The organism is Pseudorhodoferax aquiterrae (assembly GCF_014652235.1).
GTDB lineage: Bacteria > Pseudomonadota > Gammaproteobacteria > Burkholderiales > Burkholderiaceae_C > Pseudorhodoferax > Pseudorhodoferax aquiterrae.
Genome location: NZ_BMYK01000005.1, coordinates 281,332 through 336,916 on the forward strand (window position 1 = coordinate 281,332; position 55,585 = coordinate 336,916).

Genomic DNA, 55,585 nt, shown 5'->3' on the forward strand with positions numbered 1-55,585 from the left:
GCGCCCATAGGCCACCAGCTCGGTGAAGTTCTGCACCGGCAGCGCGCTGTTGACGAACAGCGCATACCCGAAACTCAGCACGTTGGACACCGGCGTGAGCTCGCTCAGGGCCTTGTAGGGAGCGGCCTTGTGCAGGAAGGGAAGCCCGGCCATCGAAGCCTGGGCCCACAGCAGCGTGTACCCGTCAGGCGGTGCCCCCATGACCGATTGCGCGGCGATGGCACCGCCGGCACCCGTCCGGTTCTCCACAACGACCGGCTGCGCCCAGGCTGCGCTGAGTGCCCGGGCCAGCAGGCGCGCGGCCGTGTCCGATGGTCCGCCAGCAGGCGTCGGGACGACGATCGTGACGGGGCGGCTCGGATAGGGGGCCTGCGCCGATGCGAGGCGGCTGCTTCCCCACAGCATGGACACCACGGCAAGACCCAGTGTTCGGCGATCGATGTGCATGACGGACTCCTTTGTTGCACCGGCCCGGGACGTGCGGGCGCTCGGTGCCTCCATCCTTGCCATCCGCCGCAGCGCGCGCATCGTCCGGTGGTCTGGCCGAGGTACCGGGGGCTGGTGCTTCGGAACCGGTACTTCGGTACCGGTTCGGCCACTGGCGCAGCGGGGGCGTGTGGCTAAGATGGAAGCAGCCGTTTCGAGGGGTCGGATCGCCATGACATTCGAATACCACCGCATCCGCGCAGACCGGCGCCGCCTCATCGCCGCGGCCGCCTGCAGCACCCTGGCACCACTGGCACGGGCCCAGCCGGGGCGCAGGGTCCGCATCGGCTGGCTGGGCTGGATCGGGGCCGAGGGCGCGTCGGCTTCCGCATCGGCCCTGGCAGCCTTTCGTGCCGGCCTGGCCGACCGCGGGTGGACCGAGGGGCGTGACCACGAGTTGCTGGTGCGCGACGGCGACCGCCAGCGCAGCGCCGAGCTCGCGGCCGAGTTGATCCGCGCCGAGGTCAGCGTGCTCGTGGCGCAGGGGCCGATGGTGTTCGGCGCAAAGACCGTCTCGGGAACGACGCCGGTCGTCTTCAACATCGGCGGCGACCCGGTCGAGGCCGGGCTGGTCGCCAGCCTCTCGCGCCCCGGGGGGAACTTGACGGGGCTCACCTCGCTGTCCACCGAATTGGCCGGCAAGCGTCTGGAATTGCTGAAGACGACCTTGCAGGGCGGCACGCACGTGGCCGTCGTCGCCAACGCCCTGCATGCGGGCGTTGCCGTCGAGCGTGCCGCGGTCCACGCGGCAGCCCTGCGTCTGGGGCTGACGCTGTCCTGGCACCCGCTGAGTTCGGCCAGCGATCTCGAAGTCGCGCTGCCCCGCATCGCCGCCGAAGGCGCCCATGGCCTGCTGGCGGTTCCCGACAACCTCATCAACAACCAGGCGCGGGTCCTGGCCCGGTTCACGGGCGCCCAGCGCCTGCCGAGCATTTCGGGCTGGGCCGCCTTCGTGGAGGCCGGCAACCTCATGAGTTACGGCCCGAACGTGCATGCCTACTACCGCCAGATGGCGGGAATCGCCGACCGGCTGCTGCGCGGCGCGCGTGCCGCCGATCTTGCCGTGGAGCAGCCGCGCGACATCGAACTGGTGGTCAGTGCCAAGGTGGCCCATGCGCTCGGCCTGGTCCTGCCCGCCGAATTGCAGCTGCGTGCCGACCGCTGGATCGACTGAACGCCGCTGGCCGGGCTGGTGGCGCAGCGCCCTGGGGCGGCGTTATGCGCTGGCCTTTTCGCTGCTGGTGTGCCTGCCCTTGCTGGCCTACGCGGCGCTGAGCGCCACGCTGGTGTACCGCCAGCAGCGTGAGGCGCTGGCGGCCGTGCAGGCTGCCCAGGCCGGCGCCGCCGCGGTGCGCATCCAGCAGTTCCTGCAGGCGATCGAGCTGCAGCTCGGTTGGCTCGCGGCCCTGCCGTGGACGCAGGACGCCGCGCCGCAGCGCCGGCTCGACGTGCTGCGCGCCCTGCGCCAGACGCAGGCCATCACCGACATCGCGCTCATCGACGGCAACGGCCGCGAACGTGTCGCCGAATCACGCCTGGAACTGAGCCGCATCGACTCCATGGCGGACCGCGCCGCCTCGCCCGCGTTCTCGGGTGCGCGCCAACGCCGCGGCACCTACTTCGGCGACGTCAACTTCCGCAAGGGCAGCGAGCCGTTCATGACGGTCGCCGTCGCCGGCCCGGGCGAAGCGGCGGGAGTGGCCATCGCCGAGGTCGGGCTCAAGTACATCTGGGACGTGGTCTCGAAGATCCGCATCGGAGACGCCGGCATCGTCTACGTGGTCGATCCGGCCGGGCGCCTGATCGCCCATCCGGACATCAACCTGGTGCTGCGCAACACCGATCTGTCGCGGACCCTGCAGGTGTTCGAGGCGCACCGCGGAAGCGGCGGCATGTCGCCGCCCCTGCGCATGGTGGGCACGCGCGGCGAGCCGGTGCTGGCCAGCAGCGTCGTGCTGGCGCCCCTGGGCTGGCGCGTGGTCGTCGAGCAGGGCTTGCAGGAGGCCGACGCGCCGATGTGGGCGAACGTGCGGAGCGCTCTGTGGGTGGCCGCAGTGGGCCTGCTCGCGGCGCTGTCGGCGGCCTTGTGGTCGGCATGGCGGATCGCCAGGCCGGTGCACGAGCTGGCCCGCGGCGCCGAGCGCATCGGAGCGGGCCAACTCACGCACCGCATCGCCCTGCGTTCGGGCGACGAACTGGAGCGGCTGGGGGCGTGCTTCAACGCCATGGCGGCGCAACTGCAGGCCAGCCATGACGACCTCGGGCGCCAGGTGGAAGACAGGACGCGGGAACTGTCGGATGCCAACCGCGCCAAGTCGCGCCTGTTGGCCGCCGCGAGCCACGACCTGCGCCAGCCGTTGCATGCGCTGAACCTGATGGTGGGGCAACTGCGGCTCGATCCCGATCTCGCCGAGCGCCAGCGCCTGGGCCAGCGCGTGGACCAGGCGATCGCGTCGATCAATGCCTTGTTCGACGGCTTGCTCGACGTGTCCAAGCTGGACGCGGGTGTGATCCGCCCGCAGGTCGAGGCCTTCCCGGTCCAGCGCCTGCTCGACCGCATGGACGTGGCGCACTCGGCGGCGGCGCGGGCCAAGGGTCTGGAGCTGCGCATCCGCGCCCACGGTGCCTGGATCTGCAGCGACCCGCTGCTGCTCGAGCGCGTGCTCGGCAATCTGGTCGGCAATGCCGTGCGCTACACGCGCAGCGGCGCCGTGCTGCTGGGCTGCCGCCGCATGCGCAGCGGGCTGCGCATCGCGGTGTGGGACACCGGCATCGGCATCGCGCCCGACAAGCAGGCGCGCATCTTCGAAGAGTTCTACCGGATTGCACCGCAGGACGGCGCCGCGGATGGCGGGCTGGGTCTGGGCCTGTCCATCGTGGCGGGCCTGGCCGAGGTCCTGGGCCATCAGGTGGCGGTGCGGTCGATTCCGGGACGGGGCTCGTGCTTCGCCATCACGGTGCCCGAGGTTGCCCGGCCAGTGCAGGCGGCTGCGCCGGCACCAGTGCCCGGGCTGGACGCGTTGCAGGGCCGCCGCGTGCTGGTCATGGACAACGACCCGCAAGTGCTGGAGAGCACGGCGCGGCTGCTCGAAGCCTGGGGCTGCCACGTCTATGCCGCACCCGGCATGTCCGGTGGCATCTCCTGCCCGGCCAATGGCATCGAGCTGCTGCTGGTCGACATGCGCCTGGACGATGGCGAGGACGGCATCGGCGCTGTGGCGCGCCTGCGCCGCAGGCTGGGGCGGGACGTGCCGGCACTGGTCATGACGGGCGATGTGTCCGTCGCCACGCGCGAATGCATCGCCGCCAGCGGTCTGCCCATGCTGGAAAAGCCGGCCCCGCCCTTGCGTCTGCGCTCGGCGCTGACGCGCCTGCTTCAGCGGGACTGATCGGGCGGGGGCAGGATCCAGCCCAGCCGCGTCACGGCCAGAACCGCCTCGGTCCGGCTGTCGACGCCCAGGGCGCGCAGGATGGCGGACACATGGTTCTTCACCGTCGGTTCCGCGAGCCCCAGGGCACGGCAGATCAGCTTGTTGTTGCGGCCTTGCATGAGCAGCGCAAGGACCTCGAGCTGGCGGCCGGTCAGGCCAAGGTCGCTGGGGCTCGCGCCGGCACCTGCCATGGACGGCGGCCTGGCGGCAGCGGCGGGCTGCAAGGCCATGGGTGGCACGTAGACGCCTCCGGCCAACACCAGGCCCAGGGCACCGGCGATGATCTCGTGCGGCTCGGTCTTGGGGATGTAGCCCACGGCACCTGCGGCAAGCGCCTCCTGCACCGTCTTGCGGTCCAGGTCGCCGGAGAGCACCACCACGGCCGTGCCGATGTGGTCCGTGCCGATCCTGCGCAACAGATCGAGCCCGGAGCCGTCGGGCAGCCTGAGGTCCAGCAGCACCAGGTCGATGCTGCCGGCGGCGTCCAGGGCGGCAAGCGCCTCGGCACCGGTCGCGGCCTGCTGGACGGTCGCGCCCTGCCGCAGGGACAGCAGCAGGGAGGCAAGCGCTTCGCGGACCAAGGGATGGTCGTCGACGACCAGGAACTGCATGGCGTCCAACATCATGGCTGTTGCAGGTCCCGCACGAAGGCCTCCAGCTGCACGGCCGACAGCGGACGGCTGAACAGGTAGCCCTGCGCCTCGTCGCAGCCCTGCTGGCGCAGGAAGCGCAACTGGGCCTCGGTCTCCACGCCTTCCGCGATGGTCTGCAGCCCCAGGCTGCTGGCCATGTGGATGATGGCGGAGACGATGGCGCGGTCGTCCGCGTCGACGCTGATGTCGCGCACGAAGGACTGGTCGATCTTGAGCTTGTAGGCCCGAAAGCGCTTGAGGTAGCTCAGCGAGGAATGGCCGGTGCCGAAGTCGTCGATCGACACGCGCAGGCCGCGCTCGTGCAATGCCTGCAGGACGGCGACGGCATGCTGCGGATCCTGCATCGCGGCGCCCTCGGTCAGCTCCAGTTCCAGATCCTGGGGAGCAAGGCCGGCCTCGTGCAGCACGTTGTCGATCAGCGCCGGCAGTTGGGTCTGTTGCAGTTGCATGGCCGACAGGTTGACGGCCATGGTCAGGCCCGGCAGGCCGCGGTCGCGCCAGGCCTTGAGCTGGAAGGCGGCGTTGCGCAATGCCCATTCGCCAAGGGTGCCCACCAGGCCGCACGCTTCGGCCAGTGGGACGAACTCCGCTGGCGGGACGTTGCCCAGCTCCGGATGGCGCCAGCGCAGCAGGGCTTCGACACCGGTCACATGGCCGCTGCGCAGGTCCACCATGGGCTGGAAGGCCAGCGTGAACTGCTGGCGTTCCAGTGCGCGGCGCAGTGCGTTCTCCATGGCCAATGCACGCACCGCCTCGGTCTGCATGGCCGGCGTGAAGAAGCGGTAGGCGCTGCCGCCGCTGCGCTTGGCCTGGTGCACGGCCGCATCGGCGCGCTGCGTGAGCGTGTCGAAGTCCTCGCCGTCCTGCGGGTACATCGCAATGCCGATGGACGAGGAAATGCTGAGCTCGCGCTGCGCGATGTCGTAGGCGGGCGCGGTGCGCGCCATGAGCTTGTCGGCCACATGGGCTGCACCATGCACGTCGGTCTCGGGCAGCACGAGCATGAACTCATCGCCACCCAGGCGGGCAACCAGGTCGCGCTCGCGCACGGCCGAACGCAGGCGCTTGGCCAGCGCCGCCAGCAACTGATCGCCGATGCGGTGACCCAGCGAATCGTTGACGTACTTGAAGCGGTCCAGGTCCAGGTGCAGCACGGCCAGCGGCTTGGGCCCGGCCTGCGCCTGGGCGATCGCCTGGCTGGCGTCGCGTGCCAGCAGCGTGCGGTTGGGCAGGTCGGTCAGCTCGTCGATGTCGGCCTGGCGCCAGGCGCGCGAGGCGCTCTCTGCGAACTGGGCGACCTGCTCCTGCAGCTGCCGCACCTGGCGCTGCAAGGCATCGACCTGGCCGGCATCGGTCAGCAGCCAGACCGTGCCAGCGTCGGGCCTGCCGGCGCACAGGGCTTGCGCACGTGCATGGCAGCGCAGCGTGCTGCCGTCGTGGCGCCGCAGCGTCAGGATCTCGTCGAAGATCTGGCCGGCCTTCAGCGCGGCCGCGCAGCGGCGCTCCACTTCGATCCACCGGGCGTCGTCCGCGTGCCAGGCGCGTGAGGACAGGCCCAGGAGCTCCTGTGTGGCGCGGCCCAGCATGGCGGCGAACGGCGCGTTGCAGTACTGCACGCGCAGGTCGCGCAGCCAGGCCACCCCGGCAGGAAGGGCCTGCAGCGCAAGGCCCAGCCCGTCGGACGGCAGGAGGAGCGTGGCAGAGTCATGCGACGCGAGCGTTGGGCCGGCCATCGGAAGAATCAGTCTTCGAGCGGAGAGATGCCGACCACCACCAGGGACAGATTGTCGCCACCACCGCGTGCGCGCGAGCGGGCTTTGTCCACCAGCAGTTCGACTGCATCGCGTGGCGACACCACTGCCAGCAGGGCGCCGAGTTCGGCATCGTTGAAGTAGTGCCACACGCCATCGCTGCAGGCCAGCAGCACATCGCCGGGCGCGAGCTGCGCGATGCGGTGCTCGTCCAGGGGCGGCTCGGCTTCGCTGCCAAGGCAACCGATCAGGATGTTGGAATCCGGGTGGACGCGCGCCTGCTCCTCACTCAGTTCGCCGCGGTCCACCAGCGACTGCACGTACGAGTGGTCGCGCGTGCGGTGGATGAGCCGGCCCTGGTGGAAGTGGTAGATCCGCGAGTCGCCCACATGGGCCCAGTGGCAATCGCCCTTGGGCAGCAGCAAGAAGGCCGCGATCGTGCTGTGCGGTTCCTGCTCGGCCGAGATGGCCGTCAGCTTGATCACCATGTGGGCTTGCGCGACCACGCTGCGCAGCAGTGCCGCGCTGTCGTCGCCGACGGGGTCGAAGCGCTCGAACAGCTGGCGCGCGGTCAGCAGCACCTGGTCGGCGGCTTCGCGGCCGCCACTGCGCCCGCCCATGCCGTCGGCCACCACGCCGAGCAGGCAGCCCTTGACGCGCGGATGCTGCAGCAGTGCCACCTGGTCCTGCTGGTACTGCCGATCACCCTTGTGGATGCCGGTCGCGGCGCTGATCCGGAATCCTTGGGGAGGCGGCAGGGGCATCGTCGGTGCTGGGCTTTTGTAACGAGCGCGTATTATCAAGCGATCCGGTGCATGTCCCCTGCGTGCCGGCTCCCATCTTGTCCGCCAATCTCCACTCTCCCGAACGCCAGTTGATCGAGCTGCGCATCGAGCATGCCGACCTCGACGCCCTGGTGGACCGCATGGCCCACGCCAACCCCGTCGACGAGTTGCTGGTGCAGCGTCTGAAGAAGCGCCGGCTGGCGCTGCGCGACCGCATTGCGCGGCTGGAGTGGCAGCTCGAGCCCAAGGAGCCTGCGTGAATCCAATGGCCGGCGCCACGGTGCCGGCGCTGGTGCAGCAGGTGCGCGCGGCCTTTGCCGAAGGCGGTGTGCTGGCCCGGGCGGCGGAGCATTACCGGCCGCGCCAGGGCCAGATCGACATGGCCGAGGCCGTCGCCCGCACCATCGCAGAGGGCGGCGCACTGGTCGTGGAGGCGGGCACCGGCGTCGGCAAGACGTTCTCCTACCTCGTGCCGGCGCTGCTGAGCGGCGAGCGCGTGCTGGTCTCCACCGCCACCAAGACCTTGCAGGACCAGCTGTTCGGCCGCGATCTGCCGCGCCTGCGCGACGCGCTGGGCCTGGCCCTGCGCGCGGCTCTGCTCAAGGGACGCAGCAGCTACCTGTGCCTGCACCGCATGCGGCAGGCCGGCCAGTCGCTGGCGCGCGAGGAGACCGCGGCCTGGCGCACGCTGACGGCGGTCCAGCGCTGGGCAGTGGCCACGCGCACGGGCGACCTGGCCGAGCTGGCCGGCCTGGACGAACGTTCGCCCGTCACGCCGCTGGTCAGCTCCACGCGCGAGAACTGCCTGGGCGGCGACTGTCCCGATTTCCAGGCCTGCCATGTCTACCGCGCGCGCCGCGAGGCCATGGCGGCCGATGTGGTGGTGGTCAACCACCACCTGTTTTTTGCCGACCTCGCGGTGCGCGAGTCGGGCATGGCCGAACTGCTGCCCACGGTGCGCGTGGCCGTCTTCGACGAAGCCCACCAGCTCAACGAGACCGGCGTGCAGTTCCTGGGCCGGCAACTGGGCACGGGCCAGCTCCTGGACTTCGTGCGCGATGCGCTGGCTGCGGTGCGGCCGATGGCGGGCGGCCTGGCCGACTGGCAGGCGGAACTGGAGCCCGTGGAACGCCACGCGCGCGACCTGCGCATGCTGGCCGGGCCGGCGGCACCCGGCACGCGCTTGCGCTGGCTCGGTGCGGCGCCCGAAGGGCTGGATCCGGCCGAATGGGGCGAAACCCTGCGGGCGCTGGCGGCGGCGCTGCAAAGCTTGTGCGGCTGGCTGGAGGGCGTGGCCGCCATGTCGCCGGATCTCCAGCGGCTGCACGCGCGGGCGCTGGGTTTGGCCGAACGCGTCGCGCAGTTCGCGGCCGCGGGGCCCGAGGGCGTGGTGCGCTGGGTCGACGTGGGGCTGCAGCTGCGGCTGATCGAGGCGCCGCTGTCCATCGGTGCCACGGTGCAGGCCCAGCTGCTGCAGCAGCCCGGCCGTGCCTACGTGTTCACCTCGGCCACGCTCGGCGACGACCCTGGGCTGCGCTGGTTCACCGAGCCCTGCGGTTTGGAGCAGGCCGAGATCCTGCGCGTGGACAGTCCGTTCGATTACGCGCGCCAGGCCGCGTTGTACGTGCCGCGCACGCTGCCCAAGCCGGCCGATGCCAGCCACGGCGCGGCGGTGGCGGCCCTCGTCGCCGATGCGGCCTTGCGGCTGGGCGGCCGCACCCTGGTGCTCACGACCACGCTGCGCGCGCTGCGCAGCATCGGCCAGGTTTTGCAGGTGCAGTTGCAGGGACAGCTCGAGGTGCTGGTGCAGGGCCAGATGGCGCGCCAGCGCATCCTGGACCGCTTCCGCGCGGGCGGGCAGGGCGGTGGCGCCGGCTGCGTGCTGGTGGCCTCGGCTTCGTTCTGGGAGGGGGTGGACGTGCCGGGCGATGCGCTGCAGCTGGTGGTCATCGACAAGCTGCCGTTCCCGCCGCCGAACGATCCTCTGGTCGAAGCGCGTGCCCAGCAGATCGAGCTGGCCGGCGGCAGCGCCTTCAAGGCGTATTTCCTGGCCGAGGCTGCGGTGGCGCTCAAGCAGGGGGCCGGGCGGCTGATCCGCCGCGAGAGCGACCGCGGCGTGCTGGTCGTGGGCGACGCCCGGCTGGTGCAGATGGGCTATGGCAAGCGGCTGCGGGCGGCCTTGCCGCCCATGCGTCAGCTGCAGGACGAAGCTGAATTCCTGCAGGTGCTGGACGAGCTGGTGGCTACCAGACCTTCCACCACGGATCGTCCTTTGGCTTGAAGCCGCGCTGGACGTAGGCGCTCTGCGGGTAGTTGGTCTCCAGCACGCGACGGGCATCGTCGCGCAGCTGGGTCATGCCCAGGGCTTCGTAACTTTTGTAGATGATGTACAGCGCCTCTTCCAGGGCCGGCACTTCGCGGTAGTCGGCCAACGCGATCTGGGCGCGGTTGATCGCCGCCACGTAGGCGCCGCGGGTGTAGTAGTAACGCGCCACATGCACTTCGTACTGCGCCAGCGAATTGACGATGTAGTTCATGCGCTGGCGCGCATCGGGCGTGTAGCGCGAATCGGGGAAGCGCGTCACCAGTTCCTTGAAGGCCTCGAACGAATCCTTGGCGGCCTTCTGGTCGCGCTCGGACAGATCCTGCCGGCTGATGAACGCGAACATGCCCATGTTCTCGTTGAAGTTGACGATGCCCTTGAGGTACAGCGCGTAGTCCAGTGCCGGGCTGGCCGGGTGCAGCTTGATGAAGCGGTCCAGCGTGGCGATGGCCTGGGCCTGCTCGTTGGACTTGTGGTAGGCGTAGGCCTTCTCGAGCTGGGCCTGCTGGGCCAGCGGCGTGCCGGCGGCGCGGCCTTCGAGCTTTTCGAAAAGCGTGATCGCGCGCTCGTAACCGCCCGCGTTGAGCTCGTCCTTGGCCTCGCTGTAGATGCGGTTCGGGCTCCAGTTCGCGGTCTCGTCCACTGTCTTGGTTGCGCAACCCACCAAGGCCGCGGCCAGCAGCAGTGGCGCGAGCGCCGATAATTTGGAGCGATGGAACACGGGCAGATCCCTTGAAAGAAGCGGCGGCAATTATATCGGCCGACCCCCATGGCGACCCCCTGGCCGAAGGCCCCGAGGACGAGCAGGGCTTGGCCGCCGAGGTCGAGCTGCGCCGGGTCGTGGTCGATGCCGGCCTCCATGGACAGCGGCTCGACCGGGCGCTGGCGGCGCTGGTGTCGGAGTTTTCGCGCAGCTACCTGCAGCAGCTGATCGAGGCCGATGCCGTGCAGCTGAACGGCCGGCCGGCGCGCAAGAGTGCGGCGCGCGTGCACGTGGGCGACGCCCTGCAGGTGGAGCTGCGGCCCACGCAGCAGAGCCAGGCCTTCGTCGCCCAGCCCATGGTACTGGACACGGTCTACGAGGACGCGCACCTGCGCGTGATCGACAAGCCCGCGGGCCTGGTGGTGCATCCGGCGCCCGGCAACTGGAGCGGCACCTTGCTCAACGGCCTGCTGGCGCTGGACCCGGCCGCGGCCACGCTGCCGCGCGCCGGCATCGTGCACCGGCTCGACAAGGACACCAGCGGCCTCATGGTCGTGGCACGCACGCGCGCCTGCATGGACGCGCTGGTCGCGCTGATCGCGCAGCGCGCCGTGAGCCGCCAGTACCTTGCCCTCGCGCACCGGCCCTGGAGCGGGCCGGCGCAGCGCACGGTGGACGCGCCGATCGGCCGCGACCCGCGGAACCGGCTGCGCATGGCGGTCGTGGACCTCGCACGCGAGCCGGGCAAGACCGCGCGCACGGATTTCGACTGCCTGGACCAGGTGGAGCAGGGCTGCTGGCTGCGTTGCACGCTGCACACGGGCCGCACGCACCAGATCCGCGTGCATGCGGCTTCGCTGGGCCATCCGCTGGTGGCCGACACCTTGTACGGTGGCGCGCCGGCCGCGGGCCTGGCGCGCCAGGCCTTGCACGCCTTCCGGCTCGCGTTCGTGCACCCGATGACAGGCCAGTCTCTCGCGCTGTCCGCGCCCCTGCCCGACGACATGCGCCAGGCGCTGCAGACCTGGGGCCTGCGCTACAATCCCTGACCAGCGCGCTTGGTCTGACCCAAGGCCAGCAGCGCGAATGCCAGATACGCCCGATGCGCTCGCCGAGGCGGCGACCCGTCCACCCAGACGCATCCGTGCCCGCACCGCCCCGGTGCTTTTCCCGGAACCGTAGTAGCCATGAATTCGGCAGAGGCCAAGCATGTCCTCGAGGCGGCCTTGATGTGTTCGCCGCAGCCCTTGCCTGTGCGCGAGCTGCGCGTGCTGTTCGACGACGTGCTCGGCGCCGACACCATCAAGACCCTGCTGGCCGAACTGCAGCTGGAGTGGGCGCAGCGCGGGCTGGAGCTGGTCAGCGTGTCCTCGGGCTGGCGTTTCCAGAGCCGGCCGGCGATGCGCGCCTACCTGGACCGGCTGCACCCCGAGAAGCCGCCGCGTTACACGCGCGCCGCCCTGGAGACCTTGGCCATCATCGCCTACCGCCAGCCCGCGACGCGCGGCGACATGGAGGACATCCGCGGCGTCAGCATCAATGCCCAGGTGCTCAAGCAGCTCGAAGACCGCGGCTGGATCGAGGTGATCGGCCACCGCGAGACCGTGGGCCGTCCGGCCCTGTTCGCGACCACGCGCCAGTTCCTGGACGACCTGGGGCTGGAGTCGCTGGACCAACTGCCCGTGGCCGACGATCCGGCCCAGCGCGCGCAGCTCATGGCGGCCTTGGCCGCGGCCGATCCGGCCCAGGTGGCCTTGCCCATCGACGAGGTGGAGCTGGCCGTGGACGCCGATGCGCCGCCCGCCCCCCCCGAACCTTCTCCCGAAACGAACCCCGACGACGGCGCATTCCGCGCAGCGTCCGAACCTGCGGATCCCAGCCCATGAACGACATTCCCGGCACCGCGCCCGAAGACGAAGACAACGGCGCGCGCGCTGACGCGCCGCCGCCCGCCGAACAGGCCGAACAGCTTGAACCGGCTGCAGAGCAGGCCGGGTTGGCGTCCGGACCGGAAGCGCCCGACGCGACGGCCGGCCAGCCCGAGGCCGTGCCGGCCGAGAGCCGCTTCGACGACGTGGTGTCCGGCCGCTTCGACGCGGACGAGGAAGCCGCCGACCTGGCCCCGCCCAAGCGCGTGCTCGCGCCGCAGCCCGAGACGCCCAAGCTGCACAAGATCCTGGCCCAGGCCGGCCTCGGTTCGCGGCTGGAGATGGAGCAACTCATCACCGAAGGGCGCATCTCCGTCAACAACGAACCCGCCCACATCGGCCAGCGCATCCAGTACGGTGACCAGATCAAGGTCAATGGCAAGCCCATCCGCGTGCGCATCGACGCGCCGCCACCGCGTGTGATCGCCTACCACAAGCCGACCGGCGAGGTCGTCACGCACGACGACCCGCAGAACCGGCCCACGGTGTTCCGCAAGCTGCCCAAGCTGTTCCAGGGCAAGTGGCAGTCGGTCGGCCGGCTGGACCTCAACACCGAGGGCCTGTTGCTGTTCACCAACTCGGGCGAACTGGCCAACAAGCTCATGCACCCGCGCTTCGGCCTGGAACGCGAATATGCGGTGCGCGTGCTGGGTGCGCTCAGCAACGAGGAAAAGCAGCGCCTGCTCGACGGCGTGCAGCTGGACGACGGCCAGGCCCAGTTCGGCAGCATCGAGGACGGCGGTGGCGAAGGCTCGAACTGCTGGTACCGCGTGACGATCTCCGAAGGCCGCAACCGCGAGGTGCGGCGCATGTTCGAGGCCGTGGGCCATGCCGTGAGCCGGCTGATCCGCATCCGCTACGGCGCGATGCTGCTGCCGCGCGGCCTCAAGCGCGGCGCTTCGCTGGAACTGGACGCGCGCGACATCCAGGCGCTGATGCGGGCCGCCGGCGCGCAGCCGCCCAAGCCGCAGCAGGCCCGTGCGGGTGGCCGCAACCAGGCGCCGGACCGCCGCGGCGGTGGCCGCCATGCGCGCGGCGGGCAAGGCCAGGGGCAGGGCGAGGGCGGTGCGCCCGCGCAGCCGCGTGGCAACAACGGCGGCGGCCGCAACAAGCGCGGCGGGCGCGGTGGTCCGAACCCCGGCGGTGGCAATCCGGGTGCGCGGCGCGAAGGCGGCAACCGCTCCGAGGAGGTCATTCCAAACCCGCTGACCGTGAGCACGCCGGGCGGCCAGCGCCGCAAGCCGCGCGATGGCGGCGGTGGCGGCGCCGGCGGACAGCCCGATCCGATGAAGACCTCGTTCGGCTACATCGGCGCCGACAGCTTCACGCGCCAGCGCCAGGGCCAGCAGCGCCGGGGCGGTGGCGGTGGTGGCGGAGGACCCCAGCGCCGCGGCGGGCGCGGTCGCTGAGGCCTGCATTTCCCTGGCACGTGCGCAGCTTTCGAATACAGAGGGCGGCACGGGCTAAAATCACGGGCTTTGCGCGCTCAGGCGCATCCCCTTTTTCTCCAACGATCCAAAGCCTCGCGGCTTCACCCAAGGAACTCCAAAAATGGCCATCGAACGCACCCTTTCCATCATCAAGCCCGACGCCGTCGCCAAGAACGTCATCGGCCAGATCTACGCCCGCTTCGAAGCGGCCGGCCTGAAGATCGCCGCCGCCCGCCTGGTGCAGCTGTCGCGCGCCGAAGCCGAGCAGTTCTACGGCGTGCACAAGGAGCGCCCCTTCTTCAAGGACCTGGTCGAGTTCATGATCTCCGGCCCCGTCATGGTGCAGGTCCTGGAAGGCGAGAACGCCATCCTCAAGAACCGTGACCTGATGGGCGCCACGGACCCGAAGAAGGCCGCCCCCGGCACCATCCGCGCCGACTTCGCCGACAGCATCGACGCCAACGCCGTGCACGGCTCGGACGCCGCCGAAACCGCCCAGGTGGAAGTCGCCTTCTTCTTCCCGGGCCTCAACATCTACGCACGCTGAGATGCTGCATCCCGCGCCTTGCCACCCCGCCCGGGGTCGTCGCCGGCGCGGGCTGAGCGCGGCGGGAGCTTGCCCATGAGTGCAGCGCCTGCCGTCAACCTGCTGGAGTTCGACCTCGACGGCCTCGCGGCCTTCTGCGAGCGCCTGGGCGAAAAGCGCTTCCGCGCCACCCAGCTGTTCCGTTGGATCCACCAGCGCGGCGCCAGCGATTTCAGCCAGATGAGTGATCTGGCCAAATCGCTGCGCGGCAAGCTGGAGGGCGCCGCGCAGATCACGGCGCTGCCCGTCATCACCCAGAACATCTCGCAGGACGGCACCGTCAAGTGGCTGTTCGACGTGGGCGCGGGCGATGCGGTCGAGGCCGTGTTCATTCCGGAGGACGACCGCGGCACGCTGTGCGTCTCCTCGCAGGCCGGCTGCGCCGTCGGCTGCCGCTTCTGCTCCACCGGCCACCAGGGCTTTTCGCGCAACCTCACGACGGGCGAGATCCTCGCCCAACTCTGGTTCGCCGAGCATTTCCTGCGCAAGCACCTGGGCGTGGCCGAGCGCGTCATCTCCAACGTGGTGATGATGGGCATGGGCGAGCCGCTGCAGAACTACGCCGCCCTGGTACCAGCGCTGCGCGTGATGCTGGACGACCATGGCTACGGCCTGTCGCGCCGGCGCGTGACGGTGTCGACCTCGGGCGTGGTGCCCATGATGGACCGGCTCGGCCAGGACTGCCCGGTGGCGCTGGCCGTGTCGCTGCATGCACCCAACGATGCACTGCGCGACAAACTGGTGCCGCTGAACCGCAAGTACCCCTTGGCCGAGCTCATGGAGGCTTGCCAGCGTTACCTCGCCCATGCGCCGCGCGACTTCATCACCTTCGAATACTGCATGCTCGACGGCGTGAACGACCAGCCCGAGCATGCGCGCGAACTGATCGCGCTCGTCGAGCGCTACCGCACCGACGGTGTCTGGTGCAAGCTCAACCTGATCCCGTTCAACCCGTTCCCGGCCTCGGGCCTCAAGCGTTCGCCGGCGCCGCAGGTCAGCGCCTTCGCCAAGCTGCTGCTCGATGCCGGCCTGGTCACCACGGTGCGCAAGACGCGCGGCGACGACATCGACGCTGCCTGCGGCCAGCTGGCCGGCGACGTGAAGGACCGCACGCGGGTGGGCCAGCGCATCGCGCTGCAACGCCAGGTGCCGCTGCAGGTGGTCGCGGCACCGCCCGAGGGAAACTGAGCAGATGCGGACGACGACGCGCCTGTCCGGCCCCACCCTGGCCATCGCGCTGGCCGGCCTGGCCTTGTCCGGCGCGGCGCTGCTGTCCGGCTGCGCCGCGCCGGGTGGCGGCGCGCGCGGCACCGATCCCTCGGGCGTCGTGATCCCGTCGGAGGAAACCGAGGCACGCAAGCGGGCCCGCGTGCGGCTGGAACTGGCCTCGCGCTACTTCGACCAAGGGCAGACCAATGTGGCGCTGGAGGAGGTCAAGCTCGCGCTGGCGACCGATCCCGGCTTCGCCGAGGCCTTCAACCTGCGGGCGCTGGTCTACATGCGGTTGAACGATCTGGCGCTGGCCGAGGACAGCTTTCGCCAGGCCCAGCGGCTGAGCCCGCGCGACCCCGGCACGGCCCACAACTACGGCTGGTTCCTGTGCCAGCAGCGCCGCTACGACCAGGCCGCCGTCCAGTTCGCCGTGGCGCTGGAGAGCCTGACCTACACCGACAAGGCCAAGACCTGGCTGGCGCAAGGCATGTGCCAGCAGCAGGCCGGCCAGGTGGCCGAGGCCGAGCGCAGCCTCATGCACTCGTACGAGCTCGATCCGGCCAACCCGATCACCGGCTACAACCTGACCCAGTCGCTTTTCAAGCGCGGCGACCTGCAGCGCGCGCAGTTCTACATCCGCCGCATCAACAACAGCGAATACGCCAATGCCGAGTCGCTGTGGCTGGGCATCAAGGTCGAGCGCAGCCTGGGCAACCGCCAGGCTGCCGAACAACTGGCCACGCAATTGCGCAACCGCTTCGCGCAGTCCCGCGAGTACATGGCGCTCGAGCGCCAAGCTTTCGATGAGTGACAAGAATTTTTCTCCTGACCTGGCGCCCCCGCCGTCCGACCAAGCCGCCAGCGGTGCGCAGCGCGCTGGCGCCATGCTGCGCCAGGCACGCGAGGACGCGGGCCTGCATGTGGAGGCCCTGGCCGTCGCGCTGAAGGTGACGGCCAAGAAGCTGGAGGCCCTGGAGGCCGGCCGCATCGACCTGCTGCCCGACCCGACCTTCGCACGTGGCCTCGCGGCCAGCATCTGCCGCGGCCTCAAGCTCGATCCCAAACCGGTGCTCGATCTGATGCCCGGCATCGCTGGTGAGCGCAGGGAGGTCGCGCCGCCGGCCATCAACGCACGCTTCGAACCGGGCGCTCCCGCCTCGGGCAGTTCGGCGCTGCGCAGCAGCCCGAGCCCGGCGATGTGGATCGTGGCCCTGCTGCTGCTGGGCGCGCTGGCCATCTACTTGTGGCCTGGCCTGGGCGGCCGTTCCTCCGAGGCCGACAACGGCTCCGCCGCCACGCCCATGGGTGCGCCGAGCGCGGTGACCGAGAGTGTGACGCCGGCCGAGCCGGCTCCTGTCGCAGCCACCACCGTGACCGAGCCAGCGCCAGCCGTCAGCGCCCCCGCTGCGCCGGCTTCGGCCGTGGTGGCGGCTCCGGCTGCCCCGGCCGCATTGCTGCAATTCGTCGCCAAGGCCGAGACCTGGGTGCAGGTCACCGATGCCACCGGCGCCACGCCGCTGCGCCGCAGCCTGGTGGCCGGTGAGACCGTGACCGCCACGGGCACGCCGCCCTTGAACGTGGTGGTCGGCCGCATCGACGCCGTCGACGTGCAGGTGCGCGGCGAGCCGCGCGACCTGCGCGCCATCGCCAAGAACAACGTCGCACGCTTCGAGGTGAAGTGACCATGCCGGACACCGTCGACCCCACGCCCCCTTGCGCCATCACGCCGGCGGCCCCGGCCGCGCGCCGCAGCCTGCAGGCACAGGTGCGTTGGAAGGACCACCTGCTGACCCTGGGCGGCAACGCACCCGTGCGCGTGCAGTCCATGACCAACACCGACACGGCCGATGCCATCGGCACCGCGATCCAGGTCAAGGAACTGGCGCTGGCCGGCTCGGAGATGGTGCGCATCACCGTCAACACGCCCGAGGCGGCCGAGGCCGTGCCGCACATCCGCGAGCAGCTGGACCGCATGGGCATCCACGTGCCGCTGATCGGCGACTTCCACTACAACGGCCACCGGCTGCTGACCGATTTCCCGGCCTGCGCCGAGGCGCTGTCCAAGTACCGCATCAACCCCGGCAACGTGGGCAAGGGCGACAAGCACGACAAGCAGTTCGGCCAGATGATCGAGGCGGCCATGCGCTGGAGCAAGCCCGTGCGCATCGGCGTGAACTGGGGCAGCCTGGACCAGGAGCTGCTGGCCAGCCTCATGGACGAGAACAATGCGCGTGCCCAGCCCTGGGACGCGAAGCAGGTCATGTACGAGGCGCTGATCACCTCGGCCATCTCCTCGGCCCAACTGGCCGAGCGCATGGGCATGCCGGCACACCAGATCATCCTGTCGTGCAAGGTCAGCGGCGTGCAGGACCTCATTACGGTCTACGGCGAGCTTGCGCGCCGCTGCCGCTACCCCTTGCACCTGGGCCTGACGGAGGCCGGCATGGGCACCAAGGGCACGGTGGCCTCCACGGCCGCGCTGGCGGTGCTGCTGCAGCAGGGCATCGGCGACACCATCCGCGTCTCGCTGACGCCGCAGCCCGGCGAGGCGCGTGCGCAGGAGGTGGTGGTGGCGTCCGAGATCCTGCAGGCCCTGGGCATGCGCAGCTTCGTGCCCAGCGTGACGGCCTGCCCGGGCTGTGGCCGCACCACCAGCACCACCTTCCAGGAACTGACCAAGCAGATCGACGACTTCCTGCGCCTGCAGATGCCGGTCTGGCGCCACCGCTACCCGGGCGTGGAGAAGCTCAAGGTCGCCGTGATGGGCTGCATCGTCAACGGCCCCGGCGAGAGCAAGCACGCCGACATCGGCATCAGCCTGCCCGGCACCGGCGAGGCCCCGGCCGCGCCCGTCTTCATCGACGGCGAGAAGGCCATGACGCTGCGCGGCGAAGGCATTGCGCAGGAGTTCCAGCAGGTCGTCGAAAACTACATCGAAAAGCGCTTCGGCCAAGGCTCCACGGCCGCCGCCTGAACAACCGGATTCCCATGGCTGACAAGATCAATGCCGTCAAAGGCATGAACGACATATTGCCGGCGAGCGTGCCGCGCACCGACAAGCTGCCCGACTCGGCGCTGTGGCACTGGTTCGAGAACACCGTGCGCGAGGTGCTGGCCCGCTATGGCTACCAGTACATCGTGACGCCCGTGGTCGAGCCCACCGCGCTGTTCGTGCGCGGCCTGGGCGAGGTGACCGACATCGTCGAGAAGGAGATGTACTCCTTCACCGATTCCATGAACGGCGACAGGCTCACGCTGCGGCCCGAGGCCACGGCCGGCATCGTGCGCGCCATGGTCGAGCACAACGCGCTGTACAACGGCCCGCTGCGGCTGTGGACGCTGGGCCCGATGTTCCGGCACGAGCGCCCGCAGAAAGGCCGCTACCGCCAGTTCCATCAGCTCGACGTCGAGGCCCTGGGCTTCGCCGGCCCGGACGTGGACGCCGAGCTCATCCTCCTGGTGCGTGCGCTGTGGAAGCAGCTGGGCCTGATCGAAGGCCAGCACGTGCGGCTGGAGCTCAACAGCCTGGGCCAGCCGGCCGAGCGCCAGGCCCACCGCGATGCGCTGGTGCGCCACTTCGAGGCCCATGCCGATGTGCTGGACGAGGACGCCAAGCGCCGCCTGCACAGCAACCCGTTGCGCATCCTGGACACCAAGAACCCGGCGATGCAGGCCATGGTCGAGGCCGCGCCGCGGCTCATGGATTTCCTGGGCGAGGCGTCGCGCGCCCACTTCGATGCCGTGCGTGCCGTGCTCGACGCGGCCGGCCTCGCGTACCGCGTGAATCCGCGCCTGGTGCGCGGCATGGACTACTACAACCTCACGGTGTTCGAGTGGGTGACCGACCAGCTGGGCTCGCAGGGCACGGTCTGCGGTGGCGGGCGCTACGACGGGCTGATCGCGCAGATGGGCGGCAAGAGCGCGCCAGCCGTGGGCTTCGGCCTGGGCATCGAGCGCCTGCTGCTGCTGATCCAGGGCCTGGGCCTGGCCGTGCCCGATGCGGCACCCGCGGCCTACGCCATCGTCGCCGCGCCCGAATTGCTGCCGCGCGCCATGGTCGTGCTCGAGCAGCTGCGCGAGGCCGGCCTCAAGGTCGTGCTGCACGCCGGCGGTGGCAGCATGAAGTCGCAGTTCAAGAAGGCCGACGCGAGCGGCGCGCAGTACGCGCTGGTCTTCGGCGCCGACGAGGCGGCCACTGGCGAGCTGACCGTCAAGGCGCTGCGCGACGGGCAGGGTGCCCAGCAGCGCCGCCCGCTCTCCGACGTGGCCGCGTGGGCCGCATCCCTACAATCGCGCGCTTGATTTCGTGCGCTGACCGCGCCTTTCGCTCTTCCTCATGGCAAAACATCTCGATCTCGAAGAACAGGAACAGCTCGACCAGGTCAAGCACCTGTGGCAGCGCTACGGCAATGCCATCACCTGGCTGCTGATTCTTGTCCTCGCCGGTTTTGCCGGCTGGAACGGCTGGCAGTACTGGCAGCGCAGCCAGGCGGCCAAGGCCGCCGCGCTGTACGACGAAGTGGACCGCGCGGCCAAGGCCGGCGATACGGCGCGCCTGGAGCGGGCCTTCGGCGACATCCGCGACGGCTACGCCGGTACCCTGTACGCGCAACAGGCCGGCCTGCTGGCCGGCAAGGTGCTGCACGAGAAGGGCAATGCCGATGCCGCCAAGGCGGCGCTGGGCTGGGTGGCCGAGAAGTCATCCGATCCGGCCTACCAGGCGCTGGCCAAGCTGCGCCTGGCCGGCCTGCTGTTCGACGCCAAGGCCTACGACGAGGCCTTGAAGCAGCTCGGCGGTAACTTCGCCGGCGAGTTCGCCGCGCTGGCGGCCGACCGCCGCGCCGACATCCTGGCGGCGCAGGACAAGAAGGCCGAGGCCCTGGCGGAGTACCGCAAGGCCTACGCCGGGCTGGACGCGCGCTCGGGCTACCGCCGCATGGTCGAGGTCAAGCTCAACGCGATGGGCGTGGACCCGGCGGCGACCGCCGCCACCGGAGCCGCGAAATGATGGCGCGTCGTCTGACCCGCCGCCTGGCGTCCTCCGCGACGCTGCTGGGCCTGGCAGCCGCCTTGTTGACCGGCTGCGGAAGCGGCGGCAAGCCCAAGCCGGCCGAGCTCGGCCCCAACCCCGGACTGCTCGGCGTGCGCCAGGTCTGGACCGCCAAGGTCGGTGAGATCGGCTATCCGTTGGACGTGCAGGTCACGGGCCAGCAGGTGGCGCTGGCCAGCAGCGACGGCACGGTGCTGGCGCTGGACGCGCGCACAGGCCGCGAACTGTGGCGCGCGGCGACCAAGGCCAAGCTCTCGGCCGGCGTGGGCAGCGACGGACAGCGCACTGCCGTGGCCACGCAGAACAACGAGATCGTGGCCTTCGAAGCCGGTCGTGAGCTGTGGCGCCAGAAGCTGCCCGCACAGGTCAGCACGGCTCCCTTCGTTGCCGGTGGCCGCGTGTTCGTGCTGGCGGCCGACCGTTCCGTCACCGCGCTGGACGGGGCCAGCGGTCGCCGCCTGTGGACGCAGCAGCGTGCGGGCGATCCGCTGGTGCTGCGCCAGAGCGGCGTGATCCTGGCCGTGGGCGACACGCTGGTCGTGGGCCTGTCGGGTCGGTTGGTCGGCCTCAATCCGCTGAACGGCCAGGTGCGCTGGGACGTGCCCGTGGCCACGCCGCGCGGCACCAACGACGTGGAGCGCCTGGTCGACCTGGTCGGCCGTGTGAGCCGCGTCGGCGATTCCGTCTGTGTGCGGGCCTTCCAGATCGGCGTGGGCTGCGTGGACGCGGCCCGTGGCAACCTGGCCTGGACCAAGCCGTCCTCGGGCTATGTGGGCGTGCACGGCGACGCGCGCATGGTCTACGCCCCCGAGAGCGACGGCAAGCTCGTGGCCTGGAGCCGCAGCACCGGCGAGCAGGCCTGGACCTCCGAGCGCCTGCGCTACCGGCAACTGACGGCGCCGCTGGTGCTGGGCCGCTCGGTCATCGTCGGCGACGAGACCGGCATCGTGCATTTCCTGTCGCGCGAAGACGGCTCGCCGCTCACGCGCGTGAACACCGACGGCTCGCCCATCGTGGCGGCGCCTGTCGTGGCCGGCGACACCCTGGTCGTCGTCACGCGCAACGGCAGCGTGTACGGCTACGCGCCCGAATGACCCGCACAAGATGAAACCCGTCATCGCCCTGGTGGGCCGGCCCAATGTCGGCAAGTCCACGCTGTTCAACCGGCTGACGCGGTCGCGCGATGCCATCGTGGCGGATTTCGCCGGCCTCACGCGCGACCGCCACTACGGCAACGGCAAGCAGGGCAAGCACGAGTACATCGTCATCGACACCGGCGGCTTCGAGCCCACGGCCGAAAGCGGCATCTACAAGGAGATGGCCAAGCAGACGCGCCAGGCCGTGGCCGAGGCGGATGTGGTGATCTTCGTCGTCGATGCGCGTGGCGGCCTGTCGGCCCAGGACCACGACATCGGCAACTACCTGCGCCGCCTGGGCAAGCCCTGCGTGCTCGCGGCCAACAAGGCCGAGGGCATGCACGACGGCCAGCAGCTCGTCGAATTCTTCGAGCTCGGCCTGGGCGAGGTGCATGCGGTGTCCGCCGCGCATGGCCAGGGCGTGCGCACGCTGGTCGAGCTGGCGTTGGCGCCGCTGAACCTGCCCGACGAACCCGAGGACGATGCGGGCAGCGAGCCCGGCGTGATCCGCCTGGCCGTGGCCGGCCGGCCCAACGTCGGCAAGTCCACGCTGATCAACACCTGGCTGGGCGAGGAGCGCCTGGTGGCCTTCGACATGCCGGGCACCACGCGCGACGCCATCAGCGTGCCGTTCGAGCGGCACGGCCAGCGCTTCGAGCTCATCGACACGGCTGGCCTGCGCCGGCGCGGCAAGGTGTTCGAGGCGATCGAGAAGTTCTCGGTCGTCAAGACGCTGCAGGCCATCGAGAGCGCGCATGTGGTGCTGCTGCTGCTGGACGCGACGCAGGGCGTGACCGACCAGGATGCCCACATCGCGGGCTACATCCTGGAGAGCGGCCGGGCCGTGGTGCTGGCCGTCAACAAATGGGATGCGGTGGACGCCTACCAGCGCGAGCTGGTGCAGCGCTCCATCGAGACGCGGCTGCCCTTCCTCAAGTTTGCCGCGCTGCATTTCATCTCGGCGAAGAAGCGCCAGGGCATCGGCCCGCTGTGGGGTGCGATCGCCCAGGCCTACAAGGCGGCGATGTGCAAGATGTCCACGCCGGTGCTCACGCGGCTGCTGCTGGAGGCCGTGCAGTTCCAGTCGCCCAAGCGCAGCGGCATGTTCCGGCCCAAGATGCGCTACGCGCACCAGGGTGGCATGAACCCGCCCATCATTGTGATCCACGGCAACTCGCTGGACCATGTGACCGAGGCTTACAAGCGCTTCCTGGAAGGTCGCTTCCGCAAGGAGTTCGACCTGGCCGGCACGCCGCTGCGCATCGAGATGCGCACCTCGGCCAACCCCTTTGCCGACAAGTCCGAACGCTGATGCGGCAGGCGCTTCGCACCGGTGTGGTGCGCGCCGCCGGCGTGTCCTAACACGCAATTTAAGGGCATCAGTGTTTCTACGGAGGGCGCGGACCCTCTGTGGTATGGTCCCCCTCTCCCAATAACAACGGTTTGAACACGGAGGATATCGTGAGCAACAAAGGTCAACTTTTGCAGGATCCTTTCCTGAACACGCTGCGCCGCGAGCATGTGCCGGTGTCGATCTATCTGGTCAACGGCATCAAGCTGCAAGGCCAGATCGAGTCCTTCGACCAGTACGTCGTGCTGCTGCGCAACACGGTGACCCAGATGGTCTACAAGCACGCCATCTCCACCATCGTTCCGGGTCGCGCCGTGAACTTCCAGCCGGCACAGGACGACAACGCGGACGCTGCGTCCTGACGAGTCCTGCCGCCGGCACTTGTGTGTCGGCCCCGTGCGCCACCCCGGTGGCGCACCCTTTCGGTTCTCTCCGATTGACTGAAATCCCTGTTGCGGACGCTGCGGCGGCCCCGGCCATCCTGGTCGGGGTCGATTTCGGCCTGCCGCATTTCGACGCCGAGCTCGAGGAGCTCGGCCTCTTGGCCCAGACCGCCGGCCTGCAGCCGGTGGCCCGCGTCACCTGCAAACGCAAGGCACCCGACGCCGCGCTGTTCATCGGTAGCGGCAAGGCCGAAGAGATCAAGCTGCTCGCGCGCATGCACAAGGCCACCGAGGTGCTGTTCGACCAGGCCCTGAGCCCGGCCCAACAGCGCAACCTCGAGCGCGCGCTGGAGCTGCCGGTCAACGACCGGACCATGCTGATCCTGACCATCTTCTCGCAGCGCGCGCGCAGCCACGAAGGCAAGCTGCAGGTCGAGCTCGCGCGGCTGCAGTACTTGTCGACCCGGCTGGTCCGGCGCTGGTCGCACCTGGAGCGCCAGCGCGGCGGCATCGGCACGCGCGGCGGTCCGGGCGAACGCCAGATCGAGCTGGACCGCCGCATGATCGGCGAGGCCATCAAGCGCACGCGCGAGCGCCTGTCCAAGGTCGTGCGCCAGCGCGGCACCCAGCGGCGCCAGCGCGAGCGGCGCGATGCTTTCACGATCTCGCTGGTCGGCTACACCAATGCCGGCAAGTCCAGCCTGTTCAATGCCATGGTCAAGGCCCGTGCCTACGCGGCCGACCAGCTGTTCGCGACGCTGGACACGACGACGCGCCAGCTCTACCTGGGCGAGGCCGGGCGCTCCGTGTCGTTGTCCGACACCGTGGGCTTCATCCGCGACCTGCCGCACGGACTGGTCGACGCCTTCCGCGCCACGCTGCAGGAGGCGGCCGACGCGGATCTGCTGCTGCACGTGATCGATGCGTCCAACCCGCACCACCCCGAGCAGATGGAAGAGGTGCGGCGCGTGCTGGCGGAGATCGGCGCCGACGAGGTGCCCATGCTGCTGGTCTTCAACAAGCTCGATGCGCTGACGCCGGAGCAGCGGCCGCTGCAGATGGCGGACACCGTGGAGGTCGACGGACGGCAGATCGGGCGGGTCTTCGTCAGCGCGCGGACGGGCGAGGGCATGCCTGCGCTGCGGGCGGAACTTGCGCGCCGCGCCGAGCAGATCGCACCCGCGCAGGCCCCTGATTCCCCTGGGTATGATGAGGCCGATCCCCGTTTCGGCACAATCGTCCGTTGACCAAAAGAGACCAGAGCGCATGAATCTTTCTTCTCGGCCGTCGGCTTGGGCAGGCCTTCCCGGCCGCATCCGCGGCATGTTCAATCTGAACGATCCCCGCTGGGGCCGCGGAGACGACAAGGCGGGCGATCCGGACGAGAAGCCCGACACGCGCCGTCCCGACAACGAGCGCCCCTACGAACCCCAGCGCCCCACGCCCAGCCGCGGCGGCAACCAGGGCCCCCCGGACCTGGACGAGCTCTGGCGCGACTTCAACCGCAAGCTCGGCGGGCTGTTCAACGGTGGCCGCAACGGCGGCCGCGGCAACATGGGCTCGGGCAATGGCGGCGGCTTCCAGCCCGACATGAAGGGTGCCGGCGTCGGCATTGGCCTGGTCGGTGCGGTGGCTGTGCTGATCTGGTTGGGCACCGGTTTCTTCATCGTGCAGGAAGGCCAGCAGGCCGTCATCACGCAGTTCGGCCGCTACCACTCCACCGTGGGCGCCGGCTTCAACTGGCGCCTGCCGTACCCGATCCAGCGCCACGAGCTGGTGTTCGTGACGCAGATCCGCTCGATCGACATCGGCCGCGACGTGATCATCAAGGCCACCGGCTTGCGCGACTCGGCCATGCTGACCGAGGACGAGAACATCGTCGAGATCCGCTTCGCCGTGCAGTACCGCCTGAACGACGCGCGCGCCTTCCTGTTCGAGAGCAAGGACCCGACCGCCGCCGTGGTGCAGGCGGCCGAGACGGCCGTGCGCGAAGTGGTCGGCAAGATGCGCATGGACTCGGCCCTGGCCGAGGAGCGCGACCAGATCGGCCCGCGCGTGCGCACGCTGATGCAGACCATCCTGGACCGCTACAAGGTCGGCATCGAGATCGTCGGCATCAATCTGCAGCAAAGCGGCGTGCGGCCGCCCGAGCAGGTCCAGGCCGCGTTCGACGACGTGCTCAAGGCCGGCCAGGAGCGCGAACGCGCCAAGAACGAGGCCCAGGCCTATGCCAACGACGTGATCCCCCGCGCCACCGGTACCGCGTCGCGCCTGATGGAGGAAGCGCAGGCCTACAAGTCGCGCATCACGGCCCAGGCCGACGGTGATGCGCAGCGCTTCCGCTCGGTGCTGGCCGAGTACCAGAAGGCACCGCAGGTCACGCGTGACCGCCTGTATACGGAGACCATGCAGCAGGTCTACACCAACGTCTCCAAGGTGATGGTGGATTCGCGCCAGGGCTCCAACCTGCTGTATCTGCCGCTGGACAAGCTCATGCAGGCGTCTGGCCAGTCGGCCGGCGTCATCGGCGATCCGGCCCTGGCGGGCAGTGGCCAGGCCACGTCGACCGCCCCGGCGGCACCCCCACTGGCCAGCGGCGACCTGCGTGCCCGCGACGGGCGCACCCGCGAACGTGATCTGCGCTAGGAGGCGCGCCAAGTGAACAGAATCGGATTCATCGCATCCTCGCTGCTGGTGCTGCTCGCACTGGCCAGCTCCATGCTGTTCGTGGTGGACCAGCGCCAGTACGGCGTGGTCTACGCACTGGGGCAGATCAAGAAGGTCATCACCGAGCCCGGGCTGAACTTCAAGCTGCCGCCGCCGTTCCAGAACGTGCGTTACCTCGACAAGCGCCTGCTGACGCTGGAAAGCAGCGACTCCGAGCCCATGCTCACGGCCGAGAAGCAGCGCGTGGTGATCGACTGGTACATCCGCTGGCGCGTGACGGACCCGTCGGAGTACATCCGCAACGTCGGCCTGGACGAAAGCGCCGGTGCCAACCAGCTCAACCGCGTCGTGCGCAACGCGTTCCAGGAAGAGATCAATCGCCGCACCGTGCGCGACCTGCTGTCCACGCGGCGCGAGGAGCTCATGGCCGACGTCAAGCGCGAGGTGCTGGAGGTCGTGCGCGGTGGTCGGCCCTGGGGCATCGACGTGGTGGACGTGCGCATCACGCGCGTCGACTATGTGGAGTCCATCACCGAGTCGGTCTACCGCCGCATGGAAGCCGAGCGCAAGCGCGTGGCCAACGAGCTGCGCTCGACCGGTGCGGCCGAGGGCGAGAAGATCCGCGCCGAGGCCGACCGCCAGCGCGAAGTGACGATCGCCAATGCCTACCGCGACGCCCAGAAGGCCAAGGGCGAGGGCGATGCCCAGGCCGCTGCGCTGTACAGCGAAGCCTTCGGCCGCGACCCGCAGTTCGCACAGTTCTACCGCAGCCTGGAAGCCTATCGCGCGAGCTTCAACAAGAAGAGCGACGTGATGGTGGTCGACCCCTCCTCCGATTTCTTCCGGGCCATGCGCGGGGCGAACCCCGCCGCACCGGCCGGCCGCTGAGCCACGGCCGCGCCCCGTGGACACCCTCTGGGCGGCCCTGGCCCTGGTGCTGGTCATCGAAGGCCTGATGCCGTTCCTCTCGCCGGGCGGCTGGCGCCGCATGTTCATGCAGGTGCTGCAGCTGTCCGACGGGCAGATCCGCTTCTTCGGCATGTGCAGCGTGCTGCTGGGCCTTGCTCTGCTGGCGCTGCTGTCCTGAGCCGCCGTCGCACGGTCTACCGGGCCCCGATCCGAGGCCGGTAGAATCCCGTTTTTAACAGCGCACTGATTTCCATGTCTGCCTGGGTCCTGCCGGATCACATCGCCGATGTATTGCCCTCCGAGGCCCGGCACATCGAAGAGCTCCGCCGCGAACTGCTGGACACCGCCCGTGGCTATGGCTACGAGCTGGTGATGCCGCCGCTGCTCGAGCACCTGGAATCGCTGCTCACGGGCACGGGCGAGGCGCTGGACCTGCTCACCTTCAAGCTGGTCGACCAGCTGTCCGGCCGCATGATGGGCCTGCGTGCGGACACCACGCCGCAGGTGGCCCGCATCGACGCGCATCTGCTGAACCGCCAGGGCGTGGCCCGGCTGTGCTACTGCGGCCCCGTCGCCCACACCCGGCCCGACCGGGCCGACGCCACGCGCGAGCCGCTGCAGTTCGGCGCGGAGATCTACGGCCACGCGGGCCTGGAAGCCGATTTCGAAGTGCTGCTGCTTGCGCTGGACTGCCTGTCGGCGGCGCAGCTGCGCGAGCTCACGGTGGACCTGTCCGATGCGCGCATCGTGCAGGCCCTGCTCGCCGACAGCGCGCTGGCGCCGGCCGAACTGGCCCGCATCCATGGGGCCCTGACGACCAAGGACGCTGGCGAGCTGGCCGCGTTGACGGCCCGGCTGCCGGCCGTGGACCGCGAGGGCCTGCAGGCGTTGCTGCAGCTGTATGGCGACGCCGGCGTGCTGGAGGAGGCCGAGCGCGTGCTGCCCAACCGGCCTGCGCTGCGCCATGCCTTGGCCGAGCTGCGCCGCTGCGCGGCCCTGCTGGGCGAGCGCGCCACCGTGCGCGTGGACCTGGCCGATCTGCGCGGCTATGCCTACTACAGCGGCGTGCGTTTCTCGATCTACGCGGCGCATGGCGACGCGCTGGTGCGCGGTGGCCGCTACGACGAAGTCGGCGCCGTGTTCGGTCGCAAGCGGCCTGCCGTGGGCTTCAGTCTGGACCTCAAGCAACTCATCGCGGCCGTGCCGCCGCGTCCGCTGCGCGCGGCCATCCGCGCGCCCTGGGGTGAAGACGGCGCTCTGCGCTCTGCCATCGCGGCCTTGCGCCGCAGCGGCGAAACAGTGGTCTGCGCCTTGCCGGGCCACGAAAGTGAAATCGATGAGTTCCATTGCGACCGCGTGCTGACGCACAAGGGCGGCGAATGGGTCGTGCAAGCCATCTGAACCTGCCTAGCTTTGGGCACTCGAGACATGAACACAGGTAATCGCGCGGCCGCCGGTCGCAACGTGGTCGTCGTTGGCACCCAGTGGGGCGATGAAGGCAAGGGCAAGCTGGTCGACTGGCTGACCGAAAGCGCCCAGGGCGTGGTGCGTTTCCAGGGCGGCCACAACGCCGGCCACACGCTGGTCATCAACGGCAAGAAGACGGCGCTGCACCTGATCCCCAGCGGCATCATGCGTCCCGGCGTCAAGTGCTACATCGGCAACGGCGTGGTGCTGTCGGCCGCCAAGCTGCTCGAGGAAATCCAGGGCCTGGAAGCCGCCGGTGTCGAGGTGCGTTCGCGCCTGCGCATCAGCGAGGCCTGCCCGCTGATCCTGCCGTTCCATGCGGCGCTGGACGTGGCCCGCGAAGCCGCGCGCGAGAAGGTCGGCATCGAGAAGATCGGCACCACGGGCCGCGGTATCGGCCCGGCCTACGAGGACAAGATCGCGCGCCGCGCGCTGCGCGTACAGGACTTGAAGTATCCCGAGCGCTTCGCCACCAAGCTGCGCGAACTGCTGGCCCTGCACAACTTCGTGCTGACCGAGTTCCTGCATGCCGCGCCGATCGACTACGACCAGGTCTATGCCGAGTCCATGCAGCATGCCGAGCAACTGCGTCCCATGATCGCCGACGTCTCGCGCGAACTGAACGCAGCCCACCAGGCCGGTGCCAATCTGCTGTTCGAGGGCGCGCAGGGCACGCTGCTCGACGTGGACCACGGCACCTACCCCTACGTGACCTCCAGCAACTGCGTGGCCGGCAATGCGGCCGCTGGTGCCGGTGTCGGCCCCAGTCTGCTCCACTATGTGCTGGGCATCACCAAGGCCTATTGCACGCGCGTGGGCGGTGGACCCTTCCCGACAGAACTCGAATGGGAAAAGCCGGGCACGCCGGGCTACCACATGAGCACCGTGGGTGCCGAGAAGGGCGTGACCACGGGCCGCTCGCGCCGCTGCGGCTGGTTCGATGCCGCGCTGCTCAAGCGCTCGGCCCAGGTCAACGGCCTGTCGGGCCTGTGCATCACCAAGCTCGACGTGCTGGACGGCCTGCAAGAGCTCCAGCTCTGCACGGGCTACAAGCTGGACGGCGAACTGATCGACATTCTGCCCATGGGCGCGGACGAGATCGCGCGCTGCGAGCCGGTCTACGAGACGCTGCAGGGCTGGACCGAATCCACCGTCGGCGTGACCGACTACAACGCGCTGCCTGCCGCGGCGCGGCGCTACCTCGAGCGCATCGAGCAGACCACCGGCGTGCCGATCGCGATGGTGTCCACGAGCCCGGACCGGGACCACACCATCCTGATGCACAACCCCTACCAGGCATCCTGAGCCCCCAGCCCGCCCCACGGAGAACCCCATGCTGACCGAAGACGGCAAACACCTGTACGTGAGCTACGACGAGTACCACAACCTGATCGAGAAGCTCGCGATCAAGGTGCACCAGTCGGGCTGGGAGTTCGACAACATCCTGTGCCTGGCCCGTGGCGGCATGCGGCCCGGCGACATCCTGTCGCGCATCTTCGACAAGCCGCTGGCCATCATGTCCACGAGCTCCTACCGTGCCGAGGCCGGCACGCGCCAGGGCTCGCTGGACATCGCGCGCTACATCACGACGCCCAAGGGCGAGATCGCCGGCAAGGTGTTGCTGGTCGACGACCTGGCCGACAGCGGCCACACGCTGAACGCCGTGATCAAGCTGCTCAAGACCAGCTACGAGCCGATCACCGAGCTGCGCAGCGCCGTGCTGTGGACCAAGGGCGTCTCCTTGTTCACGCCGGACTACTCGGTCGAATTCCTGCCCACCAACCCCTGGATCCACCAGCCCTTCGAAGGCTACGACACCATGGGGCCCGCGCAGCTGCTGGAGAAATGGAAGGTCTGATCGCGCCGGCGCAGGGCGGCGGCTAACATGGCCGCATGCCTTGCCCCACCACCGATCTGATCCACCATCCCTACGTCCCGCCGGCCGAGTTCGCAGCGCCGCAGCCCGGCGTCTTCAAGGCCTCCACCGTCATCTTCCCGAACGTGGCGGCCATGCGCAGCCGCGAGTGGCGGGACAAGTCCGGCTACACCTACGGCCTGCACGGCACGCCGACCACCTTCATCCTGGAAGAGCGCCTGGCCGCGATCGAGGGCGGCTTGCAATGCCTGCTCGTGCCCAGCGGTCTGGCGGCGATCGCCAACGTGGCCTTGTCGCTGCTGCGCAGCGGCGACGAGGTGCTGATCCCCGACAACGCCTACGGGCCGAACAAGACGCTGGCGCGTGGCGAGCTGCAGGCCTGGGGCATCCGCCACCGGTTCTACGATCCCATGGACCCGGCCGACCTGGCGGCCCAGATCGGTGAACACACGCGCCTGGTCTGGCTGGAGGCCCCGGGCTCGGTGACCTTGGAGTTTCCGGACCTCGTGGAGCAGGTGCGGACCTGCCGCGCGCGCGGCGTCACGACGGCGCTGGACAACACCTGGGGCGCCGGCCTGGCCTTCGACCCCTTCGACCTTGGCACGCTGGACGCGCCGCTGGCCGTCGACATCTCGGTGCATGCGCTGACCAAGTACCCGAGTGGCGGTGGCGACGTGCTGATGGGCAGCATCGTGACGCGCGACGATGCACTGCACCAGCGGCTCAAGATGACGCACATGCGGCTGGGGCTGGGGGTCGGTGCCAACGATGCCGAAGTGCTGCTGCGCTCCCTGCCGAGCATGTCCCTGCGCTACCGTGCACACGACGCCTCGGCCCGCGCGTTGGCCCGCTGGTGCCAGGGCCGGCCCGAGTTCGTGCAGGTGCTGCATCCGGCGCTGGCCGGTTCGCCGGGCCATGCGCACTGGGCAGCGCTGTGTGCACGTGGCGAGCCGGAGCGGCCCGGACGCGCCGCCGGCCTGTTCAGCGTCGTCATCGACCCGCGCTACACGCAGGCGCAGGTCGATGCGTTCTGCGACGCGCTGCGGCTCTTCAAGCTTGGTTACAGCTGGGGCGGCCCGATGAGTCTGGTCGTGCCCTACGAGCTGGCCCAGATGCGCGTCCGATGGCCCGCCCATCTGCAGCGCGGCACGCTGGTGCGCTTCTCCGCGGGGCTGGAAGATGTGGCCGATCTGCAAGCCGACCTGGAGCAGGCTCTCGTCGCCGCGTTTGCCGCCTGATTGTGTACGCCGGCGGGCGCAAAAAATATCCGTATTCACGTACTTCGTCCCCGGCAATCAAGCTGTTAGAGTGGGGCGAACCCAACTGAACAGCGAGCACGACTTTGGCAACTCCCAACTACGGCTACGAGAAGCGGCAAAAGGAACTGGCCAAGAAGCGCAAGAAGGAAGAGAAGCTCAAGGCCAAGGCCGAGCGCAAACTGCACGGCCCGGCCGACGGCGAGCTCCAGGCCGGCGGCGTCGATGCCGAAGACGCCGACGGTGTGACGGCGCCGCCCGCCACCGAAACCTGAGGACGCCCTCTCAGCGCAGCTGCTTGCGCAGCTCGGCCCAGACGTTGTCCAGCATCGCGGCCTGGGCCTCTTCGCGCGGATGGATGCGGTCGGCCTGGAACAGCGCCGCCGCATCCGGTCCATCGGCCACGCCTTTGAGCAGGAACGGCACGAGGCCGGCCTTGTGCTCACGCGCCACCTCGGCGAACAGCATGCTGAACTGACGGCCGTAGTCCGCCCCGTAGTTGGGGGGCATCTGCATGCCCACGATCAGCACCTTGGCGCCGGCCTGCTGCGCCGACTGCGTCATGGCCGCGAGGTTGTCGGCCGTGTTCTTGAGCGGCAGGCCGCGCAGGGCGTCGTTGCCGCCCAATTCCAGCACCACGTGGGTGGGCTGGTAGTTCTTGAGCAGGGGCGCGAGGCGGGCGCGGCCGCCCGAGGTGGTGTCGCCGCTGATGCTGGCATTGCGCACCTCGGCCGCGATCTTCTGTTCAGCCAGCCGCTGCTCCAGCAAGGCCACCCAGCCCGTGCCGCGCTTCAGTCCGTACTCGGCCGACAAGCTGTCGCCCACCACGAGGATGCGGGCCCCGCCGGCGCCGGTCGCCTTGGCCGCCTGTGCCCACGAAGGCCCGGCCAGCAAGGGGATGTACAGGCCCACGATAAAGTGTCGTCGTCTCAAACCAAGAAGCCTTTCATGTCCCAATCCCCCGGTGCCGCGCTGGTGTCTGTCGAGCATGTGTTCAAGTCGGTGGCCGACTCGACGGGCACGCTCGACATTCTGCGCGATATCGATTTCGCCCTGGCTGCACGGGAAACAGCGGCCATCGTCGGAGCTTCGGGTTCCGGCAAGAGCACCTTGCTGTCCATCATCGCGGGCCTGGACACGCCGACGCGCGGCACCGTCCGCATCGCGAGCCACGACCTGTTTGCGCTCGACGAGGACCGCCGTGCGGCCCTGCGCGCGCAGCAGGTCGGCTTCGTGTTCCAGAGCTTCCAGCTGATGGGCAACCTGACCGCGCTCGAGAACGTCATGCTGCCGCTGGAGCTCGCGGCCCGGCGCGACGCGCGCCAGGCGGCCACCGAGATGCTGGCGCGGGTCGGGCTGTCGGAGCGGTTGTCGCACTATCCCAAGGTGCTGTCCGGCGGCGAGCAGCAGCGCGTGGCCTTGGCGCGTGCCTTCGTCGTGCAGCCGGCTGTGCTGCTGGCCGACGAGCCGACCGGCAGCCTGGACTTCGCGACCGGCGAGAAGGTCATGGAGCTGATGTTCGAACTCAACCGCGAACTCGGCACGACGCTGGTGCTGGTCACGCACGACCCCGGCATCGCCGCGCGCTGCGAGCGGCGCATCACCATCGAAGCGGGCCGCATCGCCGCCTGAGGACCGCCGCCAAGGGGGCGCGCCGATAATCGCGCCCCATGTCAGCTCCCAAAGTCCTGTTCGGCTTCCACGCGGTCAGCGTGCGCCTGAAGACCGCACCGCAGTCCATCGTCGAGATCTACTATGAGCCGACCCGGCGCGATGCCCGCATGCGCCAGTTCCTCGAGCGCGCCCGCGAAGCCGGCGCCCGCCTGATCGAGGCCGATGGCCTGCGGCTCGCCAAGCTGGCAGGCAGCCACGGCCACCAGGGCGTCGCCGCGCGCGTGCAGCCCTTGCCCCAACAGCACTCGCTGGACGAGTTCCTCGACGGGCTGGACGGACCGCCCCTGCTGCTGGTGCTGGACGGCGTCACCGACCCGCATAACCTGGGCGCCTGCCTGCGCGTGGCCGACGGCGCCGGCGCCCATGCCGTCATCGCGCCCAAGGACCATGCCGCCGGCATCAACGCCACGGTGGCCAAGGTGGCCAGCGGCGCCGCGGAGACCGTGCCCTATTTCATGGTCACCAACCTGGCACGCACCCTGGGTGAACTCAAGGAGCGCGGCATCTGGTGCATCGGGACCAGCGGGGACGCCGACCGGACGCTCTACCAGACCGATCTGAGCGGCCCGGTGGCCCTGGTGCTGGGTGCGGAGGGCGAGGGCATGCGCCAGCTCACGCGCAAGACCTGCGACATGCTGGTCCGCATCCCCATGCAGGGGGGCGTGGAGAGCCTCAACGTCTCCGTGGCGAGCGGGGTGTGCCTATACGAGGCCTTGCGCCAGCGCGGCGCCTGAACGACGGTCGCCGCCGATTGCTGTGAAATCGGCAACAAAGCATGGCTGAATTTGCTTGATTTGTAAGCAGAAGCAGGGCTTCCAGTTACAGTTCGACGCATTTTCCGCTCACGCCGGCGCATCGAAAGCCGGCGCACCCACCATGCACCCGTCCCTTGCTGTCCTGCGCAGCTCCTCGCGCGCCCTGTGCCTGAGCCTTCTTTGGGCTGCCACCGCCGCCGGTGCGGTCGACAGCAAGGCCGGTCGCTACTACGAAGACGCATTGAGCCGCTACGAGCAGCGGGACGTGCCCGGCGCCATCATCCAGCTCAAGAACGCGCTGCAGATCGACAAGAACATGCTGCCGGTGCAGCTGTTGCTGGGCAAGGCGCTGCTGGCCAACGGCGATATGGCGGCCGCCGAGGTGGCCTTTGCCGAAGCCCTGAGGCTGGGGGTGGACCGGGCCGAGGTCGTGCTGCCGATGGCGCGCGCCTACCTGGCCCAGGGCAAGCACCGCCGGGTGCTCGAGCAGCCGGCCTTCGCCGTGGGCGGGCTGCCGGTCCGCACGCAGATCGAGCTGTGGGTGCTGCGGTCGTCCGCCATGTCCGATCTGGGCGACGCGCGCGGCGCGCTGCACGCCATCGAACAGGCGCGTGCGCTGGACCCGCGGGCGCCCGATGCGTGGCTGGCCGAGGTGCCGGTGCGCATCCGTGGACGCCAGTTCACCGAAGCTGCGGCGGCGGCAGAGCGCGCGCTGGCGCTGGCGCCGCAACTGGCAGAGGCGCGCTACCAGCGCGGCGCCGTCTACCACGTGCTGGGCGACCTGCGCGCTGCGATCGCGGCCTACGACCAGGTGCTGGCGCTGGACGCCGACCACCTGGAGGCGCGCGTGGCGCGGGCCGGGCTGTACCTGGACACGCGGCGCAACGCCGACGCGGCCAGCGATCTGGCGCACCTGCAGCGCTTGTTCGACAAGGAGCCGCGCGCCGCTTACCTGCGTGCGCTGCTGGCCGAGCGCGAGGGCAAGCCGGCGCAGGCCAAGCAGCACCTGACCCAGGTGACGGCGCTGTTGGACCCGGTTCCGGTGGAGTTCATCCAGTACCGCTCACAACTGCTGCTGCTCAACGGCCTGGCCCATCTGGGGCTGGGCGAGAACGAGAAGGCCCAGGCCTACCTCGAATCGCTGCAGCGGGTCCAGGGCACCACGCCTGCCGCCAAGTTGCTGGCGCAGCTGCAGATGCAGCGTGGCGAGACGGAGCGTGGCGTGGGCACGCTGGAAGCCTATGTGCGGACGGCTCCCGGCGACAAGCAGGCGCTGATGCAATTGGCGGGCGCCTACATGGCGCAAGGCCGCAACGCCCAGGCCATCTCGCTGATGCAGGAGGCCCTGCGCGGCGAGGACCGGCCCGACATGCGCGCCGCCCTGGGCATGGGACTGATCGGCAGCGGTCACACCGGCCAGGGCGTGAGCGAACTCGAAGCCGCGCTGCGCAAGGACCCGGGCCAGGCCCAGGCCGGCACGGTGCTGGTCGGCCTGTACCTGCGGGCGGGGCAGGGCGCCAAGGCAGCCAAGGTGGCCCAAGGCCTGGTCAAGCGCGACCCGGACAACGCAGTGTTCCAGGACCTGCTGGGCATGGCCCTGGCCCAGAGCGGCGACACGAAGGCGGCGCAGGCCGCATTCGAGCGCGCGATGCAGCGCGATGCGTCCCTGATGGCCCCCAAGCTGCACATGGCGCGCCTGGAGATCGGTACGCGCCAGTACGACGCGGCCGCCAAGCGCTTGCAGGGCCTGCTGGCCGGCGACGAGAAGAACATGGACGTGCTGCTCGAATTGGCGCTGCTGGCCGAGCAGCGCGGCCAGCTGGCGCAAATGGAGGAATGGCTGCGCAAGGCCGAGGACCATGCGGGCCCGTCGGAACTGCGACCGGGCCTGGCACTGGTGGACCTCTACCTGCGCCAGCAAAAACCCGGCCCGGCGCTGGAGGCGGCGCGGCGTGTCCACGCCAAGGCGCCACCCGATGACCTGCCGACCCAGATCGCCTTCGGCCGCGCCCAGGCGGCCACGGGCGAGCGCATGGGCGCACGTGCCGCCTACACCGTGGCCTCGCGGCTGGCCAACAGCAATGCCCCGCTGCAGGTGCGCATCGCTTCGCTGCAACTGGCTGTCCAGCACGCCGAAGGCGCGGCCTACAGCCTGGACAAGGCCCTGACGGCGCAGCCCGACTTCCTGCCCGCCCAGGCGCTGATGGTCGACGTGGACATCCTGCGCAAGGACCTGGCCGGGGCGGAGCGCCGCGCCCGGCGCATTGCCGAGCAGCACCCCAAGCTGGCCGTCGGCTACAGCCTGCAGGGCGATGCCGCCATGGCGCGCGGACAGCAGGGCGCGGCCCTCGAGCTGTACCGGCGCGCGCACCAGATCGAACCCTCCACCGACACCTTCCTGCGGCTGTCCGACGCGCTGTGGCGCGTCGATGGCGGCAAGCCCGCCGTCCAGTTGGCCGAGCAGTGGTCGCGCCAACGGCCCACGGATGCGCACGCGCGGCGGGTGCTGGCCGATGCCCATGCCCGTGCCGGCCAGTTCGCCCAGGCGCGAGCGGCCTACGAAGCGCTGATCCAGGCCGCGCCGCAGGACGCCGAACTCCTGAACAACCTGGCCAATGTGCTGCTGCGCCTGAAGGATCCCGGTGCGGTGGCGGTTGCCGAACGCGCCCTGGCCGTGCTGCCGACCGATGCGAGCGTGCTGGACACGCTCGGCTGGGCGTTGTTCCAGGCCGGCGGCGACAAGCAGCGCGAGCGTGCACTGGGCCTGCTGCGCGATGCGCGCCTGCGCGCGCCGGCCAATCCCACCATCCGCTACCACCTGGCGGCGGTGCTGGCCCAGTCGGGCCGCACGGCCGAAGCGCGGACCGAGGCACAGGGCGCGCTCGACGCGGGCGAGTCCTTCGAGTACCGCGCAGAAGCGCAGCAGTTGCTCCAAACCCTGCGCTGATTTGTCGGATTTTTATGCATCCGAATGTTTCAGTTGTCGGGCCCAGTGCCAAGTCGATTGATTTGTAACGGAATTTTTCTCTGGCATGGATTTGGCTTACAAGTTTGCGAATATTGTTTCGAATTCGATCGGAGGATCTTTCAGATGAGCAAGAACAAGCTGCTTCCGCTGGTGGCGGGGCTGGCACTGACGGTGGTGGCCGGTAGCGCATCGGCCGACTGGTCGTTCAACAACCGGTACCAGTCCAGCAATGTGGCCACCGACCAGGGTGTCACGGCCACGGCCACCGCCTACTACATCGCCAACAGCAGCGGCAATGCCTTCGTCGCCAAGACCGACAAGGTGTCGGCCACGAACACCAAGCTCACCTTCAACGGGACCTCGGGCCTGGGCGTGTCCTCCGCCGGCGAGAGCGGCAGTCCCAACCACGCCATGGACAACACGGCGCGCACGGACATGATCCTGTTCAGCTTCAGCGGCCTGGTCGAGCTGGACTACGTGTCGCTGGGCTGGACCAGCAACAGCAGCGGTTCCAGCACCAGCACCAGCCGCGACGCCGATTTCAGCGTGCTGCGCTTCACGGGCCTGGACCTGCCCACCAACAAGGACAAGACGCCCTACACCATCGTCGGCAAGACCTGGGAAACGCTGATGGCCGAGGGCTGGGAACTGGTCTCCAACGTCGATGGCAAGGACGCCAAGAAGTACGCCGTGAACGGCCAGGACAACACCAAGGTCGAGGACAAGGTGTCCAGCTGGTGGATCGTCAGTGCGTTCAACACCGGCTTCGGCGGCAACAGCGGCCTGTCGGGCGGCAACGACTTCTTCAAGCTGGCCAGCCTGTCCGGCACGGTGCATGAGCGTCCGACCACCGAGGTGCCGGAACCCACCTCGCTGGCGTTGCTGGGCCTGGCCGCGCTGGGCCTGGTGGCGACGCGCCGGCGCATCCAGCGCAAGGCCTGATTCGCCGCGCGCGCACCCAAGGAACAACGGCGCCCGATGGGCGCCGTTTTCTTTTGGCGGTTGCGTTCAGACGGTGCCGCTGGCGCGCAGGGCGGCAATGTCGCTGTCCTGCAGGCCCAGTTCGCGCAAGACCTCGTCCGTGTGCTGCCCCAGTGCCGGCGGGGCGTTGCGCAGCACCGGCGGATGCTCCGACAGCCGCAGGGGGCTGGCCACGCCGGCCACCGATGCGATGCCGTCGCCCGCGTCGCGCGGCAGATCCAGCCGCAGTCCGCGCGCCACCACCTGCGGGTCGGCAAAGGCCTGGCCGATGTCGTTGATCGGCCCGCAGGGCACGGCCTTGTCCTCCAGCAGCGCCACCCACTGCGCGGTGCTGCGCTGGCGCGTCAGCTCTTCCATGGCCGGGATCAGCGTCGCACGGTTGTGCACGCGCGCCGTGTTGGTGGCGAAGCGCGCGTCGCGCGACCACTCCGGCCGGCCCGCCGCCTCGCACCAGCGCGCGAACTGGCCGTCGTTGCCGATGGCCAGCAGCATGGCGCCGTCCGCTGTCGGAAAGTCCTGGTAGGGCGCCAGGCTCGGGTGCGAATTGCCCTGGCGCTGCGGTACCTTGCCGGTGTTGAGGTAGCCGGCCGCCTGGTTGGCCAGGATCGCCATGCCCACGTCGAGCAGGGCCATGTCGATGTGCTGGCCGCGTCCCGTCTGCTCACGTGCGCGCAAGGCTGCCAGCACGGCGGTGGACGCGTAGACGCCCGTGAACAGGTCGGTCAGCGCAACGCCGACGCGCACTCCGCCGCCGCCGGGCTCGCCGTCGGCGCGGCCGGTGATGCTCATCATGCCGCTGGAGGCCTGGATCAGCAGGTCGTAGCCCGCGCGCTCGGCATAGGGGCCGGTCTGGCCGAAGCCCGTCACCGAGCAGTAGACCAGCCGCGGGTTCAGGGCCGACAGGCTGGCGTAGTCCAGCCCGTACTTCGCCAGGCCGCCGACCTTGAAGTTCTCCACCAGCACGTCGGCCTGCTCGGCCAGTTGCCGGATCAGGGCCTGGCCTTGCGGCTTGGACATGTCGATGGTGACGGAGCGCTTGTTCCGGTTGCAGGCGGCGAAGTAGCTCGCCTGGTCGGTGTCGCGGCCCTGCGCGTCCTGCAGGAAGGGCGGGCCCCAGTGGCGCGTGTCGTCGCCGGCACCGGGCAGCTCGACCTTGACCACGTCGGCGCCCAGGTCGGCCAGGATCTGGGTGCACCAGGGGCCGGCCAGCACGCGCGACAGGTCCAGCACCTTGACGCCGGCCAGCGCGCCGGCGGTAGCAGATGCCTGCGCCATGGTCAGTTGGCGAAGGCGGCGATGCCGGTCTGCGCGCGGCCCAGGATCAGCGCATGCACGTCGTGCGTGCCTTCGTAGGTGTTGACCACTTCGAGGTTCACGAGGTGCCGCGCCACGCCGAACTCGTCGGAGATGCCGTTGCCCCCCAGCATGTCGCGCGCCAGGCGGGCGATGTCCAGCGCCTTGCCGCAGTTGTTGCGCTTGATCAGCGAGGTGATCTCCACCACGTTCTGGTGCTCGTCCTTCATGCGGCCCACGCGCAGCGCGGCCTGCAGGCCCAGCGTGATCTCGGTCTGCATGTCGGCCAGCTTCTTCTGGACCAGCTGGTTGGCGGCCAGCGGGCGGCCGAACTGCTTGCGGTCCAGCGTGTACTGCAGCGCCGTGTGCCAGCAGAACTCGGCCGCGCCCATGGCGCCCCAGGCGATGCCGAAGCGCGCGCTGTTCAGGCAGGTGAACGGACCCTTCAGGCCCTGCACCTCGGGGAAGGCGTTCTCCTCGGGCACGAAGACCTCGTCCATCACGATCTCGCCGGTGACCGAGGCGCGCAGGCCGACCTTGCCGTGGATCGCCGGTGCGGACAGGCCCTTCATGCCCTTTTCCAGCACGAAGCCGCGGATCGGGCCGAGCTGGCCGCCGGCGGACACTTCCTTGGCCCAGACCACGAACACATCGGCGATCGGCGAGTTCGTGATCCACATCTTGCTGCCCTTGAGCTTGTAGCCGCCGTCGACCTTGTGGGCGCGCGTGGCCATGGAGCCGGGGTCGGAGCCGTGGTCGGGTTCGGTCAGGCCGAAGCAGCCGATGAACTCGCCGCTGGCGAGCTTGGGCAGGTACTTCTGCTTCTGCGCTTCGGTGCCGAATTCGTTGATGGGCACCATCACCAGGGAGGACTGCACCGAGGCCATGGAGCGGTAACCCGAGTCCACGCGCTCGATCTCGCGCGCCACCAGGCCATAGCTCACGTAGTTCAGGCCGGCGCCGCCGTACTGGGTCGGGATCGTGGGGCCCAGCAGCCCCAGCTCGCCCATCTCGCGGAAGATGGAGGTGTCCACGGACTCGTTGCGGAACATGGCCTGCACGCGCGGCATCAGCCGGTCCTGGCAGTACGCGCGCGCGGCGTCGCGGATCAGGCGCTCGTCTTCGGTCAGTTGTTGGTCGAGCTGGAAGGGGTCTTGCCAGTCGAAACGCGCTTTGGCCATGGGGTCTCCTCAAGGGGGCAGATTGCAAAGGCGCCCATCCTAGCTGCGGCCAGGGGGCGCGGCAAACGATGATTCTTGATCGAGATATGAGATTGAAGAATATTTGGAGCGGGGCTTATCGGACCGATGGGGTCTAAATGTGTATATTGGGAATACTTTGCGCCGCAAACTCCCATCCACCCAGGCCCTGGTCTGCTTCGAGGCCGCAGCCCGCCACGAAAGCTACACGCGCGCGGCGCAGGAGCTTTCGCTGACCCAGGGCGCCGTGTCGCGGCAGATCGCCGCGCTGGAGGAGTTCGTCGGCATCGTGCTGTTCCGCCGCACGCGCCACGGCGTGGCCCTGACCGACAGCGGTCGCGACTATGCCCGCCAGGTGGCCAGACGGCTGGACGGCCTGGAACTGGACACCTTGAACGCCATGGCGCGCCAGCACAGCGGCCATTCGCTGGCGTTGGCGGCCGTCGCCACGTTCGCCACGCGCTGGCTGATCCCGCGCCTGCCCGCGCTGGCGCTGCGCCACCCGCAGATCACCGTCAACATCGAGACGCGCACGCGGCCCTTCCTGTTCAGCGACGACGGTTTCGACGCAGCGCTGTACGCCGGCACGCCGGAGCAGGTGCAGAACTGGCCCGGCACCAGCGCCGTGCTGCTCATGAGCGAGGAGGTGCTGCCGGTCTGCAGCGCGGCCTTGCTCCAGGGACGCGGCACCCTCACGCCGGCGCAGGTCGCCGAACTGCCGCTGCTGCAGCAGAGCACGCGGCCGGATGCGTGGCGGCTGTGGTTCGAGGCCATGGGCGTGCAGGCCGCGCACTGGCAGAGCGGCCCGCGCTATGAGCTGTTTTCGATGTCGGCCACGGCAGCCGCGCATGGCCTCGGCGTGGCACTGGTGCCGCGCATGTTGGTGGCCCAGGATCTCGCGCGCGGCGACCTGGTGCTGGCCTGCGACCGGACCCTGCGCGGCAGCCGCGGCTACTACCTGGTCAGCCCCGAGCGGCGCGATCCGCCCGCCGCGCTCGCGCTGTTCCGCGACTGGCTGCTGGAATGTGCGAGCGCCGAAGCGCCATGACGCCGCATGGCTGCGGGTTTGCCCGATGTCGGGCTCACTTACACAGCCGGCCGTGCCGTGCAAGTGACCTCTTTCACGTCGGGCGTGGGTGTGTGTAACTTCTTGATTTTTTGTGATTTATTTGGAGGCGCGGCAGCTGGCCCACACATTGCTATGTGGCATGCATGTGGGAAATCATCATCATCTTGTATGTAATTTTCCTGGCGATCGGGCTTCGCAAGATCCCGTGAGCGCGGGCCGCGCCGCTGCACCGGCCTGCCGGGCCGGGTCGGCGAGGCGCTCCGCCAGAAAGTCCAGGAAGCAGGCAATGCGCGCGGCGAGCTGCGTGTTGCGGTAGTACACCGCGTTGATGGACTCGCGCTGGTCCACCGCCAGGCGCGGCAAGACCTCCACCAGATCGCCGCGCAGGCGGTCGGGCGTGGTCATGAAATCGGCCAGGCAGCAGATCCCGGCACCGGCCAGCGCCAGCTGGCGCAGCGTCTCCCCACTCGATGCGGTCATGCCCGGGCTGATGGGCCATTCGTCGCCGTGCGGCCCGCGCAAGGGCCAGCGGTTCAGCGCATCGGGCTGGTTGAAGCCGAGCAGGCGGTGCTGCGCCAGGCGCGCCAGGCTGGTGGGCTTGCCGTGCGCCGCCAGGTAGGCCGGACTCGCCAGCACACGGCGGCGGCTCGTGCACAGCGGCCGCGCGTGCAGCGTGGAATCGCGCAGGGGGCCGATGCGGATGGCGACGTCGGTGCGGCGCGCCAGCAGGTCGATGTTGAGCTCGTCGGTCTCCAGTTCCAGCGTGATCTGCGGGTACAGCTGCTGGAACTGCGGCACCAGCGGCACGATGGCATGCAGCATGAAGGGCGTGGCGGCGTTCACGCGCAGCCGGCCCGCCGGCTGCTCGCGGCGCAGCGCCATGTGCTCCTCGGCATCGTCGATGGCGGCCAGGATCGCGCGCGTGCGCACCAGGAAGGCCTGGCCTTCCTCGGTCAGCGCGATGCGGCGGGTGGTGCGGCGCAGCAGCGTGGTGGCAAGCTTTTGCTCCAGCCGGCCCAGCGCGCGGCTGACGCCCGACACCGTCTGCCCGAGTTGCTCGGCCGCCCCCGTGATCGAGCCGGTGGCGACCACCGCCGCGAAGGCCTGCAACTCGTCCAGCGTGGTCTTCATGGCGCGCCTCCATGGCCCGTGGTCGCGGAGCACAGGTTGATCACCAGCACGCCCGCGATGATCAGCCCCATGCCTGCCAGCGCCGGCGCGTCCAGCCGCTGGCCGAACAGCACGAAGGCCACGACCGCCGTGATCACGATGCCCACGCCGGACCAGATCGCGTAGGCCACGCCCACCGGCATGCTGCGCAGCACCAGCGACAGGCAGTAGAACGACGCGGCATAGCCCAGCGCCGTGGCCAGTGCCGGCCCCGGCCGCGTGAAGCTGTCCGAGGCCTTGAGCATGGCGGTGGCGAACACCTCCAGCACGATGGCCGCGCCGAGCAACAGGTAAGTGGTCATGTCCGTGCCTTCGTGTCCTGGGTGAAGGCCAGCAGCGCGTCCTGCAAGGCCTGGCGCTCGGTCACAGTCAGCTTGTAGATGCCGAGCAGGTCGGACAGCCACAGCCCGTCCGCCGCCAGCCGCACGATGAGTTCCCGAGTGCCTTCCGCGTTCTCGCGCCGGCAGCCGGCGACCCAGTCGCTCCACTGGCGCGCCAGCGGTCGCTCGACCACGCTGGCCGCGAGCACGGCGCGCCAACGGTGCGTCACGTGGCGCCGCCGGCCCGCGCGCACGGTCGCGCGCAGGTAGCTGGCGGCGCCGTTCGGTTTGCCGCCGTGGCGTGCGGCGTCGGCGTCCAGATCGTTCACGAACTCGGCCTGCGTGGTCTCCCACAAGGCTTGCAGCAAGGCCTCGCGCGTGCCGAAGTGGTGCTGCACGGCACCCTTGGTCACACCGGCCGCATCGGCCACGCTGCCGATGGACAGCGGCGCGCCTTCGGTCAGCAGATCGGCCGTCGCGGCCAGGATGCGGGCGCGCACCTCGGTCGGGGCACGGGTGCGCCTGCGAGCGTCGTTCATGGTGGTGTCTTCTTAAGAATACGAGCGTATTTTAATGAGGCGCCCGGCCCGGCAGGCGGCGCAGCGCTGCGATGACCTTCGTCATGCGTGCGCGCGATGCCGGCTGGCTATGCTGGCCGCCAGGGTTTCCCTTGGGGAATACGGATGCGCACCGCAGGCAATCGATCGGCATGTTCGACACACCGCAGCCCCCGGTCCGGCTGGCTGGTCGGCGCTGCCGCGCTGCTGGCCCTGCTGGCCGCCTGTGGCGGTCCACCCAAGGTGCCGTCCACGACGGTGGCCGGCAGCGTGGCGGCGGTGGCCGGCGTGAACCCCAGCGTGAGCGGGCGGCCCTCGCCACTGCTGCTGCGCGTCTACGAGCTCAAGACGGACACCGTGTTCGCAGCGGCCGACTTCGTTTCGCTGTACCAGCGCGACCAGGCCGAACTCGGCGCCGACCTCGTCGGCCGCGAGGAGATCATGCTGGCCCCGGGCGAAACCCGTCCCATCCAGCGCACGCTGGCGCCCGAGACCCGCTTCCTCGCCGTGTTCGCCGCCTACCGCGATGTCGAGCATGCGCGCTGGCGCACCGTGCTGGCCGTGCGGCCCGGCCAGGCCCAGCGCGTGACGATCCGCGCGGGCGAACTGGCGGTCACCGCCGAGCTGGCGCCATGAGTGCGCAGCCCGACGGCGATGCCGGCCCTGGTACCGCGCCCGGGCCCGGCGCGCCGCTGCCGGCCGCCGACAAGGTGGTCTGGACCCAGGGCATGTTCCTGCTGCCGCACCACTTCCAGCAGGAGACGCGCTACCTCGAGACCCTGGTCGACCGCCGCGTGCGGCCCTTGGGGGCGCATGGCTGGGGCTTCAGCGAACTCGTGCTCGACGAGTCGCTGCTGCCGCAGGGCCAGCTGGGTCTGGTGCGGGCCCAGGGCGTGCTGCCCGACGGCACGCCGTTCTGCATTCCGCAGACCGATGCGGCGCCGCTGCCGCTCGCGCTGCCGGCCGACGTGCAGAACGAACTTGTCTACCTGGCCGTACCGCAGGCGCGCGACGGTGTCGACGAGGTCGACTTCGACGCGGTCGACCCGGGCACCGCCGGCCGCCCGCAGCACCGCTACCGCATCACCGACCATGCGCTGCGCGACCGCACCAGCGCCGGCGACGATCCGGAACCCGTGCAGACCGCCGCGCTGTGCCTGCGCCTGGTGCGCGCGCGCGAACTCGGCGACGGCCAGGCGGCGCTGGGCGTGGCCCGTGTGGCCGAGCGGCGCAGTGACCGCCAGCTCGTGCTCGACCGCGCCTACACCCCGCCGCAGACGCGCATCGACGCCAGCGGCCAGCTCTCGGCCATGGCCGCGCTGCTGCACGGCCTTGTCCGCCAGCGCGCCGAGGCACTGGCCGCCCGCATGGGCCAGCTCGGCCATGGCGTTTCCGAACTCAGCGACTTCCTGATGCTGTTGACGCTGAACCGTGCCGAGCCGCTGCTGCGCCAGCACGCCCGTGCGCCCCATGCCCACCCCGAGCAGCTGCACCGCGACTGTCTGCAGCTGGCCGGCGAGCTGGCGACCTTCGCCGCCGCCAACCCGTCGTCGCGCCAGCCGCGCGAGTACCCGCTGTACCAGCACGAAGACCTGCAGGCCAGCTTCGCCCCGCTGCTCGACGCGCTGCGCGCCATGCTGTCCACCGCGCTGCAGCGCCATGCCGAGCAGATCGCGCTGACGGACCGCACGCACGGCGTGCGCACGGCCGTGCTGGCCGATGCCGAGATGCTGCGCAGTGCCAGCCTGGTGCTGGCCGTCAACGCCCAGCTGCCGGCCGAGCAGCTGCGCCAGCGCTTTCCGGCGCAGTCCAAGCTCGGGCCGGTGGACCGCATCCGCGACCTCGTCAACCTGCAGCTGCCCGGTGTCGCGCTGCGGCCGCTGCCGGTGGCGCCGCGCCAATTGCCCTTCCATGCCGGCCACCACTATTTCGAGCTCGACCGCGGCGGCGAGCTCTGGAAGCAGCTCGAACGCAGCGGCAGCCTGGCGCTGCACGTGGCGGGCGACTTCCCGGGCCTGGAGCTCGAGCTCTGGGCCATCCGGACCTGAGAACGTGTGAACGGACCGCTCCCACCCACGCGAGGCTCCGATGAACACCTGGTTCCACCGTGATTGCTGCGTCCAGGACCTCGCCCTGCGGGCCGGGGCGCGGCGAGCCGCATGCGGGCGTTGCAGGCCTTGCCCGGGCACCAGCCCGAGCTGCGGCCTGCGCCTACGCCTGCGGCACGCCGCACCCCGTCGTGGGCGCGATCGGTCCATTCACACGTTCTGAGGCCGGCCCCATGGACCGCCCGATCGACGACCCCTTCGCCGCGCTGGACGAGCAGCACACCTTCGTCAAGCCGCGCCCGGGCGGTGGGGCTGCGCCGCGCCCGTCCGCCAACCCCATCCCGGCTGTGGCCGCCGAGAGCGAGACCGCCGCGCCCGCGCCGGGCCTGAACCCGCTCGTCACGCTGGCCAACCGATTGCTGCTGCTGGTGCCCGCGCTGCGCGCCACGCAGCGTGTGGACGACCCGGCCGCCCTGCGCCAGGCGCTGGCCCAGGGCATCCGCGACTTCTGCACCGACGCGGCCGCGGCCGGCATCGCGCCCGAGCGCGTGATGGCCGCGCGCTACGTGCTGTGCACCCTGCTCGACGAGGCCGCGGCCGACACACCCTGGGGCGGCAACGGTGCCTGGGCGCAGTACAGCCTGCTGGCCATGTTCCACAACGAGACGCGCGGCGGCGAGAAGGTCTTCCAGCTCATGGCCCGGCTGGCCGAGCAGCCGGCCGCCAACCGCGACCTGCTCGAACTCGTCTACGCCGCGCTGGCGCTGGGCTTCGAGGGCCGCTGGCGCGTCGTCGACAACGGTGCCGCCCAGCTCGAGGCCGTGCGCGACCGGCTCGCGCAGATCGTGCGCAAGGAGCGCGGCGACCATGCCCAGGCGCTGGCCGCGCACTGGCAGGTGGAGCCGCTGCCGCAGCGCCGCTTCTCGGGCTGGCTGCCGCTGGGCGCCACGGCCGCCGGCGCGGCGCTGCTGCTGGCGCTGGTGTACTCGGGCCTGTCGCTGTCGCTGGCCGAGCGCTCGGACCGCGTGTTCGGCCAGATCCAGGCGCTGCGCCTGACGCCGCCCGTCACGGCGCCGCCGCCGCCCGCGCCCGTGCCGCGCCTGGCGCAGCTGCTGCAGCCCGACGTGAAGGGCGGCCTGGTGGCGGTGCGCGATGAGGTCGACCGCAGCGTCGTCACCTTGCGCGGCGACGGCCTGTTCGCGCCGGCCAGCGCCACGCCCGCGGCGGGGCAGGAGGCGCTGCTCGGCCGCATCGCCGCAGCGCTCCGGCAGCTGCCCGGCACCGTGCTCGTCACGGGCCACAGCGACAGCAGCCCGATCCGCACGGCGCGCTTTCCATCCAACTGGCACCTCTCGCAGGAGCGCGCCGAGGCCGTGCAGGCGCGTCTCGTGGACTACGGCCTGCCGGCCGAGCGCGTGCGCGCCGAGGGCCGGGCCGACGCCGAGCCGCTGGTGCCCAACGACAGCACCAGCAACCGCGCCCTGAACCGCCGCGTGGAGATCACGCTGATGGTGCTGGGGCGTGCGCCGGTCGCGGCCACGGCCGCGGTGCCGGCCGCTGCATCCGCCGCCTCGGGAGCCACGCGATGAAGAAGCTGCTGGGCTGGATCTTCAACCGCTGGCTGCTGCTGGCGCTGCTGCTCGTCGCGCTGTCGCTGGTGCTCTGGATCGCCGGGCCGCTGCTGGCCATCGGCGAAGTCCGGCCGCTGGAGACCGAGCGCGCGCGTGCCATCGCCATCGTGGTGCTGCTGGTGCTGGTGGCGCTGCGCATCGCCTGGGGCCGCTGGCGCGCCAGGCGCGGCAATGCCGCCGTGGTGCAGCAGCTGATCCAGCCGGCCGCGGCCGAGCCGCGCGAGAGCGCCGACATGGCGGCCGTGCGCCAGCAGTTCGAGCGCGCGCTGCGCGGCCTGGAGCAGGCCCGCTTCGGCCCGCGTGGCACGCTCAAGGGCTGGGCCGCGCGCCTGGGCGGGCGGCACCTGTACGAGCTGCCCTGGTACCTCATCATCGGCGCGCCGGGCTCGGGCAAGACCACGGCGCTGCGCTACAGCGGGCTGCGCTTCCCGCTGGCCGAGCTGCTGGGCAAGGAGGCGCTGCGCGGCGTCGGCGGCACCCGGCATTGCGACTGGTGGTTCACCGACCGCGCCGTGCTGATCGACACGGCCGGGCGCTTCACCACGCAGGACAGCGACCCCGACAACGACCAGGCCACCTGGAACGGCTTTCTGCAGATGCTGCGCCGCACGCGCACGCGCCAGCCCATCAACGGCGTGCTGGTCACGGTCTCGGTCAGCGACCTGCTGGCGCAGCCCGCGGCCGAGCGCGCCCAGCATGCGCAAACCGTGCGCGCGCGGCTGCAGGAGCTGCACGGCCAGCTCGGCATGGCGTTTCCGATCTACCTCATGGTCACCAAGGCCGACCTCCTGGCCGGCTTCATGGACTACTTCGCCACGCTGGACAAGGAGCAGCGCAACACGCCCTGGGGCTTCAGCTTCGCGCGGGGCAGCCAGGCGCCGCTGGCCGGCATGCCGGCCGAGTTCGACGCGCTGCAGCAGCGTCTGGTCGACGGCCTGGTTGCACGCCTGCAGGCCGAGCGCGACCCGGGCCGGCGCGCGCGCATCTACGGCTTCCCGGTGCAGTTCGCGGCACTGCGCGAGGCGCTGCAGGAGTTCGCCGAAGGCGTGTTCGCCCCCTCGACGCTGGAAGCCAGGCCGCTGCTGCGCGGGATCTACTTCGTGAGCGGCACGCAGGAGGGCGCGCCGATCGACCGCGCGCTCGGGGCCGTGGCGCGCCGCTTTCGGCTGGAGCAGGCGCTGGTGCCGCCGCAGCAGGCCAGTGGCCGCAGCTACTTCCTGCAGCGCCTGCTGGAGGACGTGGTGTTCGCCGAGGCCGGCCTGGCCGGCCTGCGCGGCGGTGCCGAGCGCCGGCGCCGCTGGACGCTGGCCGCCGGCTACGGCGCCGTGGGCGCCGTCACGGCCGGCCTGCTCGCGGCCTGGACCCTGAGCTGGCTGGACAACCGCCGCTACGTCGACGCCGTGGCCGCGCGCGCCGGCCCGGTGCAGCAGCTGCTGGCCGCCACGCCCGACCGCGCCACGCCCGAGCTGCTGCCACTGCTGCCGGCGCTGGAGGCCACGCATGCACTGGCCCAGCCCGAGGCCGCGCCGGGCGGCTTCGGCCTGTCGCAGCAGCGCAAGCTCGACAGCGCCGCCCAGGCCGCCTATGCGCGCATGCTGACCGACGCGCTGCTGCCGCGCCTGGCCCTGCGCATCGAGGAACAGCTGCGCCAGGGCGTGGGCGCGCCCGAGCAGCAGTACGAGGCGCTCAAGGTCTACGCCATGCTGCATGCGCCGCAGCACTTCTCTGCCGAGGCCTTGCGCCGCCACGTGCAGGCCGACTGGCAGGCCACGCGGCGCGAGCTCACCCCCGCCCAGCGCGAGCAGCTGCAGCGCCACCTGGACGCGCTGCTCGCCCAGGGTGGCGTGGCCTCGCCGCTGCAGGCCGACAACGCGCTCGTGAGCGCCACGCGCGCCCAGCTGGCCAGCCTGCCGCTGCCCCAGCGCGTCTACAACCGGCTGCGCAACCAGGGCCTGGGCCAGGAGTTCGCGCCGTTCACGGTGGCGCGCGCGGCCGGCCCCAACGCCGCGCTGGTCTTCACGCGGGCCAGCGGCGCGCCGCTCACGCAGGGCGTGCCCGGCCTGTACACGCGCGATGGCTACCTGCGCGGCTTCCAGCGCGAGGTGGGGCAGGTGGCCGACCAGCTCGCGGCCGAGCAGCCCTGGGTGCTGGGTGTGGCCGACGAACCGCGCGACGCCGCCGCGCGCGTGCGTGCCAACGCGCCGCTGGTGGACGACGTGCGCCGCCTGTACCTCAACGACTACGCTGCCACCTGGGAGGCCTTCATCGCCGACATCAAGCTGCTGCCCATGGGCCAGCTCGCGCAGTCGGTGCAGATGTCGCGCCTGCTGTCGGCCTCCGACAGCCCGCTGGCGCCGCTGCTCAAGGCCATCTCGCGCGAGACCACGCTGGCCAGCGGCGGCACCACGGTGGAGACGGCCGAGCAGCGCGCGCAGGACATCGTGCGCCAGGGCCGCGAGAAGCTGGCCGGCGTGCTGGGCGCGGGCGGCGCCGCGCCGGGCGCGGGCGCGCCCTCGCTGGAGGAGCAACTGGTGGACGCCCGCTTCGCCAGCCTGCGCCACTTCGTCACCGCGCCCGCTGGCGGCCGCGCGCCGCTGGACGACACGCTGGCCCTGGTGGCCGAGGTCAACCTGCTGCTCAACGCGGCCCAGACCGCGCTGCAGGGCGGGGCGGCGCCGCCGCCGTCGCCGTTGCCCAACCGCGTCAAGGCCGAGGCCGCGCGCATGCCGCAGCCGCTGCGCGCCATGATGGAGACGCTGTCGCAGAGCAGCGCCAACATCGCCCAGGGCCTGCTGCGCCAGACGCTGGCGCAGGAGGTGCGCGCGCAGGTCGGCGAGTTCTGCCAGCAGGCCGTGGCCGGCCGCTACCCGCTGGTGCCGGGCTCGGCGCGCGACGTGACGCAGGCCGACTTCGCCGCGCTGTTCGGCCCCGGCGGCAAGATCGACCAGCTGTTCCAGCAGAAGCTGGCGCCCTACGTGGACACCAGCCAGCGCCCCTGGCGCTTCCGCGCCGTGGAGGGCACGCCGCTGGGCGCGGACGGCGGCCAGCTGCCGCAGTTCCAGCGCGCCGCCGCGATCCGCGAGACCTTCTTCCCCGGAGCCGGCGCGCCCGCGCTGCGGCTGGACTTCAAGCCCGTCGAGATGGACGCCTCGATCCAGCAGTTCATCCTCGACGTGGACGGCCAGATCGTGCGCTACGCCCACGGCCCGCAGATCCCGAGCTCGGTGCAATGGCCCGGGCCGCGTGGCAGTTCCGAGGTGCGCGTGCAGCTGAGCCCGCCCAGCGCCAGCGGGGCCTCGGGCCTGGTGGACGGCGGCCCCTGGGCGCTGTTCCGGCTGTTCGACCGCGTGCAGATCGACCCCACGGGCGCGCCCGAGCGCTTCCGCGCCACCTTCGACATCGGCGGTCGCAAGGCCGTGTTCGAGGTCACCACGAGCAGCGTGCGCAACCCGTTCCGGCTGCGCGAGCTGCGCGAGTTCGGTTGTCCGGCGGGGTTGTGATGGACTTGGAGCCCGACACGATCACCATGCCGGCCGTGGCCGCTGCCATGGGGGCCGCGCCACCGGCCTGGTACGGCAAGCTCTCCATGCTCGGCGACTTCGCCCAGCGCCGGCTGCCGCAGGAGGTGGCCCTGGCCTGCGACCGCTGGCTGGCCGCCACCATGCACGCGCTGCCCCAGGTGCTGGGCGAGCGCTGGCCCTGGGCCTACCTGGAGGCGCCGCTGCTGCGCTTCGCCTGCGGGCCCGGCGTGCTGTCGGCGCACTGGTGGTTCGGCGTGCTGATGCCCAGCTGCGACAAGGTGGGCCGCTACTTCCCGCTCTGGGTGGGCCAGGGCACGGCCCAGCCGCCGCGCGATGCCGCGGCCCTGGCCGGCCTCGTGGCCTGGTACGAGGCGCTGGCGCGCGCGGCCGTGCGCACGCTCGAAGACGGCGCCACCGTGGCGGCCTTCGAGGCCGAACTGTCCGCCATGCCGGCCTGGCCCGCGGCGGCCGGGCAGAGGCCCGCGGCGCCTGCGCTGCCCGAGGCGCTGGCCCTGCTGGCCACCGATGCACTGCTGGCGCGGCTGCAGGGTCGCACGCTGTGGTGGCCGGCCGTGCGCCAGGCCGCGCGCCCGGCGGAACTGCAGCTCGCCGACGGCCTGCCCGGCGCCGAGCTGCTGGCGCAGCTGCTGCTGGCGGACCAACCCGCGGGCCGCTGAGCGCCGCCCGTCAGTCGGCCGCCACGACCCACACCGCGATCGCGCTGTAGTTGTCCTGGTCCTGCCGGCCCTGCGCCGCGATGGCGTCGCGCATGGCGGCCAGCCAGGCCTGCGGCGACTCCGCGGCGAGCAGGCTGGACACGATGCCCGCATCGCCCACGCTGGCCCACCAGCCGTCGCTGCAGAGCAGGAACCGGTCGCCGCTGGCCAGTGGCTGCTCCGCCGTGGTGTGCGGCTGCAGTTCGCCGTCGATGCCCAGCGCGGCGGCCAGGTGGTGCTTGTGCGGATGGTGCCGGGCCTGCTCGGGCGTCAGCACGCCGGCGTCGATCAGGCCTTGCACCAGCGTGTCGTCGCGCGTGACCTGGTCGATGCCATGCCCGCGCAGCCGGTACAGCCGCGAGTCGCCCACGTGGCTCCACAGCGCCACGCCGCGCCGCGCATCGATGCACAGCGCCACCACCGTGGTGTGCATGGGCGCCTGCGTGCGCCGGCCGTTGCGCACCTCGGCATGGGCGGCCAGCACGGCGTCGGTCAGCAGCTCGGGCCGCCAGGGCAGCGTGGCATCGCCCAGGCCGGCCTGCAGGCTGCCGATGGCCAGGCGCGCGGCCTCGGCACCGTCGGAATGGCCGCCCGCGCCATCGGCCAGCACGGCGAACCAGGCCGGGCCGTTGTCGCGCATGAGCACGGCGTCCTCGTTGACGGTGCGTGTTCCCTGTTCGCTGCAGCACGCCACCTGCAGGCGCAAGGCGGGTGCCGTCATTGTGTGTCGCCGGTGTGCCGGGCCAAGCGTTGCAGCTGCTCCTCGTAGGCTTCGAGGAAGGCCTTGCCGAACAGCGCGTGGAAGTCCTCGCGCGCCTCCTCGCGCAGCGCCTCGAAGTGGCGCAGGTACAGCGCCCACAGCCGCGCCTTGCGGTTCTGCGGCAGCACGCTGTCGAGCACCGAGCGGCCGCTGAGCTGCGATTCCAGCACGGTGGGTTCGAAGCGCGCCAGCACGCCTTCCAGCGCGGCGCGCGTGCCGGCCATGCTGCCGATGGTGTGGCCCACCAGATCCTGCATGGCGTCGCGCATGGCCTCGCGGGCCGGCAGGAAGCCGCGCAGCGGCGGGCGCAGCAGCTGCTCCAGCACCGACTGCGCGTCGGGCGAGAACTTGAGCGGGTTGTTGTCGCGCGCGCGGATCATGGTCACGTTGGCGCGCAGCTCCTGGCGCGTGGCGGCGCGCACGGCGAGCATCTGCAGCGTGCCGTCGACGGCGGCGCGCAGCAGCTCGCCGACCAGCTGCATGCGCTCGGCGCCACCGCCCTGGGCCGGGTCGGGCCGGATGCCGGCACCGGCGCAGAAGGCGGCCCACAGCGCATCGTCACCGTCCGTGGCCGGTGGCGGTGCCGGCAGCGGCGCAGCGGGCGCCGGGGCCTGCACGGGCCGCGGCACGAAGGGCGTCTGCAGCAGTGGCGCATGGTCGTCCTGCGTGGCGGGCGCCGGCGCCTGCCGGGGCGTGGTGTCGGCGGCCCCGGCCAGGAAGCCGGCCACCGCGTCGTGCGTGGCCATGCCCGGCGCCAGGCCGAACATCTCGTCGAGCGAGCGGCCCTCGCCTGGGGGCAGCAGGTCGGCGAACGGGTCGCCGGTGGCCGGCGCCGGTGGTGGCGCGCGGGCCGGGTCGGCGCGCGCGGCGAAGGGGTCGAAGTCGTCGGGCAGCAGCGCGCCCGCAGGGGCGGCCCGCGATGCAGGCCTGGACGTGGGGGTGGGCGCATCGGCGCCGAGCAGGTCCGCGAAGGGATTGCCCGCGCCGACCGGCGTGGCCAGCGGCGCCGGCCGCAGCAGCGTGGCGCCCGCATCGGGCTCCGGGCCGGCCAGCACTTCGAGCCGGTAGCCGCCGATGCGCACTTCGTCGCGCGCTTGCAGCGGCACCGATTCCCCCTGGTGCAGCGGCTGGCCCGCGACCACGATGGGGTTGGCGCTGCCGATGTTGCGGATCAGGAAGCCGCCCTGCGGCCGGGCCTGGATCTCGGCCTGCTGGCGCGAGATGTGGCGCTCGGGGTCGGGCAGGGCCAGCGTGTTGTGGTCGGCCCGGCCGATGGTGCCGCCGCGGCCGTCGAACTGGGCCGTGATCGGCTGGGTCAGCGGCAGTTCGTTCAGCGACACCGCGCGCAGGGTCAGGGTCATGGTGATGCGCTCCTTCGGCCCGGCCATGGTGGGGCCGCGCGGCGCCGCGCTCAATGTCCGAAAGTCATGGCCAGCCAGGTGGCGACCGCGCCGAACACCAGCGCCAGCCAGGCCCAGGTGCGCACCGCGCCATCGGCGCGGCGCAAGCGCAGCGTGCGCAGCCCAGCTGCCACGAGGAAGGCCGCGGCCAGCAGCGCGAAGACCAGGTCGGTGTGCATCACCCACCCCGGCCCGGCAGGCCCAGCAGGCGGCGCTGCCGCCAGGTCGGCGCCGCCACGTTGAAGCCGGCCTGCCCCGGCTGCAGCAGCACCAGCAGCTGGGCCGCGAGCGCGCGCTGGCGCTGCGTGCCCGTGCGCAACACCTGGCCCAGGTGCGCGGGCGTGGGCGCCGCGCCGACGAAGCAGCGCGGGGCGGCGAACGCGCCAGCCCGGGCCTGCCACCAGCGCTGCACGCGGGCCGGGTCGGGCCAGGGCAGGTTCTCGTCGTCGTCGAGCGCCACGTCCTCGTCGTCCGGGTCGTCGCTGGGGCCGGTCTGCAGATCCGCGGGCGGCGGCTGCTCCAGCTCCAACGCCACGAGGTCGGCTCCGGTGATGGTGGAGAAGGCTTCGCCCGCCACGCGCGCGAGCGCCACGTCCTCCATGCGCTCGATGAGCCAGGGCACGAGCCGCGCGTCGCCAAGCCAGCCGATGGCGCGCACGGCCTCGCGCGGCGCGGCTGGCATCAGCTCGCGCAGCTGCGCGCGCGCCTGCTCGGGCGGCAGCGCCTGCACCGCCAGCGGACGCAGCGGGTCGCAGGCGGCGGGCGTGGCGAAGGCGGCCCGCTCCAGTGCGCGCAGGGCCGTGCCGCGGTCGCCGAGCAGGCAGGCGGACCGCGCAGCGGCCCCGGCCAGGGGCGGCGCATCCAGCGCGGCCAGCACCAGTGGCAGCAGCTCGGTGCGCCCCAGTGCGGCCGCCGTGCGCAAGGCGGACAGGCGCAGCACCGGGTCGTCCGCGCGCAAGGCCGGGGCCAGGGCAGGGCCGGGGTCGACGCCGTGCAGCCGGCAGGCTTCCAACCCCAGCGCGCGCTGCCAGGGCGGGGCCGCGGCCAGCAGCATGCGCACGGGTTCGCGCAGCAGCGGCGCGCTGCTCCACCCCAGCGCCGAGACGATGCCGCGCCAGGCCTCGGGCACGGCGGGCGCGAGCGCCAGCACGCGCTGCTGCAGGTCCGCGTCCCGCGCCTGCAGCGCGGCGGCGAAGGCGGTGAAGACTTCGCCGCAGCCGCACTGCTCCAGCGCCACCTGCGCCCGCGCGAGGCCCTCGGCGCCGGCCACGGCCAGGCCGTCCAGGTGCGCATCCAGCCGCTCGTCGAGCCGGCCCAGCTGCAACAGCCGCACATGCGGTGCGCGCACCAGCACCGAGCGCACATGGCGCAGGTGCGCCGCTTCGTCCGCATGCTGCTGCACGATGGCCGGGATCGGCAGGCGCGACAGCATGGCGGGCTCGGCCTGCGTGGGGATCGGGGAAAAGGGCGCTTGCACCGGGGCATGCTGCGCGTGGGGCCGGCCGCGGAGCAATGTCCGAAAGTCACCTGCGCAATGCGCGCGCGGCTCCCATACTGCAGGCGTCGCATCGAGAGCGTCTTCCATGCCCAAACCGTCCCTGGTCCTCATGGCCGTGCTGGTGCTGCTGACAGGCTGCGCCGCGCCGCCCAAGCCGGCGCCCGAATCGGCGCCCTCGCGCATGCCGGCGCCCGCACCGCCGCCCGCGCCGGAACCGCCCCCACCGCGTGCGCCGCAGCGCCCGGCCACGCCGGCCGAGGCGGCGCAGGCGCAGAAGATGGCCCGCGCCGTGATCGACCTGCTGGAGGCCGGCAAGGAGGACGAGGCGCGCGCCGAACTGGAGCGCGCACTGGCGCTGGACTTCAACAACAAGCTGGCCCTGAACCTCATGCGCCAGATCACCATGGACCCGGCCGAACTGGGCCGCGAGTCCTTCAACTACACGGTGCGGCCCAGCGACACGCTGTCGCGCATCGCCCAGCGCTTCCTGAACGACCTGTACGCCTTCTACATCCTGGCGCGCTACAACGGCATCGCGGTGCCCAAGCAGATCAGCAGCGGCCAGGTGCTGCGGATCCCGGGCAAGCCACCGGCCGGCGGCGCGGCCGCGGCGCCCGAGCCCGCACCGCGGCCGGCCGCGCC

At 70.9% G+C, this 55,585-nt stretch carries 52 protein-coding genes (1 of these 52 cut by a window edge); 37 read left to right on the forward strand and 15 right to left on the reverse strand.

Going from position 1 to position 55,585, the window contains the following annotated elements; all coding sequences use genetic code 11:
* Positions 1-528 carry the 5' portion of a Bug family tripartite tricarboxylate transporter substrate binding protein gene (locus tag IE209_RS11590; RefSeq protein WP_189687096.1) on the reverse strand. The gene continues 525 nt to the left of window position 1, outside the view, so 528 of the gene's 1,053 nt are visible here — the first part of the coding sequence; it begins with the start codon at positions 526-528; the stop codon falls past the left edge of the window.
* Between the two features lie 130 nt (positions 529-658).
* On the opposite strand from IE209_RS11590, the gene IE209_RS11595 reads away from it, so the two are divergent.
* Positions 659-1,660, forward strand: coding sequence for an ABC transporter substrate-binding protein (locus IE209_RS11595; RefSeq protein ID WP_189687097.1), 1,002 nt, complete (start codon positions 659-661; stop codon positions 1,658-1,660).
* The gene (locus tag IE209_RS11600) at positions 1,638-3,875 is read left to right on the forward strand and encodes a hybrid sensor histidine kinase/response regulator (protein ID WP_189687098.1); all 2,238 of its coding nucleotides are present in this window, start codon (positions 1,638-1,640) and stop codon (positions 3,873-3,875) included. The genes IE209_RS11595 and IE209_RS11600 overlap by 23 nt, the downstream gene beginning before the upstream one ends.
* On the opposite strand, the gene IE209_RS11605 is transcribed toward IE209_RS11600, so the two are convergent.
* The 3 genes from IE209_RS11605 to IE209_RS11615 are packed head-to-tail and all read right to left on the reverse strand — an operon-like array spanning position 3,863 to position 7,085.
* Complete coding sequence (locus tag IE209_RS11605) at positions 3,863-4,543, reverse strand: response regulator (RefSeq protein WP_229882810.1); 681 nt, start codon at positions 4,541-4,543, stop codon at positions 3,863-3,865. The two genes, IE209_RS11600 and IE209_RS11605, sit on opposite strands and share 13 nt — an antisense overlap.
* Entirely contained in the window at positions 4,540-6,303 is a 1,764-nt protein-coding gene (locus IE209_RS11610) for a putative bifunctional diguanylate cyclase/phosphodiesterase (RefSeq protein WP_189687099.1), read from the reverse strand. The genes IE209_RS11605 and IE209_RS11610 overlap by 4 nt, the downstream gene beginning before the upstream one ends.
* Positions 6,304-6,311: 8 nt before the next feature.
* Positions 6,312-7,085 carry a PP2C family protein-serine/threonine phosphatase gene (locus IE209_RS11615; protein WP_189687100.1) on the reverse strand — a complete coding sequence of 258 codons (774 nt, stop codon included), beginning with the start codon at positions 7,083-7,085 and terminating at the stop codon, positions 6,312-6,314.
* Between the two features lie 77 nt (positions 7,086-7,162).
* On the opposite strand from IE209_RS11615, the gene IE209_RS11620 reads away from it, so the two are divergent.
* Positions 7,163-7,366 carry a YdcH family protein gene (locus tag IE209_RS11620; protein ID WP_189687101.1) on the forward strand — a complete coding sequence of 68 codons (204 nt, stop codon included), beginning with the start codon at positions 7,163-7,165 and terminating at the stop codon, positions 7,364-7,366.
* A 5-nt stretch (positions 7,367-7,371) separates the two neighbouring features.
* A complete protein-coding gene (yoaA, locus tag IE209_RS11625) occupies positions 7,372-9,387 on the forward strand; it encodes a DNA repair helicase YoaA (RefSeq protein ID WP_189687158.1) in 2,016 nt (671 codons plus the stop codon).
* Here yoaA and IE209_RS11630 read toward each other — a convergent pair.
* Positions 9,350-10,114 (reverse strand): outer membrane protein assembly factor BamD, encoded by a 765-nt coding sequence (locus IE209_RS11630; protein ID WP_373305327.1) that lies wholly within the window; start codon positions 10,112-10,114, stop codon positions 9,350-9,352. The two genes, yoaA and IE209_RS11630, sit on opposite strands and share 38 nt — an antisense overlap.
* A gap of 47 nt (positions 10,115-10,161) precedes the next feature.
* Here IE209_RS11630 and IE209_RS11635 point away from each other — a divergent pair, with 47 nt between their 5' ends.
* The 22 genes from IE209_RS11635 to IE209_RS11740 all read left to right on the forward strand — a co-directional run bounded on the left by IE209_RS11635 (position 10,162) and on the right by IE209_RS11740 (position 31,658).
* Positions 10,162-11,181: an RluA family pseudouridine synthase gene (locus IE209_RS11635; protein WP_373305326.1), complete on the forward strand. Its 1,020-nt coding sequence runs from the start codon at positions 10,162-10,164 to the stop codon at positions 11,179-11,181.
* Between the two features lie 138 nt (positions 11,182-11,319).
* Complete coding sequence (gene scpB, locus IE209_RS11640) at positions 11,320-12,018, forward strand: SMC-Scp complex subunit ScpB (RefSeq protein WP_189687103.1); 699 nt, start codon at positions 11,320-11,322, stop codon at positions 12,016-12,018.
* Positions 12,015-13,469, forward strand: a complete 1,455-nt coding sequence (locus IE209_RS11645) for a pseudouridine synthase (RefSeq protein ID WP_189687104.1) — start codon at positions 12,015-12,017, stop codon at positions 13,467-13,469. The genes scpB and IE209_RS11645 overlap by 4 nt, the downstream gene beginning before the upstream one ends.
* Before the next feature lie 142 nt (positions 13,470-13,611).
* A complete protein-coding gene (gene ndk, locus IE209_RS11650) occupies positions 13,612-14,037 on the forward strand; it encodes a nucleoside-diphosphate kinase (protein ID WP_145545259.1) in 426 nt (141 codons plus the stop codon).
* A gap of 75 nt (positions 14,038-14,112) precedes the next feature.
* On the forward strand, positions 14,113-15,264 hold the full coding sequence (gene rlmN, locus IE209_RS11655; protein ID WP_189687105.1) for a dual-specificity RNA methyltransferase RlmN: 1,152 nt from the start codon (positions 14,113-14,115) through the stop codon (positions 15,262-15,264).
* A gap of 4 nt (positions 15,265-15,268) precedes the next feature.
* Entirely contained in the window at positions 15,269-16,099 is an 831-nt protein-coding gene (gene pilW / locus IE209_RS11660; protein ID WP_189687106.1) for a type IV pilus biogenesis/stability protein PilW, read from the forward strand.
* Positions 16,092-16,970 carry a helix-turn-helix domain-containing protein gene (locus IE209_RS11665; protein WP_189687107.1) on the forward strand — a complete coding sequence of 293 codons (879 nt, stop codon included), beginning with the start codon at positions 16,092-16,094 and terminating at the stop codon, positions 16,968-16,970. The genes pilW and IE209_RS11665 overlap by 8 nt, the downstream gene beginning before the upstream one ends.
* 2 nt (positions 16,971-16,972) lie before the next feature.
* Complete coding sequence (gene ispG / locus IE209_RS11670) at positions 16,973-18,262, forward strand: flavodoxin-dependent (E)-4-hydroxy-3-methylbut-2-enyl-diphosphate synthase (RefSeq protein ID WP_189687108.1); 1,290 nt, start codon at positions 16,973-16,975, stop codon at positions 18,260-18,262.
* Between the two features lie 14 nt (positions 18,263-18,276).
* Positions 18,277-19,590 (forward strand): histidine--tRNA ligase, encoded by a 1,314-nt coding sequence (gene hisS, locus IE209_RS11675; RefSeq protein ID WP_189687109.1) that lies wholly within the window; start codon positions 18,277-18,279, stop codon positions 19,588-19,590.
* Positions 19,591-19,624: 34 nt separating this feature from the next.
* On the forward strand, positions 19,625-20,296 hold the full coding sequence (locus IE209_RS11680) for a YfgM family protein (protein ID WP_189687110.1): 672 nt from the start codon (positions 19,625-19,627) through the stop codon (positions 20,294-20,296).
* Positions 20,296-21,432 (forward strand): outer membrane protein assembly factor BamB, encoded by a 1,137-nt coding sequence (gene bamB / locus IE209_RS11685; protein WP_229882818.1) that lies wholly within the window; start codon positions 20,296-20,298, stop codon positions 21,430-21,432. Before IE209_RS11680 ends, bamB begins: the two co-directional genes overlap by 1 nt.
* A 10-nt stretch (positions 21,433-21,442) precedes the next feature.
* A complete protein-coding gene (gene der / locus IE209_RS11690) occupies positions 21,443-22,786 on the forward strand; it encodes a ribosome biogenesis GTPase Der (protein WP_189687112.1) in 1,344 nt (447 codons plus the stop codon).
* A 149-nt stretch (positions 22,787-22,935) separates the two neighbouring features.
* On the forward strand, positions 22,936-23,187 hold the full coding sequence (gene hfq, locus IE209_RS11695) for an RNA chaperone Hfq (RefSeq protein ID WP_056900321.1): 252 nt from the start codon (positions 22,936-22,938) through the stop codon (positions 23,185-23,187).
* Between the two features lie 74 nt (positions 23,188-23,261).
* Complete coding sequence (gene hflX / locus IE209_RS11700; RefSeq protein WP_189687113.1) at positions 23,262-24,455, forward strand: GTPase HflX; 1,194 nt, start codon at positions 23,262-23,264, stop codon at positions 24,453-24,455.
* A gap of 19 nt (positions 24,456-24,474) precedes the next feature.
* Entirely contained in the window at positions 24,475-25,854 is a 1,380-nt protein-coding gene (gene hflK / locus IE209_RS11705; protein WP_189687114.1) for an FtsH protease activity modulator HflK, read from the forward strand.
* Positions 25,855-25,866: 12 nt separating this feature from the next.
* Positions 25,867-26,763, forward strand: a complete 897-nt coding sequence (hflC, locus tag IE209_RS11710) for a protease modulator HflC (protein WP_189687115.1) — start codon at positions 25,867-25,869, stop codon at positions 26,761-26,763.
* A gap of 16 nt (positions 26,764-26,779) precedes the next feature.
* The gene (locus tag IE209_RS11715; RefSeq protein ID WP_229882811.1) at positions 26,780-26,962 is read left to right on the forward strand and encodes a DUF2065 domain-containing protein; all 183 of its coding nucleotides are present in this window, start codon (positions 26,780-26,782) and stop codon (positions 26,960-26,962) included.
* Positions 26,963-27,036: 74 nt separating this feature from the next.
* Positions 27,037-28,185, forward strand: a complete 1,149-nt coding sequence (locus IE209_RS11720; protein ID WP_189687116.1) for an ATP phosphoribosyltransferase regulatory subunit — start codon at positions 27,037-27,039, stop codon at positions 28,183-28,185.
* A 27-nt stretch (positions 28,186-28,212) separates the two neighbouring features.
* Positions 28,213-29,556 (forward strand): adenylosuccinate synthase, encoded by a 1,344-nt coding sequence (locus IE209_RS11725; protein WP_189687117.1) that lies wholly within the window; start codon positions 28,213-28,215, stop codon positions 29,554-29,556.
* A 28-nt stretch (positions 29,557-29,584) separates the two neighbouring features.
* Complete coding sequence (locus tag IE209_RS11730; RefSeq protein WP_145545273.1) at positions 29,585-30,109, forward strand: phosphoribosyltransferase; 525 nt, start codon at positions 29,585-29,587, stop codon at positions 30,107-30,109.
* Positions 30,110-30,144: 35 nt separating this feature from the next.
* Positions 30,145-31,365: a PLP-dependent transferase gene (locus IE209_RS11735; RefSeq protein ID WP_189687118.1), complete on the forward strand. Its 1,221-nt coding sequence runs from the start codon at positions 30,145-30,147 to the stop codon at positions 31,363-31,365.
* A 104-nt stretch (positions 31,366-31,469) separates the two neighbouring features.
* A complete protein-coding gene (locus IE209_RS11740; RefSeq protein WP_189687163.1) occupies positions 31,470-31,658 on the forward strand; it encodes a hypothetical protein in 189 nt (62 codons plus the stop codon).
* Positions 31,659-31,668: 10 nt separating this feature from the next.
* Here IE209_RS11740 and IE209_RS11745 read toward each other — a convergent pair whose 3' ends face one another.
* On the reverse strand, positions 31,669-32,373 hold the full coding sequence (locus IE209_RS11745) for an arylesterase (RefSeq protein WP_189687119.1): 705 nt from the start codon (positions 32,371-32,373) through the stop codon (positions 31,669-31,671).
* Between IE209_RS11745 and IE209_RS11750 the strand changes: the two genes are divergently transcribed.
* From IE209_RS11750 to xdp1, 4 genes are all read left to right on the forward strand, one after another.
* Positions 32,332-33,015 carry an ABC transporter ATP-binding protein gene (locus tag IE209_RS11750; RefSeq protein ID WP_189687120.1) on the forward strand — a complete coding sequence of 228 codons (684 nt, stop codon included), beginning with the start codon at positions 32,332-32,334 and terminating at the stop codon, positions 33,013-33,015. The genes IE209_RS11745 and IE209_RS11750 overlap by 42 nt on opposite strands.
* Before the next feature lie 38 nt (positions 33,016-33,053).
* A complete protein-coding gene (gene rlmB / locus IE209_RS11755) occupies positions 33,054-33,791 on the forward strand; it encodes a 23S rRNA (guanosine(2251)-2'-O)-methyltransferase RlmB (protein ID WP_189687121.1) in 738 nt (245 codons plus the stop codon).
* A 142-nt stretch (positions 33,792-33,933) separates the two neighbouring features.
* Positions 33,934-36,759, forward strand: a complete 2,826-nt coding sequence (gene prsT / locus IE209_RS11760) for an XrtA/PEP-CTERM system TPR-repeat protein PrsT (RefSeq protein ID WP_189687122.1) — start codon at positions 33,934-33,936, stop codon at positions 36,757-36,759.
* A 144-nt stretch (positions 36,760-36,903) separates the two neighbouring features.
* Positions 36,904-37,722, forward strand: a complete 819-nt coding sequence (gene xdp1, locus IE209_RS11765; RefSeq protein WP_189687123.1) for an exosortase-dependent surface protein XDP1 — start codon at positions 36,904-36,906, stop codon at positions 37,720-37,722.
* 66 nt (positions 37,723-37,788) lie between these two features.
* On the opposite strand, the gene IE209_RS11770 is transcribed toward xdp1, so the two are convergent.
* A complete protein-coding gene (locus IE209_RS11770; RefSeq protein ID WP_189687124.1) occupies positions 37,789-39,036 on the reverse strand; it encodes a CaiB/BaiF CoA transferase family protein in 1,248 nt (415 codons plus the stop codon).
* Between the two features lie 2 nt (positions 39,037-39,038).
* Positions 39,039-40,235: an acyl-CoA dehydrogenase gene (locus IE209_RS11775; RefSeq protein WP_189687125.1), complete on the reverse strand. Its 1,197-nt coding sequence runs from the start codon at positions 40,233-40,235 to the stop codon at positions 39,039-39,041.
* Positions 40,236-40,392: 157 nt separating this feature from the next.
* On the opposite strand from IE209_RS11775, the gene IE209_RS11780 reads away from it, so the two are divergent.
* Positions 40,393-41,301, forward strand: a complete 909-nt coding sequence (locus IE209_RS11780) for a LysR substrate-binding domain-containing protein (RefSeq protein WP_189687126.1) — start codon at positions 40,393-40,395, stop codon at positions 41,299-41,301.
* A 180-nt stretch (positions 41,302-41,481) separates the two neighbouring features.
* Here IE209_RS11780 and IE209_RS11785 read toward each other — a convergent pair whose 3' ends face one another.
* From IE209_RS11785 to IE209_RS11795, 3 genes are read right to left on the reverse strand one after another with little or no spacing between them, the layout of a single operon-like run.
* Positions 41,482-42,453, reverse strand: a complete 972-nt coding sequence (locus tag IE209_RS11785; protein ID WP_189687127.1) for a LysR family transcriptional regulator — start codon at positions 42,451-42,453, stop codon at positions 41,482-41,484.
* Positions 42,450-42,794, reverse strand: a complete 345-nt coding sequence (locus IE209_RS11790) for a DMT family transporter (protein ID WP_189687128.1) — start codon at positions 42,792-42,794, stop codon at positions 42,450-42,452. Before IE209_RS11790 ends, IE209_RS11785 begins: the two co-directional genes overlap by 4 nt.
* Positions 42,791-43,351 carry a TetR/AcrR family transcriptional regulator gene (locus IE209_RS11795; protein WP_189687129.1) on the reverse strand — a complete coding sequence of 187 codons (561 nt, stop codon included), beginning with the start codon at positions 43,349-43,351 and terminating at the stop codon, positions 42,791-42,793. The genes IE209_RS11790 and IE209_RS11795 overlap by 4 nt, the downstream gene beginning before the upstream one ends.
* A 144-nt stretch (positions 43,352-43,495) precedes the next feature.
* Between IE209_RS11795 and tssJ the strand changes: the two genes are divergently transcribed.
* The 5 genes from tssJ (at position 43,496) to tagF (ending at position 51,246) form a co-directional block, all read left to right on the forward strand.
* A complete protein-coding gene (tssJ, locus tag IE209_RS11800) occupies positions 43,496-44,005 on the forward strand; it encodes a type VI secretion system lipoprotein TssJ (RefSeq protein ID WP_189687130.1) in 510 nt (169 codons plus the stop codon).
* On the forward strand, positions 44,002-45,417 hold the full coding sequence (gene tssK / locus IE209_RS11805; protein WP_229882812.1) for a type VI secretion system baseplate subunit TssK: 1,416 nt from the start codon (positions 44,002-44,004) through the stop codon (positions 45,415-45,417). The genes tssJ and tssK overlap by 4 nt, the downstream gene beginning before the upstream one ends.
* Before the next feature lie 233 nt (positions 45,418-45,650).
* Positions 45,651-47,006: a DotU family type VI secretion system protein gene (locus IE209_RS11810; protein WP_189687131.1), complete on the forward strand. Its 1,356-nt coding sequence runs from the start codon at positions 45,651-45,653 to the stop codon at positions 47,004-47,006.
* Positions 47,003-50,548, forward strand: coding sequence for a type VI secretion system membrane subunit TssM (tssM, locus tag IE209_RS11815; RefSeq protein ID WP_189687132.1), 3,546 nt, complete (start codon positions 47,003-47,005; stop codon positions 50,546-50,548). The genes IE209_RS11810 and tssM overlap by 4 nt, the downstream gene beginning before the upstream one ends.
* Positions 50,548-51,246 carry a type VI secretion system-associated protein TagF gene (gene tagF / locus IE209_RS11820; RefSeq protein ID WP_189687133.1) on the forward strand — a complete coding sequence of 233 codons (699 nt, stop codon included), beginning with the start codon at positions 50,548-50,550 and terminating at the stop codon, positions 51,244-51,246. Before tssM ends, tagF begins: the two co-directional genes overlap by 1 nt.
* Positions 51,247-51,256: 10 nt before the next feature.
* Here the strand turns inward: tagF and IE209_RS11825 are convergent, their stop codons facing one another.
* The 4 genes from IE209_RS11825 to IE209_RS11840 are packed head-to-tail and all read right to left on the reverse strand — an operon-like array spanning position 51,257 to position 54,922.
* On the reverse strand, positions 51,257-52,006 hold the full coding sequence (locus tag IE209_RS11825) for a PP2C family protein-serine/threonine phosphatase (protein ID WP_189687134.1): 750 nt from the start codon (positions 52,004-52,006) through the stop codon (positions 51,257-51,259).
* Entirely contained in the window at positions 52,003-53,406 is a 1,404-nt protein-coding gene (tagH, locus tag IE209_RS11830) for a type VI secretion system-associated FHA domain protein TagH (RefSeq protein WP_189687135.1), read from the reverse strand. The genes IE209_RS11825 and tagH overlap by 4 nt, the downstream gene beginning before the upstream one ends.
* A gap of 50 nt (positions 53,407-53,456) precedes the next feature.
* Positions 53,457-53,624, reverse strand: coding sequence for a hypothetical protein (locus IE209_RS11835; RefSeq protein WP_189687136.1), 168 nt, complete (start codon positions 53,622-53,624; stop codon positions 53,457-53,459).
* Positions 53,624-54,922 (reverse strand): TIGR02270 family protein, encoded by a 1,299-nt coding sequence (locus tag IE209_RS11840; protein ID WP_229882813.1) that lies wholly within the window; start codon positions 54,920-54,922, stop codon positions 53,624-53,626. The genes IE209_RS11835 and IE209_RS11840 overlap by 1 nt, the downstream gene beginning before the upstream one ends.
* Positions 54,923-55,028: 106 nt before the next feature.
* Between IE209_RS11840 and IE209_RS11845 the strand changes: the two genes are divergently transcribed.
* Positions 55,029-55,585: LysM peptidoglycan-binding domain-containing protein (locus IE209_RS11845; RefSeq protein WP_189687137.1), on the forward strand; the 557-nt coding region annotated here is incomplete at its 3' end.

Bases quoted from the DNA above. Each gene is read 5' to 3' on its own strand.
- IE209_RS11595 (WP_189687097.1), top strand. From the start codon at position 659: ATGACATTCGAATACCACCGCATCCGCGCAGACCGGCGCCGCCTCATC.
- IE209_RS11605 (WP_229882810.1), bottom strand. From the start codon at position 4,543: ATGATGTTGGACGCCATGCAGTTCCTGGTCGTCGACGACCATCCCTTG.
- IE209_RS11610 (WP_189687099.1), bottom strand. From the start codon at position 6,303: ATGGCCGGCCCAACGCTCGCGTCGCATGACTCTGCCACGCTCCTCCTG.
- IE209_RS11615 (WP_189687100.1), bottom strand. From the start codon at position 7,085: ATGCCCCTGCCGCCTCCCCAAGGATTCCGGATCAGCGCCGCGACCGGC.
- yoaA (WP_189687158.1), top strand. From the start codon at position 7,372: ATGGCCGGCGCCACGGTGCCGGCGCTGGTGCAGCAGGTGCGCGCGGCC.
- scpB (WP_189687103.1), top strand. From the start codon at position 11,320: ATGAATTCGGCAGAGGCCAAGCATGTCCTCGAGGCGGCCTTGATGTGT.
- IE209_RS11645 (WP_189687104.1), top strand. From the start codon at position 12,015: ATGAACGACATTCCCGGCACCGCGCCCGAAGACGAAGACAACGGCGCG.
- ndk (WP_145545259.1), top strand. From the start codon at position 13,612: ATGGCCATCGAACGCACCCTTTCCATCATCAAGCCCGACGCCGTCGCC.
- rlmN (WP_189687105.1), top strand. From the start codon at position 14,113: ATGAGTGCAGCGCCTGCCGTCAACCTGCTGGAGTTCGACCTCGACGGC.
- pilW (WP_189687106.1), top strand. From the start codon at position 15,269: ATGCGGACGACGACGCGCCTGTCCGGCCCCACCCTGGCCATCGCGCTG.
- IE209_RS11665 (WP_189687107.1), top strand. From the start codon at position 16,092: ATGAGTGACAAGAATTTTTCTCCTGACCTGGCGCCCCCGCCGTCCGAC.
- ispG (WP_189687108.1), top strand. From the start codon at position 16,973: ATGCCGGACACCGTCGACCCCACGCCCCCTTGCGCCATCACGCCGGCG.
- hisS (WP_189687109.1), top strand. From the start codon at position 18,277: ATGGCTGACAAGATCAATGCCGTCAAAGGCATGAACGACATATTGCCG.
- IE209_RS11680 (WP_189687110.1), top strand. From the start codon at position 19,625: ATGGCAAAACATCTCGATCTCGAAGAACAGGAACAGCTCGACCAGGTC.
- bamB (WP_229882818.1), top strand. From the start codon at position 20,296: ATGGCGCGTCGTCTGACCCGCCGCCTGGCGTCCTCCGCGACGCTGCTG.
- der (WP_189687112.1), top strand. From the start codon at position 21,443: ATGAAACCCGTCATCGCCCTGGTGGGCCGGCCCAATGTCGGCAAGTCC.
- hflK (WP_189687114.1), top strand. From the start codon at position 24,475: ATGAATCTTTCTTCTCGGCCGTCGGCTTGGGCAGGCCTTCCCGGCCGC.
- IE209_RS11720 (WP_189687116.1), top strand. From the start codon at position 27,037: ATGTCTGCCTGGGTCCTGCCGGATCACATCGCCGATGTATTGCCCTCC.
- IE209_RS11725 (WP_189687117.1), top strand. From the start codon at position 28,213: ATGAACACAGGTAATCGCGCGGCCGCCGGTCGCAACGTGGTCGTCGTT.
- IE209_RS11730 (WP_145545273.1), top strand. From the start codon at position 29,585: ATGCTGACCGAAGACGGCAAACACCTGTACGTGAGCTACGACGAGTAC.
- IE209_RS11735 (WP_189687118.1), top strand. From the start codon at position 30,145: ATGCCTTGCCCCACCACCGATCTGATCCACCATCCCTACGTCCCGCCG.
- IE209_RS11750 (WP_189687120.1), top strand. From the start codon at position 32,332: ATGTCCCAATCCCCCGGTGCCGCGCTGGTGTCTGTCGAGCATGTGTTC.
- IE209_RS11745 (WP_189687119.1), bottom strand. From the start codon at position 32,373: ATGCTCGACAGACACCAGCGCGGCACCGGGGGATTGGGACATGAAAGG.
- rlmB (WP_189687121.1), top strand. From the start codon at position 33,054: ATGTCAGCTCCCAAAGTCCTGTTCGGCTTCCACGCGGTCAGCGTGCGC.
- prsT (WP_189687122.1), top strand. From the start codon at position 33,934: ATGCACCCGTCCCTTGCTGTCCTGCGCAGCTCCTCGCGCGCCCTGTGC.
- xdp1 (WP_189687123.1), top strand. From the start codon at position 36,904: ATGAGCAAGAACAAGCTGCTTCCGCTGGTGGCGGGGCTGGCACTGACG.
- IE209_RS11770 (WP_189687124.1), bottom strand. From the start codon at position 39,036: ATGGCGCAGGCATCTGCTACCGCCGGCGCGCTGGCCGGCGTCAAGGTG.
- IE209_RS11775 (WP_189687125.1), bottom strand. From the start codon at position 40,235: ATGGCCAAAGCGCGTTTCGACTGGCAAGACCCCTTCCAGCTCGACCAA.
- IE209_RS11785 (WP_189687127.1), bottom strand. From the start codon at position 42,453: ATGAAGACCACGCTGGACGAGTTGCAGGCCTTCGCGGCGGTGGTCGCC.
- IE209_RS11790 (WP_189687128.1), bottom strand. From the start codon at position 42,794: ATGACCACTTACCTGTTGCTCGGCGCGGCCATCGTGCTGGAGGTGTTC.
- IE209_RS11795 (WP_189687129.1), bottom strand. From the start codon at position 43,351: ATGAACGACGCTCGCAGGCGCACCCGTGCCCCGACCGAGGTGCGCGCC.
- tssJ (WP_189687130.1), top strand. From the start codon at position 43,496: ATGCGCACCGCAGGCAATCGATCGGCATGTTCGACACACCGCAGCCCC.
- tssK (WP_229882812.1), top strand. From the start codon at position 44,002: ATGAGTGCGCAGCCCGACGGCGATGCCGGCCCTGGTACCGCGCCCGGG.
- IE209_RS11810 (WP_189687131.1), top strand. From the start codon at position 45,651: ATGGACCGCCCGATCGACGACCCCTTCGCCGCGCTGGACGAGCAGCAC.
- tssM (WP_189687132.1), top strand. From the start codon at position 47,003: ATGAAGAAGCTGCTGGGCTGGATCTTCAACCGCTGGCTGCTGCTGGCG.
- tagF (WP_189687133.1), top strand. From the start codon at position 50,548: ATGGACTTGGAGCCCGACACGATCACCATGCCGGCCGTGGCCGCTGCC.
- IE209_RS11825 (WP_189687134.1), bottom strand. From the start codon at position 52,006: ATGACGGCACCCGCCTTGCGCCTGCAGGTGGCGTGCTGCAGCGAACAG.
- tagH (WP_189687135.1), bottom strand. From the start codon at position 53,406: ATGACCCTGACCCTGCGCGCGGTGTCGCTGAACGAACTGCCGCTGACC.
- IE209_RS11835 (WP_189687136.1), bottom strand. From the start codon at position 53,624: ATGCACACCGACCTGGTCTTCGCGCTGCTGGCCGCGGCCTTCCTCGTG.